Here is a 42399-nt window from a genome sequence, read left to right as displayed (position 1 = left end):
CTGCGCTTTGCCATCCGCGAGGGCGGCCGCACCGTGGGCGCCGGCGTCGTCGCCAAAATCATCAAGTAATTTTGATGTACAATGGTGGGCTGTCCGCCCGCCGTTGCTTTCAAAAACGGGGGTGCGTGACCGCACCACCGTTTTCGAGGTTTTAGGGGTATAGCTCAATTGGCAGAGCGTCGGTCTCCAAAACCGAAGGTTGAGGGTTCGATTCCTTCTGCCCCTGCCACAGATCATATCGCCGTGCACGCCGCGGCGCCATCATCCGGAATATGTCGCACCAGAACGTAGAAACAGTCAACCGTGCCGCCGATCGCATCAAGCTCGGTCTGGCCGTGCTTGTGATCGCTGCGGGCATCGTCGCATATTCGGTATTCGACACCCAGCCAATGATCGTGCGTGTGGGCGCGTTCATCGGCGGCCTGGTCCTGGCGGCTTTGATCGCGTGGTTCAGCGAGACCGGCCGACGCACCATCGGGTATGCGCGCGAATCCTACAACGAGACGCGCCGCGTGGTTTGGCCCACCCGCAAGGAAACCACCCAGATGACCGGGATTGTGTTTGCCTTCGTGGTGGCGATGGGCGCGTTGCTGTGGGTTGCCGACAAACTGCTGAGCTGGATCATCTACGGTCTGTTGCTGGGCTGGAATTAAGGAACCGAATGAGCAAGCGCTGGTATGTCGTCCATGTCTATTCGGGCATGGAGAAAAGTGTCCACAAGGCGCTGGTCGAGCGCATCGAACGTGCCGGCCTGCAGACGTCCTTTGGCCGCATCCTGGTGCCCTCAGAGGAAGTCGTCGAAATCAAGGATGGCCGAAAATCCATTTCCGAGCGCCGGATTTTCCCGGGTTACGTGCTCGTCGAGATGGATTTGACCGACGAGACCTGGCACCTGGTCAAGAACACCAACCGCGTCACCGGCTTTCTTGGTGGCTCGGGCAACCGGCCGGCGCCGATCTCCGAGCGCGAAGTCGAAAAAATTCTCTCCCAGATGGAAGAGGGCGTCGAGAAACCCCGTCCCAAGGTTCTCTTCGAGGTGGGCGAGATGGTACGGGTCAAGGAAGGCCCTTTTGCTGATTTCAACGGCAACGTCGAGGAAGTCAACTACGAAAAGAGCAAGATCCGGGTGTCAGTGACCATTTTTGGTCGCGCCACGCCGGTCGAGCTGGATTTCAGTCAGGTCGAGAAGGTCTGACAGTTTTACCGCCAGGCCGCGCTACGGTAAAGCGTCCCCTCGGGGGATGAGCCAGGACACGGGATAGTCCCCGCGGACTATTCCGAGCCTGACGAATCCGAGCAGCATGCAAGCTGCGAGGTGGACGCAAGCCGAAGGCGCAGTGTGGGGGCGTTTATTAACCACCCGGGGAGCCCGCCGCTCGAATGCGACGGGCGTTCGTACCCGATAGGAGCATCGCATGGCGAAGAAAATCGTCGGCTTCATCAAGCTGCAAGTGCCAGCTGGAAAGGCCAACCCCTCTCCCCCGATCGGCCCGGCGCTGGGTCAGCGTGGGCTGAACATCATGGAATTCTGCAAGGCGTTCAACGCCAAGACCCAGGGCATGGAGCCCGGTCTGCCGATTCCGGTCGTGATCACCGCGTTCGCCGACAAGAGCTTCACCTTCATCATGAAGACTCCGCCGGCGACCATCCTGATCAAAAAGGCCGCCAGCCTGCAAAAGGGTTCGGCTCGCCCAAACTCTGAGAAGGTCGGCTCGCTCACGCGCGCCCAGGCCGAGGAGATCGCCAAGACCAAGCAGCCCGACCTGACGGCTGCGGATCTGGACGCCGCTGTGCGCACCATTGCCGGCAGCGCGCGCAGCATGGGTATCGACGTCGAAGGAGTGGTTTAATCATGGCCAAGCTGAGCAAGCGTGCGGCGGCCATTGCCGCCAAAATCGATCGCACCAAGTTCTATCCCGTCGCCGAGGCCCTGGCCCTGGTGAAGGATACGGCTACGGCCAAGTTCGATGAGTCCATCGACGTGGCGGTGCAACTGGGCATCGACCCCAAGAAGTCCGATCAACTCGTGCGTGGCTCGGTCGTGCTGCCCGCGGGCACCGGCAAGTCCGTGCGCGTGGCCGTGTTCGCCCAAGGCGAAAAGGCCGACGCCGCCCGCGCCGCGGGTGCCGACATCGTGGGCCTCGAGGACCTGGCCGACAGCATCAAGGCCGGCAACATTGATTTCGACATCGTGATCGCCTCGCCCGACACGATGCGCGTCGTCGGCGCCCTGGGCCAGGTGCTGGGGCCCCGTGGCCTGATGCCGAACCCCAAGGTCGGCACGGTGACTCCGGACGTCGTGACCGCCGTCAAGAACGCCAAGGCCGGCCAGGTGCAATACCGCACCGACAAGGCGGGCATCATCCACGCCACCATCGGCCGCGCCTCTTTTGGCGTCGAGCAGTTGCAAACCAATCTTGCCGCCTTGATCGACGCGCTGAACAAGGCACGTCCGGCCGCGGCCAAGGGCATCTACCTGCGCAAGGTCGCTGTTTCGTCCACGATGGGCGGTGGCGCGCGCGTCGAGGTGGCTTCGCTGGCCGCCTGAGGCCGGCACAAGGAACTTTGGGCTGCACCCGGCTTCGGTCGGGTGCCGCTGTCAAAGACCGCTGGAGCCCAGGCCCGCTGTATTGGGGCCGGGCTTAATCCCGGGCCGTTTGCCGGATCCAGCGTAGACGGCGCCCAGGAAGAATTCATTACGAACTCGACCAGGTGCGCCGCATTCGGTTGACGCGAGGGAGCCTCCCAAGCGTCGTTAGATGGAGTGTTCAACCATGAGTCTCAGTCGCCAAGAAAAGGCGGTGGTCATCGAGGAAGTCGCGGCGGAAGTTGCCAAGGCCCAATCGATCATCGTTGCCGAGTACCGTGGTCTGGACGTCGCCTCCGTAACCGTATTGCGCAAGACCGCGCGTGAATCGGGTGTGTACCTGCGCGTGTTGAAGAACACGCTGGTGCGCCGTGCCGTGTCGGGGACCCCTTTCGAGGGAATCTCGGCGCAGTTGACCGGTCCGCTGATCTACGGGATCAGCCAAGATCCGGTCGGGGCCGCCAAGGTGCTGGCCGATTTCGCAAAGTCCAACGACAAGCTGGTCATCAAGAGCGGGGCCCTGCCCAATAGTCTCTTGGACCAAGATGGTGTCAAGGCCCTGGCCACGATGCCCTCGCGCGAGGAGTTGCTGTCCAAGCTCATGGGCACCATGCAGGCGCCTATCGCTCAGTTTGTGCGTACGCTCAACGAAGTGCCCACGAAGTTCGTGCGCGGCCTGGCGGCCGTCCGCGACCAAAAGGAAGCCGCCTAAGGCGTCCGTCGTGGGTTGCTCGACGTTACGAACGACAACCAAACCTGGCTCATACCTATATCTGGAGTTCTAAAAATGGCATTAAGCAAAGCTGAAATCCTCGACGCGGTCGCCGCGATGAGCGTGCTCGACCTGTCCGAGCTGATCAAGGAAATGGAAGACAAATTCGGCGTGTCCGCCGCTGCCGCCGCGGTCGCCGTGGCTGCCGCGCCGGCCGCCGGCGGTGCCGCCGCCGCTGCCGAAGAGCAGACCGAGTTCACCATCGTGCTGGCGGAAATTGGCGCCAACAAGGTCAGCGTCATCAAGGCCGTGCGCGAGATCACCGGCCTGGGCCTCAAGGAAGCCAAGGACCTGGTCGACGGCGCGCCCAAGCCCGTCAAGGAAGGCGTGGACAAGGCTGCCGCCGAAGACGCCAAGAAGAAGCTCGAAGAAGCGGGTGCCAAGGTCGAACTCAAATAAGGCCTTGATCACCCTGCCCGGGAAGCGCCAAGGCCTTCCCGGGCTTTTGCGTTTCCAGAAAACCCGTGTTCCATGCCCTTGCGTGCGCCGAGCCGGGTTCTCTGGAGTCGTAAACCATGGCCGTGGTTGACGGCCTAAGCAACCCTCGAGTCGGAGTGCTCATGCCTTATTCGTACACCGAAAAGAAGCGCATACGCAAGAGTTTCGCCAAGCGTGAGGACGTCCAGAACGTTCCTTTCCTACTGGCGACTCAGCTGCAGTCATTCAAAACCTTCCTTCAGGCGGACACGCCACCTGCCAAGCGCAAGGACGAAGGCTTGCAGGCGGCCTTCAATTCGATATTCCCGATCGTCAGCCACAACCAGATGGCGCGGTTGGAATTTGTCAGCTACGTGCTGGGCACGCCGGTGTTCGACGTCAAGGAATGCCAGATGCGCGGCCTGACCTTCGCCTCGCCCCTGCGCGCCAAGGTGCGCCTGGTGCTGATGGACCGCGAGGTCAGCAAGCCCACCGTCAAAGAAGTCAAAGAGCAGGAAGTCTACATGGGCGAGATTCCGCTCATGACCGACACCGGTTCGTTCGTGATCAACGGCACCGAGCGCGTCATCGTCTCGCAGTTGCACCGTTCGCCCGGGGTGTTCTTCGAACATGACCGCGGCAAGACCCACAGCTCGGGCAAGCTGCTGTTCTCGGCGCGCGTGATCCCCTATCGCGGCTCGTGGCTGGATTTCGAGTTCGATCCCAAGGACATTCTGTTCTTCCGCATCGACCGCCGCCGCAAGATGCCGGTCACCATCCTGCTGAAGTCCATCGGCATGACGGCCGAGGCCATCCTCGCGTATTTCTCGAATTTCGATCACATCGCCCTGCACAACGAGGGCGGCATGCTGGAATTCGTCCCCGAGCGCTGGAAAGGCGAAGTGGCCCGTTTCGATATCGCCGATAAAAAGGGCGAGGTCATCGTCGAAAAGGACAAGCGCATCAATGCCAAGCACCTGCGCGACTTGACGGCCGCCAAGGTCACTCACATCTCGGTGCCCGAGGACTTCCTGCTGGGCCGCGTGTTGGCCAAGAACGTCATCAATCCCGAGACCGGCGAGGTCCTGGCCGGCGCCAACGACGAGATCACCGAATCCATCCTGGCCGATCTGCGCGTGGCCGGCATCCGTGACATCGAGACCCTCTACATCAACGAGCTCAATGAGGGCGCCTACATCTCGTCGACGCTGCGCACCGACGAGACCGCCGACCAGATGGCCGCGCGCGTCGCGATCTACCGCATGATGCGTCCCGGCGAGCCCCCCACCGAGGAGGCCGTCGAGGCCCTGTTCCAGCGTCTGTTCTACAGCGAAGACACCTACGATCTCTCGCGCGTCGGCCGGATGAAGGTCAACAGCCGCCTGGGCCGCGAGGAAGGCACGGGGCCGCTCACGCTCACCAACGAAGACATCCTGGACACCATCAAGATCCTGGTCGAGTTGCGCAATGGCCGTGGCCAGATCGACGACATCGACCACCTGGGCAATCGCCGGGTGCGCTGTGTGGGCGAGCTGGCCGAGAACCAGTTCCGCGCTGGTCTGGTGCGCGTCGAGCGTGCGGTCAAGGAACGCCTCGGCCAGGCCGAGACCGAGAACTTGATGCCGCACGACCTGATCAACTCCAAGCCGATTTCCGCGGCCATCAAAGAGTTCTTCGGTTCCAGCCAATTCTCGCAGTTCATGGACCAGACCAACCCGCTGTCCGAGATCACGCACAAGCGCCGCGTCTCGGCCTTGGGCCCCGGCGGCCTGACGCGCGAGCGCGCGGGCTTCGAGGTGCGCGACGTGCACCCGACCCACTACGGCCGCGTCTGCCCGATCGAAACGCCCGAAGGCCCGAACATCGGCCTGATCAACTCGCTGGCCCTGTATGCGCGTCTGAATGAGTATGGTTTCCTTGAAACGCCGTATCGCAAGATCATCGATGGCCGCGTCAGCGACCAGATCGACTACCTGTCGGCCATCGAGGAGAGCAAGTTCGTCATCGCCCAGGCCAACGCCCATCTCGATGACGAGGGTCGTTTCGTCGACGAGCTGGTGGCCTGCCGCGAAGCCGGCGAAACCATGCTGACCGCGCCGAGCAACGTGCATTACATGGACGTGGCGCCGTCGCAGATCGTCTCGGTCGCCGCCTCGCTGATCCCCTTCCTCGAGCACGACGACGCCAACCGGGCCCTGATGGGCGCCAACATGCAGCGCCAGGCGGTCCCCTGCCTGCGTCCTGAAAAGCCCCTCGTGGGAACCGGGATCGAGCGCACCGTCGCGGTCGACTCGGGCACCACCGTGCAGGCCTTGCGCGGCGGCGTGGTCGACCATGTCGATGCCGAGCGCGTGGTGATTCGCGTCAACGACAATGAAAACGTCGCAGGCGAAGTCGGCGTCGACATCTACAACCTGAAAAAATACACTCGCTCGAACCAGAACACCAACATCAACCAGCGACCCATCGTGTCGCGCGGCGATGTGTTGGCGCGCGGCGACGTGCTGGCCGATGGCGCCTCCAGCGACCTGGGCGAACTCGCCCTGGGTCAGAATATGCTGATCGCCTTCATGCCCTGGAACGGCTACAACTTCGAGGACTCGGTGCTGATCTCCGAGCGCGTCGTGGCCGACGACCGCTATACCTCGATCCACATCGAGGAACTGACGGTCGTCGCCCGCGACACCAAGCTCGGGCCTGAGGAAATCACTCGCGACATCAGCAACTTGGCCGAGATCCAGCTCAATCGCCTGGACGATTCGGGCATCGTGCACATTGGCGCGGAAGTCCGCGCCGACGACGTGCTGGTCGGCAAGGTCACGCCCAAGGGCGAGACCCAGCTCACCCCCGAGGAAAAGCTGCTGCGCGCGATCTTTGGCGAGAAGGCTTCCGACGTTAAGGACACGTCGCTGCGCGTGCCCTCGGGCATGATCGGGACCGTCATCGACGTGCAGGTCTTCACGCGCGAGGGCATCGAGCGCGACAAGCGTGCCCAGTCCATCATCGACGATGAACTGCGCCGCTATCGCCAGGATCTGAACGACCAATTGCGCATCGTCGAGAACGACGCGTTCGACCGCATGCGCAAGACCCTGCTCGGCAAGACGGTCAACGGCGGCCCGCGCAAGCTCGCCAAGGGCACCGAGCTCGCGGCCGAGTACCTCGACAGTCTGGATCGCTGGCAGTGGTTCGACATCCGCCTGGCCGACGAGGACGGTGCGGTCGCGCTCGAACAGGTCAAGGAGGCCCTCGAACAGAAACGCCACCAATTCGACCTGGCCTTCGAGGAAAAGCGCAAGAAGCTCACCCAAGGCGACGAGCTGCCGCCGGGCGTGCTCAAGATGATCAAGGTCTACCTGGCCGTCAAGCGCCGCCTGCAACCGGGCGACAAGATGGCCGGCCGCCACGGCAACAAGGGCATCGTCTCGCGCATCACGCCGGTCGAGGATATGCCGCACATGGCCGACGGCACCCCTGTCGACATCGTGCTCAACCCGCTGGGCGTGCCCTCGCGGATGAACATCGGTCAGGTGCTGGAAGTCCACCTGGGCTGGGCGGCCAAGGGCCTGGGCCGGCGCATCGCCGACCTGCTCGAGGATGAGCGTGGCGCCCAGGTCAAGGCCCTGCGCGGTCATCTCGACACGATTTACAACACCTGCGGCTCGGCGGTCCGGCTCGAGGGCCTGTCCGACGACGAAATCCTCGACATGGCGCGCAACCTGTGCAACGGCGTGCCGCTGGCCACACCGGTGTTCGACGGGGCGACCGAAGAGGACATCACCCGCATGCTCGAGATCGCCTACCCCGACGAGATCGCCGAGGAGCTCAGGCTCACCAGCGGCCGCACGCAGGCCTGGCTGACCGACGGCCGCACCGGCGAGCAGTTCGAGCGCCCGGTCACCGTGGGCTACATGCACTTCCTCAAGCTGCACCACCTGGTCGACGACAAGATGCACGCGCGTTCGACGGGCCCGTACTCGCTCGTCACCCAGCAGCCGCTGGGCGGCAAGGCGCAGTTCGGCGGCCAGCGTTTCGGGGAAATGGAGGTTTGGGCCCTCGAGGCCTATGGCGCGTCCTATACCCTGCAGGAAATGCTGACGGTGAAGTCCGACGATATCTCGGGCCGTACCAAGGTCTACGAGAACATCGTCAAGGGCGATCACGTGATCGACGCGGGCATGCCCGAGTCCTTCAACGTGCTGGTCAAGGAAATTCGATCCCTGTCCCTGGACATGGATCTGGAGCGTAAATAATGAAAGCGCTACTCGATCTCTTCAAGCAAGTCTCGCAAGACGAGCAATTCGATGCGATCCGCATCGGCATCGCGTCGCCCGAAAAGATCCGCTCGTGGTCCTTTGGCGAGGTGCGCAAGCCCGAGACCATCAACTACCGGACGTTCAAGCCCGAGCGCGATGGTCTGTTCTGCGCCAAGATTTTCGGCCCGATCAAGGACTACGAGTGCCTTTGCGGCAAGTACAAGCGTCTCAAGCACCGTGGCGTGATTTGCGAGAAGTGCGGCGTGGAAGTCACCGTGGCCAAGGTGCGTCGCGAGCGCATGGGCCATATCGAGCTGGCCAGCCCCGTCGCGCACATCTGGTTCCTCAAGTCCCTGCCCTCGCGCTTGGGCATGGTGCTGGACATGACGCTGCGCGACATCGAGCGCGTGCTGTATTTCGAGGCCTGGTGCGTGATCGAGCCCGGCATGACGCCGCTCAAGCGCGGCCAGATCATGTCCGATGACGACTACCTGTCCAAGACCGAGGAATACGGCGACGATTTCCATGCCCTGATGGGCGCGGAGGCCGTGCGCGAGCTGCTGCGCACGATCGACATCGACGCCGAGGTTGAAAAGCTGCGCGGCGAGCTCAAGGCCACCGGCTCGGATGCCAAGATCAAGAAAATCTCCAAGCGACTGAAGGTGCTCGAGGGTTTCCAGAAATCCGGCATCAAGCCCGACTGGATGATCATGGAGGTCCTGCCGGTACTGCCGCCGGACCTGCGCCCGCTGGTCCCCCTGGACGGTGGCCGCTTCGCGACCTCCGATCTGAACGACCTGTACCGCCGTGTCATCAACCGCAACAACCGCCTCAAGCGCCTGCTGGAGCTCAAGGCCCCGGATATCATCCTGCGCAATGAAAAGCGCATGCTGCAAGAGGCCGTGGATTCGCTGCTGGACAACGGCCGTCGCGGCAAGGCCATGACCGGCGCCAACAAGCGCCAGCTCAAGTCCCTGGCCGACATGATCAAGGGCAAGAGCGGGCGTTTCCGCCAGAACCTGCTGGGCAAGCGCGTCGACTACTCGGGTCGTTCGGTCATCGTGGTCGGTCCGCAGCTGCGCCTGCACCAGTGCGGCCTGCCCAAGCTCATGGCTCTCGAGCTGTTCAAGCCCTTCATCTTCAACCGTCTCGAGATGATGGGCCTGGCCACGACCATCAAGGCGGCCAAGAAGCTCGTCGAGAGCCAGGAACCGGTGGTCTGGGATATTCTCGAGGACGTGATCCGCGAGCATCCCGTGATGCTCAATCGCGCCCCGACCCTGCACCGCCTCGGCATCCAGGCCTTCGAACCGCAGTTGATCGAAGGCAAGGCCATCCAGCTCCATCCGCTGGTCTGCGCGGCGTTCAACGCCGACTTCGACGGCGACCAGATGGCCGTCCACGTGCCGCTGTCGCTCGAGGCCCAGCTCGAGGCTCGCACGCTGATGCTGGCCTCCAACAACGTGCTGTTCCCGGCCAACGGCGAGCCGGCCATCGTGCCGTCGCAGGACATCGTGTTGGGCTTGTATTACGCCACGCGCGAGCGCATCAACGGCAAGGGCGAGGGCATGTTCCTGGCCGACCTGGCCGAGGTGCAACGCGCCTACGACAACCACGAGGTCGAGTTGCAGACACGCATCACGGTGCGCCTGCCCGAGTTCGTCAAGGGCGAGAATGGCGAGTGGCAGCCCGAGCTGCACCGCTTCCAGACCACCGTCGGCCGGGCGCTGCTCTCCGAGATCCTGCCGCACGGGCTGTCCTTTTCATCCTTGAACAAGGCGCTCAAGAAAAAGGAAATCTCGCGCCTGATCAACCAGTCCTACCGCCGTTGCGGCTTGCGGGCGACGGTGATCTTTGCCGACAGGCTGATGCAGTCGGGCTTCCGCCTGGCCACGCGCGGTGGCGTGTCCATCGCCATGGGCGACATGGTGGTGCCCGCGGTCAAGGGCGAAATCCTGGCCCAGGCCAGCAAAGAGGTCAAGGAGATCGACAAGCAGTACTCCTCGGGCCTGGTGACCGCGCAGGAACGCTACAACAACGTGGTGGACATCTGGGGCAAGGCCGGCGATCGCGTCGGCAAGGCCATGATGGAGCAGCTCTCGACCGAGCCGGTGATCGACCGGCACGGCAAGGAGGTGCGCCAGGAGTCGTTCAACTCCATCTACATGATGGCCGACTCGGGCGCCCGGGGCTCCGCTGCCCAGATCCGCCAGCTCGCCGGCATGCGCGGCCTGATGGCCAAGCCCGACGGCTCCATCATCGAGACGCCCATCACGGCGAACTTCCGTGAAGGCCTGAACGTGCTGCAGTACTTCATCTCGACCCACGGCGCGCGCAAGGGCCTGGCGGACACCGCGCTGAAGACCGCGAACTCGGGCTACCTGACCCGGCGTCTCGTGGACGTTACGCAGGATTTGGTGATCACCGAGGACGATTGCGGCACCACGCACGGCTACGTGATGAAGGCGCTGGTCGAGGGCGGAGAGGTGATCGAGCCGCTGCGCGACCGGATCCTGGGCCGTGTGGCCGCCATCGATGTCGTCAATCCCGATACGCAGGAAACCGTCGTTGCCGCCGGCACCCTGTTCGACGAGAACCTGGTCGAGCTCATCGACGAGGTGGGCGTGGATGAGGTCAAGATCCGCACTCCTCTCACCTGCGAGACGCGTCATGGCTTGTGCGCGCACTGCTACGGCCGCGATCTGGGCCGCGGCGCGCTGGTCAACAAGGGCGAGGCCATCGGCGTGATTGCCGCGCAATCCATCGGCGAGCCGGGCACCCAGCTCACCATGCGGACCTTCCACATCGGCGGTGCGGCCTCGCGTTCGGCCATGGCGAGTTCCGTCGAGACCAAGTCCGCCGGCACGGTGGGCTTTGCGATCGGCCTGCGCTACCTGACCAATGCGAGCGGCGACCGCGTGGCGGTGTCGCGTTCGGGCGAGATCGTCATTTATGACGACAACCGCCGTGAGCGCGAGCGTCACAAGGTGCCCTATGGCGCCACCATCACCGTGGGCGATGGTGAAGCCGTCAAGGCGGGCCAGAAGCTCGCGAACTGGGACCCGCTGACCCGTCCGATCGTGTCCGAGTACACCGGTACCCTGCGTTTCGAGAACATCGAGGAAGGGGTCACCGTAGCGCGCCAGGTGGACGAGATCACCGGTCTGTCGACCCTGGTCGTGATCACGCCCAAGACCCGCAGCACCGGCAAGACCATCCAGCGCCCGCAGATCCGTCTGCTGGACGATGTCGGCCAGGAGATCAAGGTCGCCGGTACCGATCACCCGGTGGCGATCTCGTTCCCGGTGGGGGCACTGATCACCGTGCGCGATGGTCAGCAGGTCGGCGTGGGCGAGGTGCTGGCGCGGATTCCGCAGGAATCGCAAAAGACCCGCGATATCACTGGCGGTCTGCCGCGCGTGGCCGAGCTGTTCGAGGCGCGCGCGCCCAAGGACGCGGGCATGCTGGCCGATGTCACCGGCACGGTTTCGTTCGGCAAGGACACCAAGGGCAAGCAGCGCCTGGTCATCACCGACATGGACGGCGTCAGCCACGAGTTCCTGATCTCCAAGGAAAAGCAGGTGCTGGTGCACGACGGCCAGGTGGTGAACAAGGGCGAACTGATCGTCGATGGCCCGGCCGACCCGCACGACATCCTGCGCCTGCAGGGCATCGAGCGGCTGGCCTCGTACGTGGTCAACGAGGTGCAGGACGTCTACCGCCTGCAGGGTGTGAAGATCAACGACAAGCACATCGAGGTCATCGTTCGCCAGATGCTGCGCCGGGTCAACATCGTCAACGCCGGCGACACCGGCTTCATCACCGGCGAGCAGGTCGAGCGCTCTGAGTTGCTCAACGAAAACGACCGCATGGAAGCCGATGGCAAGTTGCCAGCCACATACGAGAACGTGCTGCTGGGGATCACCAAGGCGTCCCTGTCGACCGACTCGTTCATCTCGGCCGCATCCTTCCAGGAGACCACCCGGGTGTTGACCGAGGCAGCCATCATGGGCAAGCGCGACGACCTGCGCGGCTTGAAGGAAAACGTCATCGTCGGCCGGCTGATTCCGGCAGGCACGGGCATGTCCTATCACATCGCCCGCCATGACAAGGAGATCTTCGAGGCGGCCGAGCGCCAGGCAGCGCGCGCACTCGCCAATCCCTTCGAGGAATCCGCCGAGGTCGCCCATGTGGGCGATGCCGGGGATCACCACGAAGGCGGGGAGGTCGCCGACGCCCAGGAACCGTCCGCCGAGTGATGCCCGGGCAAGGGGCGGCCCTCACGGGCCGTCCTGCGTCCGGCGGATCCGGGTGGCGCATCATGCGCCGCGAGAGTCGGTTGAAAACGCCCTTAGGGGCGTTTTTTTGTGCCTTGCGGCTCGCCGCCGTGAAAAATAATGCCCCTGGAAAGGCATTCCGTTTTGACTATTTTAGAACTCGATTCTAAAATCGAACAAATCCTTTCATGGCAACCCTTGCGAGCCATTCCTTCGACACACCCATCGAGAATCACTTATGGATCTGAATCTGTCCTCCGAGCAAGTCATGCTGGTTGAAGCTGTCCGCAAATTCGTCGAGCAGGAGTTGCTGCCGCTCGAAGAGGGCATCGAGGAAACCGGCAGCCTGGATCCGGCGCTCGCCCGCGCCTTGTTCGAGAAATCCCGCGACAATGGGATGTATGCCATGAATATCCCCGAGGAGTTTGGCGGCGGGGGCCTCTCGGCTCTGGACACCATGCTCGTCGAGGAGCAGTTCGGCCACGCCAAGGACATCCTGATCCGGCGCGCCTTCGGCAATGTGTATGAGGTGTTGCTGGGCGCCAACGAAACGCAGCGCGAGCGCTGGCTCTTGCCCGCGGTGCGCGGCGAGCGCACCTGCTCGATCGCGATCACCGAGCCGGGTGCCGGCTCGGACGCCGCCGCGATCCGCACCCGTGCCGTGCGCCAGGGCGAAGGCTGGGTGCTGCGAGGCAACAAGCACTTCATCAGCGACGGCGAGTTTTCGGATTTCTTTGTCGTGTCCGCGATCACCGATCCCGAGGCGGGCTCGCGCGGGATCTCGCTGTTCCTGGTGGACAAGAATCTACCGGGGCTCGTGGTCGGGCGCAATCAAAAGATGATGGGCCTGACCGGCACCAGCCACGTCGAGCTGCATTTCGACGATGTGGTCCTGGACCCCGACTGCCTGCTGGGCGATGAGGGCACGGGCTTTGGCCAGATCCTGCGGACCTTGGGCCGCGTGCGCCTGGCCCAGGTCTGCGCGCGGGCGGTGGGCAAGGCGACGCGCCTGCTGAACCTGATGGTGTCCTACGCCGACGATCGCAAGCAGTTCGGCCAGGCGATCGGCGACTTCCAGATGATCCAGCAGATGCTTGCCGACAGCGCCATCGAGATCAATGCGGCGCGCTGGATGGTATGGGACGCCGCCGCGGACATCGACAGCGGCAAGGATCCGCGCGAAAAGATTTCGATGGCCAAGGTCTACGCCTCGGAAATGCTGGGGCGTGTGGCCGATCGCGCGGTTCAGGTCTATGGCGGCATGGGTTATTGCGCGGACCTGCCCGTTGAACGCCTGTATCGCGATGCGCGGATTTTCCGCATTTTCGATGGCACCTCGGAAATTCATCGCAGCGTGATCGCACGCAGCCTGCGCAAGCATGGTGAAATCCTCTACGGGACGGTGTAGGTCACGCGCGTCGGCCTGTTGTCCGACGCCGGAAAACCGAGGCCCCGCTGATCGGCGGGGCCTCTTTTGCATGTGCCCCCGCGACGCGGGGTGCCATGCGTGACCTCAGGCGGCCAGATAGCGGCGTGCGCCGTCGATGCAGCGGCGAGCCCATTCCTCGTGGCCCAGGGCCTGGAGCTGGGCGTCGTTGGGGATTTCGAGGGAATAGGGCAGGGCCGGCATGGCGTCCAGGATCGAGCGGATGTCGATCCCGCCTTCGCCCGGCACGTAGCGTTCGCTGCGTGCCGCGTGGATCAGGCCCTCGACCGTGTCGGGAATCTCGGCCGGCGCGTCGCAGACTTGCGCGTAATGGAACCATTCGCGCGGCAACGCGCGCAACTCGTTGATGCTGTCGCGCGAGCGGTTGAAGTGCAGCGTGTCGATCACGATGCCCGCGTTGGGCCGGTTGATCGCACGCACCACCTCGACCGCTGCCTGCAGGTCCGGGGTTTCGGTCCAGCTCGGATATTCCACGTCCACGGTCAAGCCGAGCGGACGGGCCATGTCGCACAGCCGGGCGAAGCGCTGGGCCGCGCGTTCGCGGTCGGGATCGGGCAGTTGGGTGAGGATGTGCCGGGCACCCAGCTCGGCCGCCGTGTCGAGCACGGCGGCATAGGTCTCGGGCTCGATCTCGGCGGGCATGCGCGCCAACTCGATGTCGAGCACGCCGACGCCGGTGTCGGCGAGCAGGGCTTTGACCTCGTTGAGCATCGCACGGTCGTTTTGCAAGGCAAAGACGTGTTCTGTGGGGGTGACCGCGGTCAGCCGCAAGCTGACGAAGTCGTAGCCGGTGCGCTGCGCGATGCGGATCATCTCTGTCGGCGGGCAGGTGAGCACCGTCAAATGCGCCAGCGAAAACTGGAGGGCCATGGGGGAATTCCTTGAAGTAGCAGTTCTGCAACTAATATAGAATTAAATTCTGTACCACGCAACATTAAAACGAAATCAGGTTCCCGTTGTGGGTTGATCGGGTTTACTCTAAGATAGCCGCACCGTATCCTTAGAGCTTTTCTCCGCGCCCGCAGGAGCGTGACATGACAGACCGCTACGCCGTGATCGGCAATCCGATCGCACAATCCAAATCTCCCATCCTGCACACCGCCTTCGCCCGGCAATTCGGGCATGACTTGCGGTATGAGGCACTGCTTGCCGAACACGACACCTTTACCGAGGTCGTCAGCCGGTTCATCGCCGAGGGCGGCAAGGGCATGAACGTCACCGCCCCGTTCAAGCTCGCCGCTCTGGAATTCGCCGATACCCTGTCCGACCGCGCGCAGGCGGCCCAGGCGATCAATACCCTCAAGTTCGGGCCCGATGGCGTCTATGGCGACAACACCGACGGGATCGGCCTGGTCAGCGACATCCAGGATCGCCTGGGCGTCAGCCTCGAGGGCCGACGGCTGCTCGTGATCGGGGCTGGCGGCGCCGCGCGCGGCATTCTGCTGCCCCTCTTGCAGGCCGCTCCGGATTACCTGCTGCTGGTCAATCGCACCGAGCACAAGGCCCATGATCTGTTGGCCGACCGGCGCCAGGCCGGCAAGATCGAGGCCGGCCCGCTGGGCGCGGTCGCTGGCGGCCGCTTCGATGTGGTGATCAACGCCACCTCGGCCAGCCTCAGCGGCGCCCACCTGCCGCTGGCCAGCGGCGTGTTCGCACCCGGCTCGCTCGCCTATGACCTCGTCTACGGCAAGGGCGACACGGCGTTCATGGCCGACGCGCGCGAACTGGGGGCCGGCCGGGTATCGGACGGCCTGGGCATGCTGGTCGGCCAGGCGGCCGAGTCCTACCGTCTATGGCATGGCCGGCAACCCGAGGTCGAACCGGTCATGGCGATGCTGAGGTAGGGTGCCGGGCGGATAATGGACATACAAGGCGACGCGCGGCCCTGGCTGGGGCCGGTGCTCATGTGCCTGGCCGGCCTTTGTTTCGCCATGCTGGATTCCGCGACCAAATACCTCGCCGCGTTCTACCCCCTGACCCAGATCGTCTGGGGGCGCTATGCGGCGCAGACCTTATTGCTCGCCCTCGTCTTTGCCCCGCGCATGGGCTGGAGCCTGTTCCATGCCCACAGCTATCCGCTGCAACTGCTGCGGGGCCTGTGCCTGTTCAGCGCCAGCATCCTGGTGATCAACGGTTTCGCGCGGCTGCCGCTGACCGAGACGTCGGCAATCCTGTTTCTCGCGCCGCTGATCGTTACGCTGCTCTCGGGGGCCCTGCTCAAGGAAAAGGCCCGGCGCATGGATTGGGTGGCCGTGTGCTGCGGGTTCGCCGGGGTGCTCATCATCGCGCGGCCCGGCGGCGGCCTGCTCACCTGGGCAATCCTGTTTCCCGTGGGGGCGGCCGTGTGCAATGCCCTCTACCAGATCGTGACCCGCTCGACGCGCAGCTCCGAGCATCCTGTGACCAGCAATCTGTATACCGGCATGGTGGGCACGGCGCTGCTCCTGCCGGTCATGCCCGCCGTGTGGATGCCCATGCTCTGGACCGATTTGCTGCTGGTCGGAGGGTCGGGCTGCATTGCCGCCGTCGGCCATTTGGTGATCACCAAGGCGCTGTCGTATTCCCCGGCCGCTGCCCTGGGGCCCTACAGTTATTTCCAGCTCGTGTTCGTCGCCGCCCTGAGCTGGATGATTTTCGGCACGCTTCCCGACGCCGTGTCCTGGATCGGGATCCTGGTCATCGCCACGGGAGGCCTGATGATCTCGGTGCGGCGCCTCTTGCAATATGGGTCGTCAAAATTTCATTCCAGAAAGCGGTTGCGTTGAATAGAATTGTGTTCTAAAGTACGCTCGATAGCGCAGCGCTAATCGATCGTGACCAGAGGAATGCAATGACGAAGGCCTTCGAGGGTATCCGTGTACTGGACTTGACGAACGTCCTGGCCGGCCCGTTTTGCGCATATCAGCTCGCTTTGCTGGGGGCCGATGTGATCAAGGTCGAGGTTCCCCGCACCGGCGACCTCGCGCGCCAGCTCGGCGCCGATTCCTCGTTGAACGCTGCCGGGATGGGGGCCTCGTTTCTCGCCCAGAACGGTGGCAAGCGCTCGATGACGCTGAACCTGAAGTCCGACGCGGGGCGCGAGGTGCTGCTGCGCCTGGTGCGCAGCGCCGACGTGCTGATCGAGAATTTCCGCCCCGGGGTCATGGATCGCCTGAATGTGGGCTACGAGGTGCTGAAAGCCGCGAATCCGCGCCTGGTGTATTGCGCGATCTCCGGATTCGGCCAGGATGGCCCGATGCGCGGTGCGCCCGCCTATGACCAGATCGTCCAGGGCCTGTCGGGGGTGATGAGCATCACCGGATCCGAGGACTCGGCGCCCCTGCGCGTCGGTTATCCCATGGCGGACACCATCGGCGGCATCACGGCGGCCTTCGCCGTCGCCAGTGCCCTGGTGCGCCAGCAACGCACCGGCCAGGGCGATTTCATCGACGTCTCCATGCTGGATTCCACCATTGTGACCATGGGTTGGGTGGTCTCCAACTACCTGATCGCCGATGTCCTGCCCAAGCCCATGGGCAACGAAAACTTCACTGCGGTGCCGTCGGGCACGTTCCGCACGGGCGACGGCCTGCTCAACATCGCCGCCAACAAGCAGGAGCAGTTCGAAGCCCTGATGCGTGTCGTCGGGCGGCCCGAGCTGGTTGAGGACGAGCGCTTTTCGCGCCGCGAGCAGCGCAAGCAGAACCGGGCCGCGCTCACCGCCGAGCTCGAACAGGCCCTGGCCGCCAAGTCCGCGCAGGATTGGGAAGCCATTCTGTCGGGCATTGGCGTGCCCGCCGGGCGGGTGTTGAGCGTGCCCGAGGCGCTGGAATTGCCGCAGGTGCGCGGACGCGAACTGCTGGCGCGCTTTGACGAGGTGCCCGGACTGGACCGCCCCATCGAGGTGGTGCGTGCCGGCTTCAAGATGGCGGGCGGCAATCCGGATGTGGCCACGCCGCCTCCGGTCCTCGGGGCGGACACCGATCCGATCCTCGATGAGCTTGGATATTCGACGGACGAGATTCGCGCCATGCGCGACAATCAGGTGATCTAGATATGACGACACAGACTGCGCAAGGCGCGGCGGCCGACGAGCGGATCGATGAGGCCAGCCGCTGGTGGTCCACCAGCATCATCGACATCGAGCCGGGCAAGATCGGCATCCGGGGTTATCCGATCCAGGATTTGATCGGCAGGATCAGCTTTGCCCAGATGATCTGGTTGATGCTGCGTGGCACATTGCCCGACGAGGCGCAGGCCCGCCTGTTCGAGGCCGCCCTGGTGTCCGCTGTGGACCACGGTCCGCATGCCCCGTCGATCGCGATCTCGCGGATGGCGATCAGCTGCGGCGTGGATCTGAACGGGGCCGTGGGCTCGGCGGTCAACGTGCTGGGCGACATCCATGGGGGCGCCGGCCAGCAGTGCATGACGCTCTATCGGGATTGCCGGGCGCGCACTGGGCAGGGCACCGGTGATCCGATCCAGCAGGCCCTGGACGCCTATCGCGCCGAGCACGGCAAAATCGTGCCCGGCTTCGGTCACCGTTTCCACCCCCGCGACCCGCGGGCGACCCGCCTGCTGGCCCTGGTCGACGAGGCCGTGGCCACTGGCGTGGTGACGGGCGAGTTCGCCGCCATCGGCCGTAGGATCGAGGTCGTCCTGGAGCGTGAAAAGGGGCGCCATATTCCCATGAATATTGATGGCGCAACCGCCGTCATCTATTCTGAACTCGGTTTTGCCCCTGAACTGGGCCGGGGGATTTTCCTCCTGTCGCGTTCGGTCGGCATCCTCGCCCATGCCTGGGAGCAGATGCAGGAGGGCCGTCGCATCAAGGGTCCCATGCCCCCCAGCATCCCCTATGCCTATACCGGCCCGAAAACCGGTACCGTCAAGTAAGCGAATGGAGACATCATGCAAGAGTTGATCGCGCACCAATTGGTCCGTTACCTCGAAGAACGCGGCGTCGAGCACATCTTCGGGCTGTGCGGCCACACCAACATCGCCGTTCTGACCGAGCTGGAGGGCAGCTCGATCCGCTTCATCAATTCGCGCCACGAGCAGATCGCGGCGCACGCGGCCGATGGCTACGCGCGCATGCGCCGCAAGGCCGCCGTGGTCCTGAGCCACCTCGGGCCCGGCCTGACCAATGCGTCCACCGGCATTGCCAACGCCGCCCTGGATTCAATCCCGGTCGTGGTGATCGCGGGCGACGTGCCCAGCCACTATCATGGCAAGCATCCCCACCAAGAGATCAACCTGCACGCCGATGCGGCGCAGTGGGAGATCTATCGCCCCTTCGTCAAGCGCGCCTGGCGCGTGGATCGCCCCGACCTGTTCCCCGAGATTCTGGAAAAGGCCTTCCAGCTCGCTGAAAGCGGCCGGCCGGGCCCGGTGCTGGTGTCCGTGCCGATGGACATCTTCTCAATGAAGGTCGACACGGCTCTGTTCGAGCGTCTGCGGGCCCACACCAAGCAACTGGAAAAGCCCTCGATCGACGACACGCTCGCGCGGCGGATCGTCCAGGAACTGATCGATGCCGAGCGGCCCGTGATCTATGCCGGCGGCGGCGTGATCCTGGCCGACGCGGCGCGTGAATTGGCCGATCTGGCCGAGCACCTCGGCCTGCCGGTCGCCCATTCGCTGATGGGCAAGGGGGTGCTGCCCGATGACCATCCCCTGACCCTGGGCATGACTGGTTTCTGGGGCACGCAGTTCGTCAACGACACCTGCCGCGAGGCCGATTTGGTGCTGGGCCTGGGCACGCGCTTCACCGAGGCGGATTGCAGTTCCTGGGAAAACGAGTACACCTTCAGTTTTCCGCCGACCCGCCTGATCCACATCGATATCGATCCGGCCGAGATCGGCCGCAACTATCCCGCCCAGATCGGCGCGGTCGCCGATCTGCACCAGGCCCTCAAGGTCCTCAACCGGGTGGCGCGCGAGATGCTGCCCGAGCCGCGTCCCAACGAGGCCCTGCGCCAGCGCATCGCCGATTACCGCCGCGAGTTTTCGGCCAGCAACGTCGAGGCCATCCGCAGCGACAGTTACCCCATGATGCCCGAGCGCATCCTGGCCGAGGTGCGCGAGGTCCTGCCGCGCGATGCGATCATCACCACCGATGTGGGTTGGAACAAGAACGGCGTGGGCCAGCAGTTTCCCGTCTACGAGCCGGGCAGCATCCTCACACCGGGTGGCTACGCCACCATGGGCTTCGGCGCGCCCGGCGCGCTGGGCGCCAAGCTCGCCTGCCCCGACCGCGTGGTGGTGTCCTTGGTGGGTGATGGCGGATTCGGCCAGAACCCGGCCCTGCTGGCGACCGCGGTCGAAGAGAACATTCCCGTGGTCTGGGTGGTGATGAACAACTGCGCCTTCGGCACTATCGCGGGCCTGCAAAAGGCGCACTACGGCACCACGCTCGGAACGGTATTCGTCAAGGACGGCAAGCCCTACACCCCGGACTTTGCCGCCATTGCCCGCGCTTATGGCGCAGAGGGCATCCGGATCGAGAGCGCTTCAGAGTTCAAGGATGCGCTTGCACGTGCTATAAGCAGCAAAAAGCCGGTCGTCATCGATGTCCTGATGCGTAATAATCCGGTCCCCACGTCGGGCCACTGGAACATCCTGGACATCTATTCGCCCGGTGCGAAGATTTCCCATGTCAGCATAGATTGACGGTTCGTCCACTTAGCAGCCATCAGGCTTCATCCAAGGAGACATGCATGAAGACACACACCCTGTTCAAGAAGTATGCCCTGGCGGGCGCCCTCGCCGTTGCGATAGCCGGCTTGTCCGCGCCCTCGTTCGCCGCCGACACGGTCAAGATCGCCGAGGTCGTCGAGCTCACCGGGCCAGGCACCACCGCCGGCACCAACTTCAAGAACGGCGCCGACTTGGCCATCAAGGAAATCAACGCCGCCGGCGGCATCCTGGGTCGCCAGATCGTCACGACCTCGGCCGACACCCAGACCAACCCGGGCATTGCCAAGGGCCTGTCCCAAAAGGCGATCGATGATGAGGCCTTTGCCGTGTTCGGCCCCGTGTTTTCGGGTTCGATCATGGTCAGCATGGACACGACCGAGGCGGCCAAGGTGCCCAACTTCATTGGCGGCGAGGCTGCGTCCATCACGCAAAAGGGCAATCCCTACGTCTTTCGCACCAGCCTGACCCAGGCCGACGCCATGCCCAAGGTCGCGCGCTATCTGGACGGCCGCAAGGACATCAACAGCATCGCCGTCATTTTCGTGAACAACGACTTTGGCAAGGGTGGGCGCGACGCCATCATCGAGGCGCTCAAGAGCACCCACGTCAAGGTCGTCGAGGACATCTCGACCAGCACCGGGCAGGTGGACTTCAGCTCGGCCGTGCTCAAGGCCAAGCAAAGCAACGCCGATGCGATCTTTGCCTACCTCAACGAGGAGGAATCGGCTCGCCTGCTGCGCGAACTGAAAAAGCAGGGCTGGGATAAGCCCATCGTCGGCGAGACCACGCTCACGGGTCAAAAGGTCATCGATCTCGCCGGACCCGCCGCCGAGGGCGCCATCGCCCACGTTGGCCTGACCGTGGATGCGCCCCTGCCAGGCATGAAGAAATACGGCGCGGACTTCCAGAAGGCCTACGGCTATGTGTCCGACCACAACGGCATCAAGGGCTACACGGGCATCTACATCCTCAAGGCCGCCATCGAGAAGGTTGGCAAGTTCGATCGCGAACTGGTGACCAAGGCCTTGCATGGCATCCATATCTCGACCAAGGACCACCCGGGCGTTCTGATGGACGTGTCGATCGATGACAAGGGCGACCTCGACCGCGAGAGCTTCCTGGTGCAGGTGGTCAACGGGCATCAGAAGGTCATCGAGATCCTGCCGCCGCTGGGCAAGAAGTAACCGGCGCCTGGTAGCCGCCCCCGGGTTCGACCCCGGGGGCATTCAAGCCGCAGCGGCGCGCAGCGCCGGTGCGGCCATTCAAGGACGGGACGCCAGCCCGTCAATAGCATAGGCGCAAGCCCAAATGATAGATTTACTCCAACTCATCATCTCCGGGATGGCCACCGGGGCGATCTACGCCTTGGCCGCGCTCGGCTTTACCCTGCTGTGGCAGGCCTCGGGCACCATCAACTTCGCCACCGGCGAGTTCGTCATGTTGCCGGCTTTCTCGATGCTGGCCTTCCAGGCGCTGGGCTTGCCGCTGCTGCTCAGTTTCGCGCTCACGCTTATCGTGGCGACCGCGGTCCTGGGCTATGGCTTCAAGCGCACCATCGTCGATCCGATGCGCAAGTACGGCGTCATGCCCCTAGTCGTGGCCACGATCGGCTTGGCGCTGATCATGCGCAGTGGCGTGCAGCTTTCCTTTGGCGCGCAGGCGCTGCCGTTCCAGAATGCTTTCGGCTACGAGGTCTTCAACTTTGGCGGCGTGAATGTCTCGGCCGGCGATCTCGGCACCCTGCTGGTTACCTTTATCGTGGTCGTGGGCCTGCAGGCCTTCCTGCAGCGCACGGTCACGGGCCGCGCCATGCAGGCGGTGGCCCAGAACACCGAATCGGCCGAGGTCCTCGGGATCAAGGTCAACCGGATGATCTTCTATACCTTCGCGATCAACGCCATGCTGGCCACGCTGGCGGCCTTGCTGGTCACGCCGCTGTACCTGGCCAAGTTCGACATGGGCATCACCCTGGGACTGAAGGCGTTTCTCGCAGCCATCATCGGCGGGTTCAACAATTCGCGCGGCGCCCTGCTGGGCGGCATCATCATCGGCGTGAGCGAGAACCTGATCGGGGCCTATGTGTCCTCGGCCTACAAGGACGGCGCCGCGCTGGGGCTGTTCATGCTGGTGATCCTGTTCAAGCCCAATGGCCTGCTGGGCGCGCCCACCGAGCGCAAGGTCTGAGGGGACGATCATGAAGAAACTCAACTGGATTCTGGGCATTCTGAGCATCGTGGCGCTGATCGTCGCGCCGCACTTTTTCAAGACCTACGGCGTCTACCTGCTGACGTACTGGCTGGTCTACGTCATCGCCAACTTCGGCCTGAACCTCATCGTTGGCTATGCCGGCCTGAAGGCCCTGGGCCATGCCTCCTTCTTCGGCATCGGTGCCTATACGTCGGCTATCCTGATGCAGGCGGGCGTCGATTTCTGGGCGGCCATGGTGGTGGGCATGGTGCTGTGTTTCGTGCTCGGACTGCTGGTGGGCTTTCCGGCCCTGCGCGTGCAGATGCACTACCTGGCCTTCGCCACCCTCGGCTTGAACGAGATCATCGTGCTCATCCTCAAGAACGAGGAATGGCTCACCGGCGGCACCTTCGGGATATCCGGCATCGCGCGGCCGAGCTTATTCGGCTATGTCTTCAAGGGGGCGATTCCGTATTACTACTTTGTGCTGGCCTTTGCCCTGATCGCGTTCCTGCTGCTGTGGTGGTTGATCCATTCGCCTTGGGGCAAGGCCTTCACGGCCCTGCGCGACAACCCGATCCGGGCCGAGAGCCTGGGGGTCAACATCCAGCGCTACACGCTGCTGGCCTTCGCCATCGGCGGGGTCTATGCGGGGGTGGCCGGCTCGCTGTTCGCCTCGCTGGTGCAATTCATCGATCCAGCGCCGTTCGACGTGCAGATTTCCATCCTGATGTTCCTGATGGTGATTCTCGGCGGGCCGGGCTATCTGCTGGGACCGGTGCTGGGTTCCTTCATCGGTGTGTTCGCGCCCGAGTGGTTGCGCTTCACCGAGGGCTGGTATCTGTTGCTGTTCGGCGCGGTGATCGTGGGTTTGATGGTCTGGCTGCCGGGCGGGCTGCTGTCGCTGCGCCAGGCGCTGATCGCCCGCCGCGAAGCCAAGGCGCATGAGGCGGCGCGCATCACGGCGGCCGCTCAGGCAAGGAGAGGTGCATGAATCCGATACTGAGCGTCAAGGGGCTCAAGAAATCCTACGGCGCCATCCAGGCGGTGCGCGACGTGTCTTTCGAAGTCATGCCCGGTGAAATCTTCGGGGTGATCGGGCCCAACGGCTCGGGCAAGACCACCATGTTCAACAGCATGCTGGGGCAGATCCGGCCGGATGACGGCCAGATCTTCCTCAACGGCAAGGACATCACCGACCTGAATCCGCAGCAGCTCAGCATGCAGGGCGTGGGGCGTACGTTCCAGACCCTGCAGGTGTTTGGCAATATGACGGTGCGCGACAACCTGATCGTCGCGGCGCAGGAGCACAAGAGCACTATGCTGCGGCGCCTGTTCGCGCCGACGGATTCGGGGCTGGGCGGCAGGGCCGACTCACTCATCGATCTGTTCAATATCGCCCACGTCAAGCACAAGCCGGCGGGCTCACTGTCCTATGGCCAGCAGAAGCTCGTCGACATCGCCATGGCGTTCATGAGCGAACCGGCGCTGGTGCTGCTCGACGAGCCCTGCGCCGGGGTCAATCCGCGGCTGGTGGCCGGCATTTCGCGGATGCTCAAGGAGCTCAACCAGCAGCGCCAGGGCTCGTTCGTGGTGATCGAGCACAATATGGACTTCGTGATGGACCTGTGTCATCGGATCATGGTGATGGTCGAGGGCGAGGTGATGATGGTGGGCACGCCCGCCGAGGTGCGCGCCAACAAGCGCGTACTCGAGGCCTATCTGGGGAGCTGAGCGCAATGACGGATATCGCAATCGAATTCCAGGGGGTCGTGGCCGGCTACAAGGACTTCATGATTCTCAATGAACTGTCCTTCCAGGCCCGCAAGGCCGCCATCACGCTGTTGCTCGGCCCCAATGGGGCGGGCAAGTCCACGGTGCTCAAGACCCTGTTCGGCCTGCTCAAGGTGCGCCAGGGCAAGGTGCTGCTGCACGGACAAGACATCACCAATACCAGCGCGCGAGAGCTGCTGGCCCAGGGCATTGCGTTCGTGCCGCAGGGCCGCAACCTGTTTGGCCAGCTCACGGTCTACCAGAACCTGGAGCTGGGCGGAATCACGCTGGGGATGAAGACCACGCACGAGCGCATCCCCGAGGTGCTGGACCGTTTCCCGCGGCTGAAAGAGCGGCTGCACTCACAGGCATCGACCTTGTCGGGCGGTGAGCAAAAGCAGCTCGAGATCGGGCGCGCGCTGCTGCTGCGCCCCAGTGTGCTGTTGATTGACGAGCCGTCCATCGGTCTGTCGCCGCAGATCGTGGCGGGTGTGTTCGAGCTGCTGCGCCAGCTCGTCTCGCAAGGGATGACGGTGCTGATGGTCGAGCAGAACGTCAACAGCGCGCTCAAGGTCTCGGACGATGCCATCGCGCTGTCCTCGGGCACCTGCGTGCTGCACAAGCCCGCCGCCGAACTGCTGCTTGATCCCAATATCGAGCGGCTGTTCCTCGGCGCCGGCCTGCCGGACGAGGAGCCCTCGGACGCCGTGTGACCGTGGCGGGCGCCCTCAGGCCAGCATATAGCGCAGGACCAGCTCGATGACGTTGTGCCGGCGCTGTGCGTAGGCTGCGGGCGCCATCACGTCCCGCTTGAAGATCAGCGAGAACGTATGCTGGTTCGAGACGTGAAAGAAGCACAGCGCGCTGATCGAGGCGTGGAGGTCGATCGGGTCCAGGCCGGGGCGAAACAGGCCTTGTTCGCAGCCCCGGGCATAGATCTCGCGGATGCCGTTGATCGCCGGGATGTTCAGGTCCTTGATCGAGGCGGATTGCGCGAGGTAGCGCCCGTGGTGCATGTTTTCGTTCATCACCAGGCGCACGAAATCGGGATTGTGGGACTGGTAGTCGAAGGTGAAACCCACCAGCGTGCGCACGGCCTCGTCGGGTGGCAGGCTCTCGAGGCGCAGGGTGCCCTCGATGTGGCGGATATTGCGATAGGACTCCTCGAGGGCCGCCAGGTACAGGCCCTGCTTGCCCTTGAAGTAGTAGTAGATCATCCGCTTGCTGGCCGAGGTCTGCGCCGCGATCTCGTCGATGCGCGCACCCGCGAGGCCTTTCTTCGCGAACTCGCGGATGGCCACCTCGAGGATATTGCGGCGGGTGGCCGCCGGGTCGTTGCTGCGACTGCGGGTGGTCTTTTTTGGGGTCATGTCGTCAGGCGGGGGAAGGTTGTAGGCGCGCCGCGGGCGTGGTCCCGAACAAAGCCATGCAGGCGTGGCGCAACCAGCGGTTGCCGGGGTCCTGGTGGAATCGGGTGTGCCAATGCTGTTTCACGGTGAACGGCGGGATGGGGAATGGACAGGGGTGCAGGCGCAGCGTGCCCCGGCTGGCCAGGGTTTCGCCTGTCTGGCGCGGGACGGTAACGAGCAGATCACTGGTCTCGAGCACCGCCGACAGTCCCAGGAAACCGGGCAATTCCAGCACGACGGGCCGCGTGACCCGCGCGTGCCGCAGGGCGTTCTCGAGCAGATGATGGCCAGTGCCGGACACGATTTCGATGTGGCCTTCGCGCCGATACGCCGAGAGGGTCAGGCGCGCGCCGATGCGGGGATGATCGGCCCGGGCGAGGCAGACCCAGTCCTGGGTGAACAGCGTCTGTTGGTAAAAGCCCGCGCCCAGCTCGGGGATCAGGCCCAGGGCCAGATCCACCGCGCCCGACTGCAGACGTTCGGCCAGCGTGACGTCGATGATCCCGGCCCTGAAGCCGATCGAGGGCGCGGACTGGCGCAAGTGGCCCAGGAGCTGCGGCAGCAGGTTCACGTGGCTGGCGTCGGTCATGGCCACGCAGAACCGCCGGTCCGAGTGCGCGGGGTCGAAGGCGGGCGCCGCGCCGCCGATCTGGCGCAAGGCGTCCAGGGCGTCACGCACCATGCCGATCAGGGCCTGGGCGCGCGGCGTGGGCTGCATGCCCTTGGAGGTGCGCACGAACAGCGGGTCGCCGAGTTGCTCGCGCAATTGGGCGAGCCAGATGCTGACGGTGGGCTGGCTCAGGCCGAGCTGCTCGGCCGCGCCGGTCACGCTGCCTTCGGTGTAGAGCACATCGAACAGGCGCAGCAGCTTGGTTTCGGGCAAGGCTTCCATGTCGAGGGTGGGCGGCAGGTATTTAAATACCCAATGGATGACATTTGGATTATTGCATTTAATTTAGATTACCGCCCGCCTAGAATAAAGAGGCCACGAGGTAATCGATGACGGGGGACGTGGGATGAAGATTTGTATTTTGGGTGCGGGCGCCCTCGGGTGCGCCATCGGCGCCGGCCTGGCCGAGGGCGGTGCCGAGGTGACCTTGGTCAATCGCAATGCGGCGCACGTCGATGCCATCAATGCCGAGGGGCTGCGCTTGCGCGACCATGACGGCGAACGCCGGGTGCGCATCCGGGCTGCGACCACGGCCGCACAGATCGGGCCCGTGGATCTGGTCATTCTGTTGGTCAAGTCGTTCCATACGCACGAGGCCATGGATCAGGCCGGGCCGCTGCTGGCGCCCCACACGCTGGTGCTGTCCCTCCAGAACGGCCTGGGTCACGAGGACATCCTGGCCGAATACGTGGGCCGCGACCGCGTGCTGGCGGGCAAGACCTACGTTGGCGGGACCCTGCTCGGGCCGGGGCACATCATCTACGGTGTGCGTGGCAAGGAAACCGTGATCGGCGAACTCGACGGGCGCGTCACCGAGCGGGTGCGCGCGATCGCGCGCGAGTTCGAGCGCGCCGGGATGCTGGTCGAGGTCAGCGACAACATCATGGGCACAATCTGGGACAAGCTGCTGATCAATGTGGCCACCGGCGCGGTCACGGCGATCTCGCGCATGCCCTACGGCCCCCTGTATGAGTGCGCGCCCCTCGAGGCCGTCGGCGTGGCGGCGGTGCGCGAGGCGATGGAGATCGCCCACGCCGGCGGGGTGCGTTTGTCCATCAGCGATCCGCTCGAGGCGTGGCGCAAGGCCGGCGCCGGCCTGCCGGCGGATTTCCGCACCTCGATGCTGCAGAGCCTGGACAAGGGTAGTGTCACCGAGATCGACTTCGTCAACGGCGCCGTTGTCGAGCGCGGTGCGCAGCTCGGCATCGCCACGCCGGTCAACAGCACCCTGGTCGCCTGCGTCAAGGGTATCGAGGGCATGCTGGGGCAGGCGGCCGCGCCGCGCACCGCGCTCGATCACGTCGCCGTCAGGGTGGGGGACATCGATTGGAACATTCGCTTTTTCGAGGCGGTCCTGGGCATGGCGGTGCGTCAGGTGGACGGCCCGCCCGAGGCGCCGCGCCAGGTCTGGCTCGAGGGCGGCATCCAGCTCATCGCCGCGCCTGAGGTGGTCGCCGAGGTTGCGTCGGCGCAGCCCTGGATCGCCCATGTCGCGATTCGCGTGCGAGGGCTGGAAGCCGCATTGGCGCGCGCCGCGGACTGGTCCGTGACCGCTCTGCCGCAGGGGCCGCACTGGCTGCGCACCCCCGATGGGATTGCGCTTGAATTGTTTGATTGCTAAGGGGATCGAATCCATGCAGGAACTATATTTTGATGAGGTCGTGGTCGGCTCGAAAGGAGCCTCGCCCACGCTGGTTGTGACCGCGGACCATATCGACAAGTATGCCGATGTCTCGGGCGACCATACGCCGCTGCACACCGATGAGGCCTATGCGCGCACCACGCACTTCGGCACCCGCGTGGCGCACGGGCTGCTGGGCCTGGCCCTGACCGACGGGCTCAAGACGCAGGCGGATTTGCGCTTCGTGCCGGGCATGTCGCTGGGCTGGACCTGGGACTTCTTGGCGCCGATCTATATCAATGACACGGTCCAGGTCACGTTTCACGTAGAAAGCGCGCGTCTGTCGCGCAGCCGGCCCGGCTGGGGCATTCTGGTGCTGCCATCCGAGCTCGCCAACCAGCGCGGCGAGATCCTGCAGCGCGGCGAGCACCGGCTCATGATTCCCTGCCGCCCCGACTCCACGCACTGAAGAGAGACACCACATGACGACGCAAGCACGCCCCCTGGAGGGCATTCGGGTCATCGACTACAGCCATTTCCTGGCCGGCCCCTATTTGTCCCGCTGCCTGGCCGCCATGGGCGCCGAGGTGATCAAGATCGAGCGCCCCACCGAGGGCGACGCCGGCCGGCATCATCCCTATTTCATTGAAGGCCAGAGCGGTTATTTCCTGCAGCAGAACATGGGCAAGAAGGGCCTGTGCGTAAACCTCAAGGACCCGCGTGGCCGGGACATGCTGGAAAAGCTCGTGGCCACCGCCGACGTCTTTGTCGAGAACTACCGCCCCGGCGCGCTGGCCAAGCTCGGCCTGGGCTATGAGGCGCTCTCGGCCCTGAACCCGGGTCTGGTGTATTGCTCGGTTTCGGCCTACGGCCACACCGGGCCCGAATCCCACCGGGCCGGTTTCGGCCTGATCGCCGAGGCCAAGAGCGGCATTATGGCCATGGTCGGCTCGCCGGGCGAGGCCCCCCCCCTGCTGCGCATCGCGCTGGGCGATATGTACACCGGCATCCACGGCGTGGCGGCCATCAACGCCGCGCTGCTCGGACGGGTCAAGTCCGGCCGGGGCCAGCACATCGATCTTTCGCTGTATGACTGTCTGGTGTCCATGCACGAGTACGCGGGACAGTGCTACACACTCTCGGGCGGCAAGATCGTCCCGCAGCAGACCGGGCACGACCTGCCGGATTCGACGCTCTACGGTGTGTTCACGGCGCGCGACGGCTATCTGGTCATCGCCGCGCAGGTCGACGCGGCCTGGAAGCGCCTGGCGCTGCTGGTGGGGGGTGAGGCCTTCGCCGCCGACACCCGTTTCCATACGGCGGCCGGCCGCAACGCGAATCGCCTGGATGCACTGCCCGTCGTGCGCGCCTGGACCGAGGTGCGCACGGTCGCCGAGTGCCTCGAAGCGCTGGACACCATCGACGTGCCCTGCGCCAAGGTCCAGACCATCGAGGACGTCGTGAACGATCCCCAGATCCAGGCGCGCGGCATGGTGCTGCGCCAGCATCACCCTGTGCTGGGTGATATCGAATTGCTCAACACGCCGTTCCGGTTCTCGGGCTGCGACACCACCATCCGCGAGGCGGCGCCGCTCATGGGGCAGCACAATCGGCAGATCGCCGAGGAGCTCGGTTTTGGAGCCTCCGAGATCGACGCCATGATGCGTGACGGGGTGCTGTACCAAGAGGCCGCGGTCGCCGACTTGAAGGCCTGAGGCCGCTGCGACTTGGGCGGCACAAAAAACGAGGGGCGCCGTGAGGCGCCCCTTTGGCGTTCCCGGCGGCGGCCGGGTGGCGTCTGGATCAGGCCTTTTTAGCCTTGACGGCCGACACCGCCGCACGCAGCGCCAGCAGGTAGCTGTCCACGCCGAAGCCGCAGATCTGGCCCAGCGCGATTTCCGCGAAAACGGACTTGTGGCGGAATTCTTCGCGGGCATGGATGTTGGACATGTGCAGCTCGACGATGGGCACCGTCAGGATCGCCAGGGCATCGCGCAGGCCGTAGCTGTAGTGGGTCCAGGCGCCGGCGTTGATCAGGACCGCATCCACGCCATCCGCATAGGCCTGGTGGATGCGCTCGCACATCGCGCCTTCGCAGTTGGTCTGATAGCTGTCGATTTCGGCGCCGAGCTCCGTGGCCAGAGTGGCCAGCTGCGCGTCGATCTGCTCGAGCGTGATGGTCCCGTATTGCTTGGGATCGCGCTTGCCGAACATATTGTGGTTGATGCCGTGCAGCATGAGAATCTTCATGTCGGGTGCTTCCTGTGGATTTTTCGGGGTCTGGAGGGTGCTTGCGCCGCGATGCGGCCGTGCGCTTGCGATGGCCCCGTTTTCGAGCCCATCGCATCATCATTCTATTACTAGTCGGTGTGCGCGGCGCCGGGGCGCCGGCGCAGCACCTCAGTGACGTGGGCGCCCATGCGGCGCGCATCGGCCGGCAGGCCCCCTGTGTAGAGCTCGAAGGCCCGGGCGGCCTGGTGCACCACCATCCCGACGCCGTCTATCGTGTGGCAGCCTTTTTGCCGTGCGGCGTGCAGCAGCTCGGTCTCGAGCGGGAAGTAGATGATTTCCGCGAACCAGTGGCGCGGCTCCAGCAGCTCGGGCGGCAGGGGCGTGCCAGGATGCTTGCGCATGCCCACCGGCGTGGCATTGACCAGGCCGGTGGCCTCGCGCATGGCCTTGGCGAGGTCTCCGCCGGCATGCACTTGTGCCTGCGGGAAACGTGCCTGCAGGGTGCGCGCGAGGGCGTCGGCACGCCCGGGCGCCTGGTCGAATACGGTCAGGCCGCGCGCGCCCAGGCGCAGGGTGGCGTCGGCCACCGCCACCCCGGCGCCGCCGGCGCCAAGCTGGACGACGCGGCCCAGCTCGCGCCCGTCAAGGTGCTCGCGCAGGTTTTTCGAGAATCCGTAGTGGTCGGTGTTGTGGCCGATGCGTCGGCCGCCGCGCAGCACCACGGTATTGACGGCGCCGATCGCGCGCGCCTCGTCCGAGAGCTCGTGCAGGTGGGGCATGATCGCCTGCTTGCACGGATGGGTGATGTTCAGGCCGCTGAAACCGAAGCGCTCGGCCGCGGTCAGCAGTTCGGGCAGGTCGGCGGGCGTCAGGTTCAGTTCGTCCAGGTCGATCCGCTGGTACATGCAGAGGATGCCGTGTTGGGCCGCCTCGTGCTCGTACAGGGTCGGGCTGAGTGATTCGCCGATGCCTTCGCCGATCAGGCCAAGCAGTAGTGCGGGGGTTTCATGTTGGGGGCGCATGGGCTTACCTTGGATTGCCTATGTACTATTTCGTACATCCGGGCACTATATGGGGTGGCGTCAAGCAGTGTCAAATGGAATCCGCTAGAGAATTTCCCGGGCTTGAAATATTCTGTTTGACAGAATATGATTCTATTGGAAAGAACTGAATGCGGACCATCGATACCTCGCCCATGATACAGAAACTCAAAATCGCCATATTGGGCGCGGGCCTCATCGGCCGCCAGCACATCCTGCGCATCCAGGCCAGTGCCTCCTGCGTCCTGTCCGCCGTGGTCGACCCCATGCCCGCAGCCCGCGTGCTGGCGGCTGAAATCGGCGTCCCCTATTTCGAAAACCTGGCCCAGCTCTTTGCCGCGGGCCGTCCCGACGGGGTGGTCATCGGCACGCCCAACGCCCTGCATGTCGAGCAGGCGCTGGAATGCCTCGCGGCCGGCGTGCCGGCGCTCATCGAAAAACCGGTGGCCCACACCCTCGCGGAAGGCGAGCGCCTGGTCCGCGCGGTGGGCGCTGCCGACGTGCCGTTCCTGGTCGGTCACCACCGGGCCCACAGCCCGATCATGGCGCTGGCGCGCGACGCCGTGCGCAGCGGTCGCCTGGGTCGCCTGGTCGCCGTGACCGGCAGCGCCATGTTCTGCAAGCCCGACGACTATTTCGTCGAGGCGCCTTGGCGCAAACAGCCGGGCGGTGGCCCCATTCTGATCAATATGATCCACGAGATCGACAATCTGCGCGCCCTGTGCGGCGAGATCGTCGAGGTCCAAGCCACGGTCTCGAACGCCACCCGGGGCTTCGAGGTCGAGGATACGGCGGCGCTTTGCCTGCGTTTCGACAGCGGCGTCCTCGGGACGTTCCTGGTTTCGGATACCGTGGCCTCGCCGCGCAGCTGGGAGCAGACCTCCCAGGAAAATAAGGCCTACGACACCTATCCTGACGAGGACTGCTACATCCTGGCGGGTACCGTGGGCTCGCTCGCGGTGCCTACCATGCGCCTGCGGACTTACGCCAGCGCCGCGGACCGCTCTTGGTGGAAACCCTTCGAGACCCACGTGCTCGACTTGCACCGTGAGGATCCTCTGGCGCTGCAGATCGAGCACTTCGCCGCCGTGATCCGCGGCGAGGCCCAGCCCCTGGTGAGCGTGCGCGACGGGGTACAGAACCTGCGCGTGGTCGAGGCCATCGGCCAAGCGGCCCGCGAAGGCCGCCGCGTATCCGTGCCGTTGCCGGCCTGAGGCTGGCGGCCCTTTTTGATTCAGACAAGGTGTAGAACGTCATGTCCCTGCCCCAATACGACCATTTCATCAACGGCGCCTACGCGCCGCCCGCCTCCGGCGACTATTTCGACACCGAGAATCCCTACACAGGCGCGGCCTGGGCACGCATTGCCCGGGGCAATGCCGCCGACGTGGATGCCGCCGTCGCGGCCGCCAAGGCCGCCTTCGAAGGCCCGTGGGGCAAACTCACCGCCAGCCGGCGGGGTCAGTTGCTGCGCCGCCTGGCCGACCTCGTGATCGAGAACGCCCCGCGCCTGGCCGAGATCGAACAGCGCGACAACGGCAAGCTTTCTTCCGAGGTCGTGGCGCAGGTGCGCTATATGGGCGAGTACTTCCACTACTATGCCGGCCTGGCCGACAAGGTGGAAAGCAAAGTCATTCCCAGCGACAAGCCCGGGGTATTCACGTTTACGCGCTACGAGGCCAAGGGCGTCGTGGCCATCATCACGCCCTGGAACTCGCCGCTGACGCTCACGAGCTGGAAGCTCGCGCCGGCCCTGGCGGCCGGGTGCGTGGCGGTGGTCAAGCCCTCCGAGTTCACCTCGGCCTCGATGCTGGAGTTCGCCGCCCTGTTCGAGCAGGCGGGCTTCCCGCCGGGCGTGGTCAATGTGGTGACCGGATTCGGCCCCGAGGTCGGCGAGCCCCTGGTGTCGCATCCCGACGTGGCGCACATCGGGTTCACCGGCGGCGAGCTCGCCGGCAAGCGCATCTACGAGGCGGCGGCGCGCAACCTCAAGACCGTCACCCTCGAGCTGGGCGGCAAGTCGCCCAACATCATTTTCGACGATGCGGATCTGGACCAAGCCGTCAAGGGCGTGGTGTCGGGAATTTTCGCCGCTTCCGGTCAAAGCTGCCAGGCGGGGTCGCGCGTGCTGGTCCAGGAAAACATACATGACGAGCTGGTCCGCCGCCTGGTCGAGTTCGTGAGCACGGCCAAGCTCGGCGATCCGACGCTGCCCGACACCCAGATCGGGCCGATCGCGACACGGCCGCAGTTCGAAAAAATCCTCGGCTACATCCAGATTGCCCGTGACGAGGGCGCCCGGTGCGTGTTGGGCGGCAAGGCCCGCAGCGACCTGGGGGCGGGACAGTTCATCGAGCCCACGATCTTTACCGGCGTCGACAACCGCATGCGCATCGCCCAGGAGGAGGTCTTCGGCCCGGTGCTGTGCATCATCCCCTTCAAGGACGAGGATGACGCCATCCGCATTGGCAACGATATCCTCTACGGTCTGGCAGGGGCGGTCTGGACGCGCAGCCTGCACCGTGCGCTGACCGTGACCGAGCGCCTCAAGGCCGGCACGGTCTGGGTCAACAATTATCGCGCCACCAGCGTGACGACGCCCTTTGGCGGCTACAAGCGCTCGGGCATTGGCCGCGAGTCGGGGTCCGATGCCATCCACGAATATCTGGACACCAAGAGCGTCTGGATCTCGACGGATCTGGACGTGCCCAATCCCTTCATCCGGCGCTAAGGCGCCAGCGCCTGCCGGGCCGCTCAGACGGCTCGCAGGCGGTTCAGCGGCAGGCGCCGGCGCAAGACCTGGGTATTGACCCAGGTCACCGAGCGCGCACCCAGGCGGGCCACGGCGTGGGCCGGCAATTGCCGGTAGTCCTCGTTGAACACCAGCAGGCTGTAGTCGCCCGCGTATCCCATCCAGTCCACGTGCCGCACAAAGGCGGCGACCGCATCGTGCAGGACCCCGTCGCCGGGGAACACCCGCATGTGGTCGGCGCTGTGCTCACTGCGCTCTTGAAAGACCGGCACGCTGAAATCGGCGAGCTGGACCAGCGAGATCTTTTCCGGCGGGATGTCGTTGAGGGCATCCAGGGCCTGGCCCCCGGCGATGAAATGAAAGGCGTCCAGCACCAGGCCGAGGTTGGCGTGGTCGACACGGTACACCAGGTCCCAGGCGCTGCGGGTGTCCGAGATGCCGCGGCCCCAGGGGATGGCCTTGAAGCCCACGCGCACTCCCGTCGGGACGGCCAGGTTGGCAAGCTTGCGCAGGTCGGTCTCGGCGCGCCCCGGGTCGTGCTGATGCCCCACCGCCGCCGAGGCGCAGACCAGCAGCAGAGGCGCGCCCACGTCGACGCAGACATCCAGCAGCGCCTTGACGATGTCCAGCTTGTACTCGTGCGCCGGGCCGCTCATGCCTTCGTAGTTGCGCATCAACTGCAGGCCGGTGACCTGCAGCTTGCTGTCGCGCACTAGCTTGACCGCCGCCTCGTAGCCGCGCGGGTGGTTGGCGAGGTCGCGGGCCCACAGCATCACCTGTGAAAACCCCGCGGCTTCGGCCGCCGCCAGGCGTTCCTCGAGAGGGCCGGCCATGCAGGCCAGGTCGATGCCGAAGCTCTCGCGGTTCAAGATATGCCCTCCCGGGGGCCGTCGTCCGGCGCCTCGTGATGCACGAACTCGAAATTCACGTCATAGGACATGGCCGCCGTGATGGCGCCGTGGCTGTCCGGGCGGATGAAGGCATTGTCCTGAAAGGGCACGCCGCGCGCCTTGAGGGCGCGCACCGCTTGCGGGATGTCGGGGGCGCCGAACGCCAGCCGGGCGAACTGCTCGTACCATTCGGTGTCATACAGCGCGTCGCCCACTGGCTCGACGAGCTGCAGGTAGAAGCGCGCGCAGGGGCTCTCCAGAATGGTGCCGTGCGGCAGGATGCCGAAATGCGTGTCGGGCGGCAGCGCCTGGAAACCCAGGAGCTGGGCGTAGAAATCGATCCACTCGGCGCTGCGGTCCGGATTGATGTACTGCACCAGGCCGAATATGTGCAGGTCCGGCACGGCGGGCTCGACCTCGCGCTCCTCGGTCAGGTAGTCGAAATCCACGTCGTAGATCGAAAAGGGACGGCTGCTGTCCACCAGGTAGATGATCGAGTCCCCCACGCCGTGGATGCCGGGGATGTTGAGCTCCATCGCGCCCGCCCGCGTCGGGATCGGCCAGGCCCCCCATTGCATGCAGCGCTCGTAGGCCCGGTTGGCGTCGGCCACGCGGATGGCCACCGCGCTGATCTGGTTGTCCTCGTCGGGGGTGGCGAGGGCTGCCAGGGCGACCGGATCCGCATTGATGATGAGATTGATCGGGCCCTGACGGTACAGGAACACCTCGCGCGAGCGGTGGCGGCCGATCAGGCGGAAGCCCAGTTGCGCCAGGACGGCACCCATCTCGTCGGGGTGGCGTGACAGGTATTCGATGAACTCGATGCCCCGCATGCCCAGAGGATTGGCCTCGACGGCCGAGTCGGTGGCGTTGTTCATTGGGTCGGTCCATCAGCGCCGGGCCAGCGGCCGCCCAGGGTCTCGCTGAGCGTGGCGGCGTGCTGCTTGAGGATGGGGATGATCTGCATCACCTTATCGTCGCTGAAACGGTATTTCGGGCCCGAGACCGAGATGACGCCGGCCAGCTCCTGTCCGATCGAGAACACCGGGCAGGCCACCGCGCCGATCTCGGGATCGCGCTCGCCCACCGAGACCTCGTAGAGGGCCCGCCGGATGGTGTCGTACTTTGCGCCCGCCTCGCCGCTGAAGGCCAGCATCACGTGGCCCGATGCCCCGACGCGCAAGGGTAGCGAGTCGCCCTCGTGCACCGAGTCGCGCACCGAGCGCGGCGCGTCGACGCGGTGCAGGCAGACGCGCGCATCCTTTTCCCGCACGAAGAACGAGGCGCCCTCCTGCAGCTCGTTGACGAGCTTGCGCAGGACCGGCACCACCAGATCGGCGCTGCGGAAGTGCTTTTGATACAGCGATCCCAGATAGAGGGGCTTGGGCCCGAGGCGATAGGTCCCGTCCTCGAGCCGCCGCAGGTAGCCGAACTTTTCGAGGGATTCCGCCAGCCTCAGCGTGGTGCTCTTGTAGAATCCTGACCGCTTGGAAATATCGGTGAGCGTCAGGCTACCGCCGCCATCGATGAATACATCCAGTATGGTCAGCGCGCGGTCCACCGCGGCAACGCCTTCACGAGTCATGTCCAGGCTCCAACGCAGTGTCTGCGAAAAATTAGGTTAGGAATATCATAACCGAATCGTGTTCTATTTTCCGGGTCTGATCTGCGGGTTTCGTAGGGAATTCGCTAGGGTGCCCCCTTGTCCGGAGGCCTCTTTTCGGCTCACGGACGGTCTCGGAACCGCGCATCCGCCAACCCGTATAATCCTGATCAATCTGATATCCGAGGGAAAGTCTGCCATGACTGAGGGTAATGTGTCGCTGAAAGAACTCACCCTCCGGGGCACCCTCCTGGGTGCCCTCATTACCCTGGTCTTTACGGCTTCCAACGTCTATCTGGGCCTGAAGGTCGGCCTCACGTTCGCCTCGTCCATACCCGCCGCGGTCATTTCCATGGCGGTGTTGCGCGCGTTCAAGGGCGCCAATATCCTGGAAAACAACATCGTCCAGACCCAGGCCTCGGCCGCTGGCACGCTGTCGGCTATCATTTTCATGCTGCCGGCGCTGCTGATGATGGGATATTGGAGCGGCTTTCCCCTCATGCAGACCGCCCTAGTGTGCGCATGCGGCGGCATATTGGGCGTGGTCTTCACCGTGCCGCTGCGCCGCGCGCTGATCGTCAACAGCGATCTGCCCTATCCCGAGGGTGTGGCCGCGGCCGAGATTTTGCGCGTCGGCCACGAAGACCAGGACTCGGCCCGGGGCAAAGGACAGGGTTTGCGCGAAATCATGCTGGGCGGCGCCATGGCCGGTGCCTTCAGTCTGCTGGCCGGCGGCTTCAGGCTGGCGGCCGACAGTGCCAGCTATTGGCTGACCGCCGGCCGCGCGGTGTTCCAGATTCCCATGGGGTTTTCCTTTGCCCTCGTCGGGGCGGGCTACCTAGTGGGCATCACCGCCGGGATCGCGATGTTGCTCGGCGCTGCCCTGGCCTGGTGGGTGGCGGTGCCCTGGCTCACGAGTCTGTCTGCCGCGCCAGCCGGAGTATCCGTCGCCTCCTACGCCTCCACCGTCTGGGCGTCCGAGGTGCGCCTCATCGGCGCCGGCATGATTGCCTGCGCGGCGGTCTGGACGCTGATCACCTTGATCAAGCCCATGGCCGAGGGGATGCGCATATCGTTCCGGGCGATCCGGGGCGGGCCGGACACTGGCGCCCGCGCGCGCACCGATGTCGACCTGGGCCCGCGAGCCCTGCTCGGGACGACGCTGCTGGTGGTTGCCCTCCTGGTGGCCACCTTTCATTCGTTCGTCGGCGATTCCGGCCTGCCCGCCGGCCAGGCGTGGGCGTTGGTGGTCGTGGCCACGGCGCTGGCCGTGGTGATGGGGTTTCTGGTTGCGGCCGCTTGCGGCTACATGGCCGGCCTGGTCGGGTCTTCGGCCAGCCCGATTTCGGGGATCGCCGTCATTTCCATTCTGGTCGTGTCGGTTGCGCTGATCGGCCTGGGGCAGACCCAGGGTTTGCTGGATGATCCCCGGCTTGTCCGATTTTTGACGGCGCTGGCGATTTTCTGTTCGTCGGTGGTCGTGGCCGTCGCGGCTATTTCCAATGACAACCTGCAGGACCTGAAAACGGGCTGGCTGGTCCATGCGACGCCCTGGAAGCAGCAGGCGGCCCTGATGATCGGTTGCGTCGTCGGCGCGGTGACCATTCCGCCGGTCCTCGAGTTGCTCTACAACGCCTACGGCTTTATCGGCAGCCTGCCGCGTGCCGACATGGATGCGGCGCAAGCCCTGGCCGCGCCACAGGCCACGCTGATGATCACCATCGCCCAGGGCCTGTTCGCGCATACCCTGGACTGGAGCTACATTCTGATCGGCGTGGGTGGCGGCATCGTCGCTATCATCCTGGATGTCCTGCTGGTTCGATATACCCGGCTGAGGCTGCCGCCATTGGCCGTCGCCATGGGCATGTATCTACCTCCCAGCATCATCACCGCCCTGTGCGTCGGCGCCGTGATCTCGTGGCTGGCTGAACGGCGTATTCGGCGCGAGGCCGCGGATGCGCATATCGATCCCGAGGCGAGGCTGAAACAAGCCGAGCGCCGGGGCACGCTGCTGGCCTCAGGCCTGATCGTGGGCGAGAGCCTGATGGGTGTTGTCCTGGCGTTGCTGATCGTGGCCTCGGTGGGGGCGGGCGGCAGCGAGGCGCCGCTGGCTTTGGCCGGTCCCGGGTTCGAGACTGCGGCCAAGCTGATCGGGCTGGCCGGCTTTGTCGCCATGTGCGTGGTTTTCCTGCGGCGCGTGCTGGCCGCCGCGCGGCACGCCTAAACTGGGCTGTCCAGGCAGCCTTGCTTGCGTGCGCGGGGCGTACGTGATAACATTCCTGGCTTACCAAATTCCCGGGGTTTCGCATGGCGGCGCCCCGACTGGTAGACCGGGGGCGATGGATGTCGTCCCAGTGCAAGACCCGCTCTTTACGTCATTCGTTTCAGGCGGATTTTGTGCAAATCGCCTGAAAGGCCGCCCCGGAGTCCAACCGGGGATGCCCGGGGGCCCGGATATCGACGTAAAACGTACGCAAGTACAAAGGATGCGTAAAGGTCATGCCTACCATTAGCCAATTGCTGCGCAAGCCGCGCGAAGTCAGCCGCGAGAGCAGCAAGAGCCCGGCGCTCGAGAACTGCCCGCAGCGTCGCGGCGTCTGCACCCGTGTCTACACCACCACCCCGAAAAAGCCGAACTCGGCCCTGCGCAAGGTCGCCAAGGTGCGCCTGACCAACGGCTACGAGGTCATCTCGTACATCGGCGGCGAGGGCCACAACCTCCAGGAGCACTCGGTGGTTCTGGTGCGTGGCGGTCGTGTCAAGGACTTGCCGGGCGTGCGCTACCACATCGTGCGCGGCTCCCTGGACCTCCAGGGTGTCAAGGACCGCAAGCAGGCCCGTTCCAAGTACGGCGCCAAGCGTCCCAAGAAGTAATCCGCCCCCACACCGTTCCGGATTTGCTGTATCCGGCCGCTCGTCGGCCGTCATCGTGCAGCCGCGGCATGGCGCCGCGGCATGTAAGTGGTCCCTCGGAATGGGGGGCCGTGGCCGCCTCAGGCGGCTCAACTGAAACGTCACAAGGAAGTCGAAATGCCTCGTCGCCGCGAAGTACCCAAACGTGAAATCCTCCCCGATCCCAAGTTCGGCAGCGTCGAACTGGCCAAGTTCATGAACGTCGTCATGCTCTCGGGCAAGAAGGCGGTCGCCGAGCGCATCGTCTACGGCGCCCTGGACCAGATCCAGACCAAGACCGGCAAGGAGCCCATCGAGGTCTTCAACCTGGCCATCAGCAACATCAAGCCGGTCGTCGAGGTCAAGAGCCGTCGCGTCGGTGGCGCCAACTACCAGGTGCCGGTCGAGGTGCGTCCCGTGCGCCGCCTGGCCCTGGCCATGCGCTGGCTGCGCGAGGCCGCGAAAAAGCGCGGCGAGAAATCCATGGACATGCGCCTGGCCGGCGAGCTGATGGATGCCGCCGAAGGCCGCGGCGGCGCCATGAAGAAGCGCGAGGACACCCATAAGATGGCCGAGGCGAACAAGGCCTTCAGCCACTTCCGCTGGTAACCCACCAGTCGGTCAATCACTAGGACACACATCATGGCCCGCAAAACTCCCATTGAGCGCTATCGCAACATTGGTATCTCTGCGCACATCGACGCAGGCAAGACGACCACCACCGAGCGCATCCTGTTCTACACCGGCGTCAATCACAAGATTGGCGAAACCCATGAAGGCTCGGCCACCATGGACTGGATGGAGCAGGAACAGGAACGCGGCATCACCATCACTTCGGCCGCGACCACCGCGTTCTGGAGCGGGATGGAGCACCAGTACCAGGAACATCGCATCAACATCATCGACACCCCGGGGCACGTCGACTTCACCATCGAGGTCGAACGTTCCATGCGTGTGCTCGACGGTGCCTGCATGGTGTACTGCGCCGTGGGCGGTGTGCAGCCTCAGTCCGAGACCGTGTGGCGTCAAGCCAACAAGTACGGCGTTCCCCGCCTGGCCTTCGTCAACAAGATGGACCGCACCGGCGCGAACTTCTTCAAGGTCTATGAGCAGCTCCAACTGCGTCTGAAGGCCAATCCCGTGCCCATCGTCATCCCCATCGGCGCCGAGGACAACTTCCGTGGCGTCATCGACCTGACCAAGATGCGCGGCATCATCTGGGACGAGGCCTCTCAGGGCACCAAGTTCGAGTACATCGACATTCCCGCCGACATGGTCGAGCTGGCCAACGAGTGGCATGAAAAGCTGATGGAAGCGGCTGCCGAGGCCAACGAGGAACTGATGAACAAGTACCTCGAGAGCGGCGTGCTGACCGAGCAGGAAATCGATCTCGGCATCCGCCTGCGCACGATCGCATGCGAAATCCAGCCCATGCTGTGCGGCACCGCCTTCAAGAACAAGGGCGTGCAGCGCATGCTGGACGCCGTCATCGATTACCTGCCCTCCCCGGTGGACATCCCCGCGGTGCGCGGCACTGATGATGCGGGCAACGAGATCGTCCGCAAGGCCGACGACAAGGAAAAGCTGTCCGCGCTGGCGTTCAAGCTCATGACCGACCCGTTTGTCGGTCAACTGACCTTCATCCGCGTGTATTCGGGCGTGCTGCGTTCCGGTGATACGGTTTACAACCCGATCAAGGGCAAGAAAGAGCGCATCGGCCGCATTCTGCAGATGCACGCCAACAATCGCGCCGAGATCAAGGAGGTCGTGGCGGGCGATATCGCGGCCGTCGTGGGCCTGAAGGAAGTCACCACGGGCGAAACCCTGTGCGACGTGGGCGATCACGTTCTGCTCGAGCGCATGGAGTTCCCCGAGCCCGTGATCTCGCAGGCCGTCGAGCCCAAGTCCAAGGCCGATCAGGAAAAGATGGGTATCGCCCTGGCGCGACTGGCCGCCGAGGATCCGTCCTTCCGCGTGCGCAGCGACGAGGAATCCGGCCAGACCATCATTTCCGGGATGGGCGAGCTGCACCTCGAGGTCCTGGTCGATCGCATGCGCCGCGAATTCGGCGTCGAGGCCAATGTCGGCAAGCCTCAAGTGGCCTACCGCGAGACGATCCGCAAGACCTGCGACGAGATCGAAGGCAAGTTCGTCAAGCAGTCCGGTGGCCGTGGCCAGTATGGTCACGTCGTGCTCAAGCTCGAGCCCCTCGAGGCCGGCGGTGGCTACGAGTTCGTCGACGCCATCAAGGGTGGCGTGGTGCCGCGCGAGTTCATCCCGGCGGTGGACAAGGGCATCCAGGAAACCCTGCCCGCGGGCGTGGTGGCCGGCTATCCGGTGGTCGACGTCAAGGTGACGCTGTTCTTCGGTTCCTACCATGATGTGGACTCGAACGAAAACGCCTTCCGCATGGCCGCCTCGATGGCCTTCAAGGATGGCATGCGCAAGGCCAATCCGGTCCTCCTCGAGCCCATGATGGCCGTCGAGGTTGAGACCCCCGAAGACTATGCCGGCACGGTGATGGGCGATCTGTCCTCGCGTCGCGGCATGGTCCAGGGCATGGACGACATCCCGGGCGGTGGCAAGATCATCAAGGCCGAGGTGCCCTTGGCCGAGATGTTCGGCTATTCCACCAGCCTGCGCTCGCAGACCCAGGGTCGCGCGACGTACACGATGGAATTCAAGCATTACTCCGAGGCGCCGCGCAACGTCGCCGACGAGGTCATCGCGGCTCGCAGCAAGTAAACGCATCGTCCGGTCGGGCAGGGCCCGGCCGGATCACCCAACTCATTCATTTCCTAGGAAATCACGGGATCTATCATGGCAAAAGGCAAGTTTGAACGGACCAAACCGCACGTTAACGTAGGGACGATTGGCCACGTGGACCACGGCAAGA

At 64.6% G+C, this 42399-nt stretch carries 37 protein-coding genes, 1 tRNA gene and 2 pseudogenes; 32 read left to right on the top strand and 8 right to left on the bottom strand.

The window, feature by feature from the left end:
• From ABS761_RS15800 to ABS761_RS15750, 11 genes are all read left to right on the top strand, one after another.
• On the top strand, window positions 1–69 hold a 69-nt coding region (locus tag ABS761_RS15800), incomplete at its 5' end, for an EF-Tu C-terminal domain-related protein (RefSeq protein WP_078536286.1).
• Between the two features lie 84 nt (window positions 70–153).
• Window positions 154–229, top strand: a tRNA-Trp gene (locus ABS761_RS15795).
• A 43-nt stretch (window positions 230–272) separates the two neighbouring features.
• Window positions 273–653, top strand: a complete 381-nt coding sequence (secE, locus tag ABS761_RS15790; protein ID WP_350409315.1) for a preprotein translocase subunit SecE — start codon at window positions 273–275, stop codon at window positions 651–653.
• Window positions 654–661: 8 nt separating this feature from the next.
• On the top strand, window positions 662–1195 hold the full coding sequence (nusG, locus tag ABS761_RS15785) for a transcription termination/antitermination protein NusG (RefSeq protein WP_350409314.1): 534 nt from the start codon (window positions 662–664) through the stop codon (window positions 1193–1195).
• Between the two features lie 220 nt (window positions 1196–1415).
• Window positions 1416–1850 carry a 50S ribosomal protein L11 gene (gene rplK / locus ABS761_RS15780; protein WP_350409313.1) on the top strand — a complete coding sequence of 145 codons (435 nt, stop codon included), beginning with the start codon at window positions 1416–1418 and terminating at the stop codon, window positions 1848–1850.
• A gap of 2 nt (window positions 1851–1852) precedes the next feature.
• Window positions 1853–2548 (top strand): 50S ribosomal protein L1, encoded by a 696-nt coding sequence (gene rplA, locus ABS761_RS15775; RefSeq protein ID WP_350409312.1) that lies wholly within the window; start codon window positions 1853–1855, stop codon window positions 2546–2548.
• A 226-nt stretch (window positions 2549–2774) separates the two neighbouring features.
• Window positions 2775–3299, top strand: coding sequence for a 50S ribosomal protein L10 (gene rplJ / locus ABS761_RS15770; RefSeq protein WP_350409311.1), 525 nt, complete (start codon window positions 2775–2777; stop codon window positions 3297–3299).
• 75 nt (window positions 3300–3374) lie between these two features.
• The gene (gene rplL / locus ABS761_RS15765) at window positions 3375–3758 is read left to right on the top strand and encodes a 50S ribosomal protein L7/L12 (protein ID WP_350409310.1); all 384 of its coding nucleotides are present in this window, start codon (window positions 3375–3377) and stop codon (window positions 3756–3758) included.
• A 161-nt stretch (window positions 3759–3919) separates the two neighbouring features.
• Window positions 3920–8029 (top strand): DNA-directed RNA polymerase subunit beta, encoded by a 4110-nt coding sequence (rpoB, locus tag ABS761_RS15760; protein WP_350409309.1) that lies wholly within the window; start codon window positions 3920–3922, stop codon window positions 8027–8029.
• Window positions 8029–12291: a DNA-directed RNA polymerase subunit beta' gene (rpoC, locus tag ABS761_RS15755; RefSeq protein WP_350409307.1), complete on the top strand. Its 4263-nt coding sequence runs from the start codon at window positions 8029–8031 to the stop codon at window positions 12289–12291. Before rpoB ends, rpoC begins: the two co-directional genes overlap by 1 nt.
• A 256-nt stretch (window positions 12292–12547) precedes the next feature.
• Window positions 12548–13717, top strand: a complete 1170-nt coding sequence (locus ABS761_RS15750) for an acyl-CoA dehydrogenase family protein (RefSeq protein ID WP_350409306.1) — start codon at window positions 12548–12550, stop codon at window positions 13715–13717.
• 105 nt (window positions 13718–13822) lie between these two features.
• On the opposite strand, the gene ABS761_RS15745 is transcribed toward ABS761_RS15750, so the two are convergent.
• Window positions 13823–14626 carry a sugar phosphate isomerase/epimerase family protein gene (locus ABS761_RS15745; protein ID WP_350409305.1) on the bottom strand — a complete coding sequence of 268 codons (804 nt, stop codon included), beginning with the start codon at window positions 14624–14626 and terminating at the stop codon, window positions 13823–13825.
• Window positions 14627–14790: 164 nt separating this feature from the next.
• Between ABS761_RS15745 and aroE the strand changes: the two genes are divergently transcribed.
• The 10 genes from aroE to ABS761_RS15695 all read left to right on the top strand — a co-directional run bounded on the left by aroE (window position 14791) and on the right by ABS761_RS15695 (window position 25107).
• Window positions 14791–15600 carry a shikimate dehydrogenase gene (gene aroE / locus ABS761_RS15740; protein WP_350409304.1) on the top strand — a complete coding sequence of 270 codons (810 nt, stop codon included), beginning with the start codon at window positions 14791–14793 and terminating at the stop codon, window positions 15598–15600.
• Between the two features lie 15 nt (window positions 15601–15615).
• A complete protein-coding gene (locus ABS761_RS15735; RefSeq protein ID WP_350409303.1) occupies window positions 15616–16521 on the top strand; it encodes a DMT family transporter in 906 nt (301 codons plus the stop codon).
• A 65-nt stretch (window positions 16522–16586) separates the two neighbouring features.
• Window positions 16587–17789 carry a CaiB/BaiF CoA transferase family protein gene (locus ABS761_RS15730; protein WP_350409302.1) on the top strand — a complete coding sequence of 401 codons (1203 nt, stop codon included), beginning with the start codon at window positions 16587–16589 and terminating at the stop codon, window positions 17787–17789.
• Between the two features lie 2 nt (window positions 17790–17791).
• Entirely contained in the window at window positions 17792–18631 is an 840-nt protein-coding gene (locus ABS761_RS15725; RefSeq protein WP_350409301.1) for a citryl-CoA lyase, read from the top strand.
• A gap of 15 nt (window positions 18632–18646) precedes the next feature.
• On the top strand, window positions 18647–20407 hold the full coding sequence (locus ABS761_RS15720; protein ID WP_350409300.1) for a thiamine pyrophosphate-binding protein: 1761 nt from the start codon (window positions 18647–18649) through the stop codon (window positions 20405–20407).
• Window positions 20408–20454: 47 nt separating this feature from the next.
• Window positions 20455–21618 (top strand): ABC transporter substrate-binding protein, encoded by a 1164-nt coding sequence (locus tag ABS761_RS15715; RefSeq protein WP_350409298.1) that lies wholly within the window; start codon window positions 20455–20457, stop codon window positions 21616–21618.
• Between the two features lie 124 nt (window positions 21619–21742).
• Complete coding sequence (locus tag ABS761_RS15710) at window positions 21743–22618, top strand: branched-chain amino acid ABC transporter permease (RefSeq protein WP_350409297.1); 876 nt, start codon at window positions 21743–21745, stop codon at window positions 22616–22618.
• Window positions 22619–22628: 10 nt separating this feature from the next.
• Window positions 22629–23615, top strand: a complete 987-nt coding sequence (locus ABS761_RS15705; RefSeq protein ID WP_350409295.1) for a branched-chain amino acid ABC transporter permease — start codon at window positions 22629–22631, stop codon at window positions 23613–23615.
• A complete protein-coding gene (locus ABS761_RS15700) occupies window positions 23612–24355 on the top strand; it encodes an ABC transporter ATP-binding protein (protein WP_350409294.1) in 744 nt (247 codons plus the stop codon). Before ABS761_RS15705 ends, ABS761_RS15700 begins: the two co-directional genes overlap by 4 nt.
• A gap of 5 nt (window positions 24356–24360) precedes the next feature.
• The gene (locus ABS761_RS15695) at window positions 24361–25107 is read left to right on the top strand and encodes an ABC transporter ATP-binding protein (protein ID WP_350409293.1); all 747 of its coding nucleotides are present in this window, start codon (window positions 24361–24363) and stop codon (window positions 25105–25107) included.
• 15 nt (window positions 25108–25122) lie between these two features.
• Here ABS761_RS15695 and ABS761_RS15690 read toward each other — a convergent pair whose 3' ends face one another.
• Both ABS761_RS15690 and ABS761_RS15685 read right to left on the bottom strand, forming a co-directional pair.
• Window positions 25123–25764 carry a TetR family transcriptional regulator gene (locus tag ABS761_RS15690; protein WP_350409292.1) on the bottom strand — a complete coding sequence of 214 codons (642 nt, stop codon included), beginning with the start codon at window positions 25762–25764 and terminating at the stop codon, window positions 25123–25125.
• A gap of 4 nt (window positions 25765–25768) precedes the next feature.
• On the bottom strand, window positions 25769–26695 hold the full coding sequence (locus ABS761_RS15685; protein ID WP_350409291.1) for a LysR family transcriptional regulator: 927 nt from the start codon (window positions 26693–26695) through the stop codon (window positions 25769–25771).
• 124 nt (window positions 26696–26819) lie between these two features.
• Here ABS761_RS15685 and ABS761_RS15680 point away from each other — a divergent pair.
• The 4 genes and pseudogenes from ABS761_RS15680 to ABS761_RS15665 form a co-directional block, all read left to right on the top strand.
• A pseudogene (locus tag ABS761_RS15680) lies at window positions 26820–27728 on the top strand (ketopantoate reductase family protein); the annotation flags it as partial.
• Between the two features lie 3 nt (window positions 27729–27731).
• Complete coding sequence (locus tag ABS761_RS15675) at window positions 27732–28094, top strand: VOC family protein (protein WP_350409316.1); 363 nt, start codon at window positions 27732–27734, stop codon at window positions 28092–28094.
• 13 nt (window positions 28095–28107) lie between these two features.
• Window positions 28108–28563, top strand: a complete 456-nt coding sequence (locus ABS761_RS15670) for a MaoC family dehydratase (RefSeq protein ID WP_350409290.1) — start codon at window positions 28108–28110, stop codon at window positions 28561–28563.
• A gap of 13 nt (window positions 28564–28576) precedes the next feature.
• Window positions 28577–29809, top strand: coding sequence for a CaiB/BaiF CoA transferase family protein (locus ABS761_RS15665; protein ID WP_350409289.1), 1233 nt, complete (start codon window positions 28577–28579; stop codon window positions 29807–29809).
• Between the two features lie 88 nt (window positions 29810–29897).
• Here the strand turns inward: ABS761_RS15665 and aroQ are convergent, their stop codons facing one another.
• Both aroQ and ABS761_RS15655 read right to left on the bottom strand, forming a co-directional pair.
• Window positions 29898–30344, bottom strand: a complete 447-nt coding sequence (gene aroQ / locus ABS761_RS15660; RefSeq protein WP_350409288.1) for a type II 3-dehydroquinate dehydratase — start codon at window positions 30342–30344, stop codon at window positions 29898–29900.
• Window positions 30345–30454: 110 nt separating this feature from the next.
• Entirely contained in the window at window positions 30455–31348 is an 894-nt protein-coding gene (locus ABS761_RS15655) for a shikimate dehydrogenase (protein ID WP_350409287.1), read from the bottom strand.
• Between the two features lie 149 nt (window positions 31349–31497).
• Between ABS761_RS15655 and ABS761_RS15650 the strand changes: the two genes are divergently transcribed.
• A complete protein-coding gene (locus ABS761_RS15650; RefSeq protein ID WP_350409286.1) occupies window positions 31498–32580 on the top strand; it encodes a Gfo/Idh/MocA family protein in 1083 nt (360 codons plus the stop codon).
• 41 nt (window positions 32581–32621) lie between these two features.
• Window positions 32622–34097 (top strand): aldehyde dehydrogenase, encoded by a 1476-nt coding sequence (locus ABS761_RS15645; RefSeq protein WP_350409285.1) that lies wholly within the window; start codon window positions 32622–32624, stop codon window positions 34095–34097.
• Between the two features lie 23 nt (window positions 34098–34120).
• On the opposite strand, the gene ABS761_RS15640 is transcribed toward ABS761_RS15645, so the two are convergent.
• From ABS761_RS15640 to ABS761_RS15630, 3 genes are read right to left on the bottom strand one after another with little or no spacing between them, the layout of a single operon-like run.
• The gene (locus ABS761_RS15640; RefSeq protein WP_350409284.1) at window positions 34121–34987 is read right to left on the bottom strand and encodes a sugar phosphate isomerase/epimerase family protein; all 867 of its coding nucleotides are present in this window, start codon (window positions 34985–34987) and stop codon (window positions 34121–34123) included.
• A complete protein-coding gene (locus ABS761_RS15635; RefSeq protein ID WP_350409283.1) occupies window positions 34984–35886 on the bottom strand; it encodes a 4-hydroxyphenylpyruvate dioxygenase in 903 nt (300 codons plus the stop codon). The genes ABS761_RS15640 and ABS761_RS15635 overlap by 4 nt, the downstream gene beginning before the upstream one ends.
• Window positions 35883–36593, bottom strand: coding sequence for an IclR family transcriptional regulator (locus ABS761_RS15630; protein ID WP_350409282.1), 711 nt, complete (start codon window positions 36591–36593; stop codon window positions 35883–35885). Before ABS761_RS15630 ends, ABS761_RS15635 begins: the two co-directional genes overlap by 4 nt.
• Before the next feature lie 217 nt (window positions 36594–36810).
• Here ABS761_RS15630 and ABS761_RS15625 point away from each other — a divergent pair, with 217 nt between their 5' ends.
• The 5 genes and pseudogenes from ABS761_RS15625 to ABS761_RS15605 all read left to right on the top strand — a co-directional run.
• On the top strand, window positions 36811–38835 hold the full coding sequence (locus ABS761_RS15625) for an OPT family oligopeptide transporter (protein WP_350409280.1): 2025 nt from the start codon (window positions 36811–36813) through the stop codon (window positions 38833–38835).
• A 275-nt stretch (window positions 38836–39110) separates the two neighbouring features.
• Entirely contained in the window at window positions 39111–39485 is a 375-nt protein-coding gene (gene rpsL / locus ABS761_RS15620; protein WP_269500206.1) for a 30S ribosomal protein S12, read from the top strand.
• Window positions 39486–39641: 156 nt separating this feature from the next.
• Window positions 39642–40112, top strand: a complete 471-nt coding sequence (gene rpsG, locus ABS761_RS15615; RefSeq protein ID WP_350409279.1) for a 30S ribosomal protein S7 — start codon at window positions 39642–39644, stop codon at window positions 40110–40112.
• A 33-nt stretch (window positions 40113–40145) separates the two neighbouring features.
• Complete coding sequence (gene fusA, locus ABS761_RS15610) at window positions 40146–42248, top strand: elongation factor G (protein ID WP_350409278.1); 2103 nt, start codon at window positions 40146–40148, stop codon at window positions 42246–42248.
• A gap of 75 nt (window positions 42249–42323) precedes the next feature.
• Window positions 42324–42399: pseudogene (locus ABS761_RS15605) on the top strand (GTP-binding protein); the annotation flags it as partial.

This window comes from Castellaniella sp. GW247-6E4, assembly GCF_040276065.1.
In the GTDB taxonomy this organism is placed as follows: domain Bacteria; phylum Pseudomonadota; class Gammaproteobacteria; order Burkholderiales; family Burkholderiaceae_B; genus Castellaniella.
Note: the sequence above shows the minus strand (reverse complement) of the source record. Positions and strands in the feature narration are given on the sequence as shown.

What these genes read in the sequence shown, in the direction of transcription:
- ABS761_RS15705 (WP_350409295.1), top strand. Translation starts at nt 22,629, where the DNA reads ATGAAGAAACTCAACTGGATTCTGGGCATTCTGAGCATCGTGGCGCTG.
- ABS761_RS15725 (WP_350409301.1), top strand. Translation starts at nt 17,792, where the DNA reads ATGACGACACAGACTGCGCAAGGCGCGGCGGCCGACGAGCGGATCGAT.
- ABS761_RS15630 (WP_350409282.1), bottom strand. Translation starts at nt 36,593, where the DNA reads ATGACTCGTGAAGGCGTTGCCGCGGTGGACCGCGCGCTGACCATACTG.
- ABS761_RS15685 (WP_350409291.1), bottom strand. Translation starts at nt 26,695, where the DNA reads ATGGAAGCCTTGCCCGAAACCAAGCTGCTGCGCCTGTTCGATGTGCTC.
- rpoB (WP_350409309.1), top strand. Translation starts at nt 3,920, where the DNA reads ATGCCTTATTCGTACACCGAAAAGAAGCGCATACGCAAGAGTTTCGCC.
- rplJ (WP_350409311.1), top strand. Translation starts at nt 2,775, where the DNA reads ATGAGTCTCAGTCGCCAAGAAAAGGCGGTGGTCATCGAGGAAGTCGCG.
- rpsG (WP_350409279.1), top strand. Translation starts at nt 39,642, where the DNA reads ATGCCTCGTCGCCGCGAAGTACCCAAACGTGAAATCCTCCCCGATCCC.
- ABS761_RS15650 (WP_350409286.1), top strand. Translation starts at nt 31,498, where the DNA reads ATGCGGACCATCGATACCTCGCCCATGATACAGAAACTCAAAATCGCC.
- ABS761_RS15710 (WP_350409297.1), top strand. Translation starts at nt 21,743, where the DNA reads ATGATAGATTTACTCCAACTCATCATCTCCGGGATGGCCACCGGGGCG.
- ABS761_RS15720 (WP_350409300.1), top strand. Translation starts at nt 18,647, where the DNA reads ATGCAAGAGTTGATCGCGCACCAATTGGTCCGTTACCTCGAAGAACGC.
- ABS761_RS15665 (WP_350409289.1), top strand. Translation starts at nt 28,577, where the DNA reads ATGACGACGCAAGCACGCCCCCTGGAGGGCATTCGGGTCATCGACTAC.
- ABS761_RS15625 (WP_350409280.1), top strand. Translation starts at nt 36,811, where the DNA reads ATGACTGAGGGTAATGTGTCGCTGAAAGAACTCACCCTCCGGGGCACC.
- ABS761_RS15635 (WP_350409283.1), bottom strand. Translation starts at nt 35,886, where the DNA reads ATGAACAACGCCACCGACTCGGCCGTCGAGGCCAATCCTCTGGGCATG.
- rpsL (WP_269500206.1), top strand. Translation starts at nt 39,111, where the DNA reads ATGCCTACCATTAGCCAATTGCTGCGCAAGCCGCGCGAAGTCAGCCGC.
- ABS761_RS15645 (WP_350409285.1), top strand. Translation starts at nt 32,622, where the DNA reads ATGTCCCTGCCCCAATACGACCATTTCATCAACGGCGCCTACGCGCCG.
- ABS761_RS15670 (WP_350409290.1), top strand. Translation starts at nt 28,108, where the DNA reads ATGCAGGAACTATATTTTGATGAGGTCGTGGTCGGCTCGAAAGGAGCC.
- aroE (WP_350409304.1), top strand. Translation starts at nt 14,791, where the DNA reads ATGACAGACCGCTACGCCGTGATCGGCAATCCGATCGCACAATCCAAA.
- ABS761_RS15730 (WP_350409302.1), top strand. Translation starts at nt 16,587, where the DNA reads ATGACGAAGGCCTTCGAGGGTATCCGTGTACTGGACTTGACGAACGTC.
- secE (WP_350409315.1), top strand. Translation starts at nt 273, where the DNA reads ATGTCGCACCAGAACGTAGAAACAGTCAACCGTGCCGCCGATCGCATC.
- ABS761_RS15655 (WP_350409287.1), bottom strand. Translation starts at nt 31,348, where the DNA reads ATGCGCCCCCAACATGAAACCCCCGCACTACTGCTTGGCCTGATCGGC.
- rplA (WP_350409312.1), top strand. Translation starts at nt 1,853, where the DNA reads ATGGCCAAGCTGAGCAAGCGTGCGGCGGCCATTGCCGCCAAAATCGAT.
- ABS761_RS15675 (WP_350409316.1), top strand. Translation starts at nt 27,732, where the DNA reads ATGCTGGGGCAGGCGGCCGCGCCGCGCACCGCGCTCGATCACGTCGCC.
- rplK (WP_350409313.1), top strand. Translation starts at nt 1,416, where the DNA reads ATGGCGAAGAAAATCGTCGGCTTCATCAAGCTGCAAGTGCCAGCTGGA.
- rplL (WP_350409310.1), top strand. Translation starts at nt 3,375, where the DNA reads ATGGCATTAAGCAAAGCTGAAATCCTCGACGCGGTCGCCGCGATGAGC.
- aroQ (WP_350409288.1), bottom strand. Translation starts at nt 30,344, where the DNA reads ATGAAGATTCTCATGCTGCACGGCATCAACCACAATATGTTCGGCAAG.
- rpoC (WP_350409307.1), top strand. Translation starts at nt 8,029, where the DNA reads ATGAAAGCGCTACTCGATCTCTTCAAGCAAGTCTCGCAAGACGAGCAA.
- fusA (WP_350409278.1), top strand. Translation starts at nt 40,146, where the DNA reads ATGGCCCGCAAAACTCCCATTGAGCGCTATCGCAACATTGGTATCTCT.
- ABS761_RS15735 (WP_350409303.1), top strand. Translation starts at nt 15,616, where the DNA reads ATGGACATACAAGGCGACGCGCGGCCCTGGCTGGGGCCGGTGCTCATG.
- ABS761_RS15745 (WP_350409305.1), bottom strand. Translation starts at nt 14,626, where the DNA reads ATGGCCCTCCAGTTTTCGCTGGCGCATTTGACGGTGCTCACCTGCCCG.
- ABS761_RS15750 (WP_350409306.1), top strand. Translation starts at nt 12,548, where the DNA reads ATGGATCTGAATCTGTCCTCCGAGCAAGTCATGCTGGTTGAAGCTGTC.
- nusG (WP_350409314.1), top strand. Translation starts at nt 662, where the DNA reads ATGAGCAAGCGCTGGTATGTCGTCCATGTCTATTCGGGCATGGAGAAA.
- ABS761_RS15700 (WP_350409294.1), top strand. Translation starts at nt 23,612, where the DNA reads ATGAATCCGATACTGAGCGTCAAGGGGCTCAAGAAATCCTACGGCGCC.
- ABS761_RS15695 (WP_350409293.1), top strand. Translation starts at nt 24,361, where the DNA reads ATGACGGATATCGCAATCGAATTCCAGGGGGTCGTGGCCGGCTACAAG.
- ABS761_RS15715 (WP_350409298.1), top strand. Translation starts at nt 20,455, where the DNA reads ATGAAGACACACACCCTGTTCAAGAAGTATGCCCTGGCGGGCGCCCTC.
- ABS761_RS15690 (WP_350409292.1), bottom strand. Translation starts at nt 25,764, where the DNA reads ATGACCCCAAAAAAGACCACCCGCAGTCGCAGCAACGACCCGGCGGCC.